We start from the raw sequence: 57671 nt of genomic DNA, 5'->3' as shown, positions 1-57671 counted from the left end.
TTTATGGATGAAGACTTCCCGTTTTCACAGTGTCTGTAACTCTCATCCCGCCAGTCTTTACCGCTGCGCGTCAGCTCCAGATTTGCACTGGATTCCCTTTTCACTCTCAGGAGACCGGAAACAGAATGCTACAATTAGACACGTATAGATGTCCAGATAGCTATTAGCCATTAAATCTGGACATCCCCTGCACAATCCCTACAATCCCCGCGTAATTCTTTCTCACTCAGGATGCATCATGACCCCAGAACACCTCCCGACAGAACAGTACGACGCACAGCTGGCAGAAAAAGTTGTCCGCCTGCAAAGTATGATGACGCCATTCAACGCGCCCGTTCCTGAGGTGTTTCGTTCTCCGGTCAGCCACTACCGTATGCGCGCCGAGTTTCGCATCTGGCACGATGGCGATGACCTGTACCACATCATTTTCGATCAGCAGACGAAATCCCGCATTCGCGTAGACAGTTTTCCGGCGGCAAGTGAACTGATAAACCAGCTGATGACGCTGATGATTGACGGCGTGCGCAACAATCCAGTGCTGCGCAACAAGCTGTTCCAGATAGACTACCTGACCACCCAAAGCAATCAGGCCATTGTCTCTCTGCTCTATCACAAAGCGCTGACCGACGAGTGGCGCGAGCAGGCCGAAGCCCTGCGCGATGCGCTGCGCGCGCAGAACATCAACGTGCACCTGATTGGCCGCGCGACCAAAACCAAAATCATGCTGGATCAGGATTACGTCGATGAGCGTCTGCCGGTAGCGGGTAAAGAGATGGTTTACCGTCAGGTGGAGAACAGCTTCACCCAGCCGAACGCCGCCATGAACGTGCAGATGCTGGAGTGGGCGCTGAACGCGACGGAAGGGTCGACGGGCGATCTGCTGGAACTGTACTGCGGTAACGGTAACTTCTCGCTGGCGCTGGCGCGTAACTTCGATCGCGTGCTGGCGACGGAAATTGCCAAACCGTCGGTGGCGGCCGCGCAGTACAACATCGCCGCTAACCACATCGATAACGTACAAATCATTCGTATGGCGGCAGAAGAGTTCACCCAGGCGATGAATGGCGTACGTGAGTTTAACCGCCTGCAAGGCATTGATTTGAAGAGCTACCAGTGCGAGACGATTTTTGTCGATCCGCCACGCAGCGGGCTGGATAGCGAAACCGAGAAGATGGTGCAGGCGTACCCGCGTATTTTGTACATCTCCTGTAACCCGGAGACGCTTTGCAAGAATCTGGAAACATTGAGCCAGACGCACAAGGTTGAACGTCTGGCGCTGTTCGATCAGTTCCCGTATACGCACCATATGGAGTGCGGCGTACTGCTTACTGCAAAGTGATGTGAATCTTGTAGGGCAGGTAAGCGAAGCGCCACCTGCCAAAAAAGCCGGATGGCGCTTCGCTTATCCGGCCTACAATGACAAAACCCTTTACTCTGGCAACTGGCTCTTGCGGCTACGCATACGAGAGCCAATCCAGAACACCAGCGCCACGGACAGTACCGCAGGCAGGAAGTTAGAGCCAATATCCGGGTATTCCGCACGCACCACGGTGCTGTACAACAGCACACCCAGGATAAAACTGGCTGCGGCCAGCCCCGGTAACCCGACAGGCATGGTGCGGTTCAGATAACGTTGATGCAGGCAGTACACCGTCAGCACCAGCGCGATAATCGGGAAAATCGAGAACGGTACAATTGAGCTGAAAACCGCCGCAAACGTACCATTAATGGATAAGCCAGCGATCAATGCCAGCAACAGCGTTCCTTTATCCTGACCTGACTGTTTCATTACTCACCTTCACTCATCGTTTTGATGTGCCAACTTCTCTTGTTCACGGCGATACCAGTAGTACGCACCTTTAGAAATCATCCGCAGCTGCAATACCAGTCGCTCTTCGAGTTGCTTACGTTGTTCAATGCTGACGTCCAGCGCTTCGGCACCCGCGCTGAACACAATCGTCACCATCGCCTCAGCCTGTGCTTCGGTAAACGCACGCGGCATATGGTTTTCGAGTTCCAGATAGTCGGCAAGTTCCGCGATGAAATGCTGAATTTCACGCGCGACGGCGGCACGAAACGCGGCTGACGTCCCGGAACGCTCACGCAACAGCAGGCGAAACGCGTTAGGGTTATTGCCGATAAATTCCATAAATGTCGATACGGAGGTGCGGATCACGCTGCCGCCTTTGGCGATACGCTGACGCGCCTGACGCATAAGCTGGCGCAGCATTAAACCGCTCTCGTCGACCATGGTCAGGCCCAGTTCATCCACATCACGGAAATGACGATAGAAGGACGTTGGCGCAATCCCGGCCTCGCGCGCCACTTCACGCAGGCTCAAACTGGCAAAACTCCGCTCAGCACTCAGTTGACTGAATGCGGCTTCCACCAGCGAACGCCGGGTTTTCTCTTTTTGTTGTGCTCTTACGCCCATCACGATAGTTGAATCCTTCCAAAGGCCCGTTGGCACTATACCAGAGAATAAAATTAATCTGTTTACCTGGCTTTGTGAATGATTGTTTACGCGCGGTTTGTGCCCCACTGCCCGAAAAAAGCACAACGATAATTGGGTTACCCAGGCAATGATGTTATGATTCTGTTGCTTTTATGTATAAGAATAGGTAAGCCTTGCCATGCCACATTCCTACGATTACGACGCAATAGTTATTGGTTCCGGCCCCGGCGGCGAAGGTGCTGCTATGGGTCTGGTAAAACAGGGAGCCAGAGTAGCGGTGATTGAGCGCTACCATAATGTTGGCGGCGGTTGCACCCACTGGGGCACCATCCCTTCGAAAGCCCTCCGCCACGCCGTTAGCCGCATTATCGAATTTAACCAGAACCCTCTTTACAGCGACCACTCCCGACTTCTTCGTTCCTCCTTTGCCGATATCCTGAATCACGCAGACACGGTCATTAACCAGCAGACGCGCATGCGTCAGGGTTTTTATGAGCGCAACCACTGTGAAATTCTGCAAGGCAACGCCCATTTTGTGGATGAACACACCCTGGCGCTGGAATGCCACGATGGTTCGGTTGAGACGCTCACCGCTGAAAAATTTGTGATCGCCTGCGGTTCCCGTCCGTACCATCCGGCAGACGTGGACTTCTCGCACCCGCGCATTTACGACAGCGACTCCATCCTCAGCCTGCATCACGAGCCACGCCATGTGATCATCTATGGTGCGGGGGTGATTGGCTGTGAATATGCCTCGATCTTCCGCGGAATGGAGGTCAAAGTTGACCTGATTAACACCCGTGACCGCCTGCTGGCGTTCCTCGATCAGGAGATGTCGGACTCTCTCTCCTACCACTTCTGGAACAGCGGCGTGGTGATTCGCCACAACGAAGAGTACGAAAAGATTGAGGGCTGCGACGACGGTGTGATCATGCACCTGAAGTCAGGTAAGAAGCTGAAGGCAGACTGCCTGCTGTACGCCAACGGCCGTACCGGCAACACGGATTCATTGCAGCTGGAGAATATCGGGCTCGAAACCGACAGCCGCGGTCAGCTGAAGGTCAACAGCATGTATCAGACCGCGCTGCCGCACGTATACGCGGTGGGCGACGTGATTGGTTACCCAAGCCTGGCCTCCGCTGCGTACGATCAGGGCCGCATCGCCGCACAGGCCCTGGTGAAAGGTGAAGCGACGGCGCATCTGATCGAAGATATCCCGACGGGTATCTACACCATTCCGGAAATCAGTTCTGTCGGGAAAACCGAGCAGCAGCTGACGGCCATGAAGGTGCCTTACGAGGTGGGTCGTGCCCAGTTTAAACATCTGGCGCGGGCGCAAATCGTGGGGATGAGCGTGGGTACGCTGAAGATCCTGTTCCATCGCGAGACGAAAGAGATCCTCGGTATTCACTGCTTCGGTGAACGCGCGGCGGAAATCATTCACATCGGCCAGGCGATCATGGAGCAAAAAGGTGGTGGCAACACCATTGAGTACTTCGTTAACACCACCTTTAACTACCCGACCATGGCGGAAGCCTATCGGGTAGCCGCGCTGAACGGCTTAAACCGCCTGTTTTAACGCGCTGTCGAAATGGCCATCCATCGCACCGCGGATGGCCTCTGCCAGCTGCTCATAGCGGCTGCGCAGCGGTGAACCCGGACGATAAACCAGACCAATGGTGCGACGCGGCTCCGGCTTGATGCACGGCAGATAGACCACGCCATCGCGTTTACGCTCGTGCGGCACCGCCAGCGCCGGCAGCAGCGTAATACCGCTTCCCGCCGCCACCATATTACGCAGCGTTTCCAGACTGGTTGCGCGGAAATGGGTATCTTCGTCAGCGCCCGCTTCGAAGCAGAAGCCCATCGCCTGATCGCGCAGGCAGTGGCCGTCTTCCAGCATCAACAGCTTTTCCCCGGCCAGATCGGCCATCGGCACGCGATCGCGGTTCGCCCATGGGTGATCTTCATAGATCGCCAGCATCATCGGTTCGTCGAACAGCGGGACTTCAATAAACGCTTCACTCTCTTTGACCAGCGCCAGAATCGCACAGTCGAGCTTGCCGCTGTCCAGCTGCGCCAGCAGCTGATGGGTTTGCGCTTCGTGCAGGTACATTTCGAGTTTCGGGAACGTCTGGTGCAGCATTGGAATGATTTGCGGCAACAGGTACGGGCCAACGGTTGGGATCAGGCCAATATGCAGCGGGCCGGACATCGCCTCCCCCTGCTGGCTTGCCATTTCCTTGAGCACTTTGACCTCGCGCAGCACGGTGCGCGCCTGATCCACCAGCAGCAGACCTGCCTGGGTGAACAGTACCTTACGACTGGTGCGCTCCAGCAGCATTACGCCCAGCTCATCTTCCAGCTTGCGGATCTGTCCGCTCAGGGTAGGCTGGCTGACATGGCAGGAATCTGCCGCGCGGCGAAAATGGCGGTGCTCGGCTAACGCTACCAGGTATTCAAGATCACGAATATTCATTATTCATCCTCCGTCGCCACGATAGTTCATGGCGATAGATAGCATAGCAATGAACGATTATCCCTATCAAGCATTCTGTTGAATAATACGCCACATAGACGAGGCGGCCGTGTTTGACCCTTGACGTCCCCGCACCGTCAGCGAGTTTCTCTCAAAACTCGAAAAACTAAAGCCAACGTGAACTTTTGCGGACCCCGTGGTCCGCTTTTTTTTTGCAAAAAAAAGCCCAACTCAGGGCTGGGCTGGGGTTTTGTAGGTCGGGTCAGGCGAAGCCGCCACCCGACGTTTCAGGCATCAAATCAGGCGGTTTTTCGCATCCGCAATCGCCTGCGCCACCTGCTTCGGCGATACGCCGCCTTTCGCTGCACGCTTATCCAGGCAGGATTGCAGAGCCAGAATCGGATAGACGTCATCCCCGATTACCGCGCTGAATTTTTGCAGGTCGGCCAGCGCCAGCGCTTCAAGGGCTTTACCCTGACGAATCGCTTCCACTACCGCTTCGCCCACAATATGGTGCGCCTCGCGGAACGGTACGCCTTTCGCCACCAGGTAGTCCGCCAGCTCGGTGGAGTTAGCATAGCCCTGCTGCGCCGCTTCCTGACAGCGCGGACGTTTCACCTGAATGCCGTCCAGCACCAGCGCGCCCATGTGCAGGCAGTCCAGCCAGGTGTCGAGCGCGTCGAACAGCCCTTCTTTGTCTTCCTGCATATCTTTGTTATACGCCAGCGGCAGCCCTTTCAGGGTCATCATCATGCCGGTGAGCGCGCCCTGCACGCGACCGCACTTGCCGCGGATCAGCTCCAGCGCGTCCGGGTTTTTCTTCTGCGGCATCAGTGATGAGCCTGAGGTCACACGGTCGGACAGCTCCACGAAGCCCGCTTCGCCAGAGTTAAAGAAGATCAGGTCTTCGGCAAAGCGCGACAGGTGCACCATCCCGATAGACGCATTCGACAGCAGCTCCAGCACGTGGTCACGGTCAGAGACGCTGTCCAGGCTGTTGCGGGTGGCGGAAGCAAAGCCCAGCCAGCCTGCCAGCTGTTCGCGGTCGATTTCATATGCGGTACCGGCCAGCGCGCCGCTGCCCAGCGGGCTCACGTCCAGACGCGTTAGGGTATCCTGCAACCGGCTTTCATCACGCGCCAGCATCTCAACGTAGGCCAGACACCAGTGCGCGAACGTCACCGGCTGCGCGCGTTGCAGGTGGGTATAACCCGGCATCACCGCGTCCTGGTTGTTCTGCGCGGTTTCCACCAGCGCGCCCTGCAACTGACGATTTGCCGCCAGCAGTTCGCCTATGGTCTCTTTGCACCACAGCTTCAGGTCGGTCGCAACCTGGTCATTACGGCTACGGCCGGTATGCAGTTTTTTACCCAGCTGGCCGACTTTGTCGATGAGTTTACCTTCCACCCAGCTGTGAATATCTTCAGCATCGCTCTGGAGGATTTGCTGAGGATCCAGACGCACCTCTTCCAGCAGGTTGTTCAGCGCCTCTTCCAGCTGCTGCTGTTCGTCTGAGGTCAGCACGCCAACGGTCACCAGCGCTTTGGACCAGGCCACAGAGCCGACGATATCCTGTTCGGCCAGGCGGTAGTCGAAGCGCAAAGAGTCATTGAACTGTTTGAACCGCTGATCCGCTGCCTGTGTAAAACGCCCACCCCAAAGTGCCATAACGAATTTCCTTAATGATGATATTTTTGCCCGGTGGCGCTGCGCTTACCGGGCCTACAAAATTCACGTAGGCCGGATAAGCGAAGCGCCATCCGGCACAGAATCTTAAGCCAGAATACGCGTACCAATCGGCGTGCCGTTAAACAGCGCCGGAAGCTGCTCCGCGTGGCGCCAGGAGGCGATATCCACCGGGCGACCCAGCGTGCGCGCCGCATCCAGCGCCGCATTCACCTTAACGATCATGCCGTCGGTAATAATGCCCTGATCGATCAGCTGCTCGGCTTTTGCGGCGGTCATTTCCGCAATACGCTGGCCTTTGCCGTCCAGAATGCCGCTCACGTCGGAGAGCAGGATCAGGTCAGCGCCCAGCGTGGCCGCCAGGGCGGTTGCCGCCTGGTCCGCGTTGACGTTCATCAGCTCGCCCGCTTCGGTCACGCCGATAGAGCTCACCACCGGCAGAAAACCGCCTTCCAGCAGGGTGTTAATCAGCTTAGGCGAACCTGGCTGCGCCAGTCCAACATGGCCGAGCGCTTCGTCAAGCTGGGTCACTTTTACGCTGTCACCGTCGCCCAGGTAGAGGCCAACGGAGGCGATATGGTGTTTCTTCGCCCATGCCAGCAGCGTTTTGTTCGCCGTGCCCGCCAGCGCGCCGGTAATGATGTCAATCTGGTCAGCAGGGGTGACGCGCAGGCCATTTTTCTTTTTCACCGGCAGATTCAGCCCTTTCATCAGCTCATCCACCACGCAGCCGCCGCCGTGCACAATCACCAGCGGACGCTGGTGCGATTCGCGATAGTTCACCAGCGCGGTAAACAGGCGCTCCAGCGCTTCTTCGCTGTCCAGCAGTACACCACCGAGTTTGATAATTAATGGGTTCATCATCACACCTTAAATAAGAGCCTGCGTTTCAGGGAAGCCGAAACGAATATTTGCACACTGCATTGCCTGTGCGGCAGCGCCTTTGAGTAAGTTATCTTCTGCGGCGACCACAATCAGATGCTCGCCCTGTACGGCAAAGCCGATATCGCAGAACGGCAGGCCAACCACGTTTTTCAATGCCGGCACGCCTTTGTCGTACAGACGCACCAGCGGTTTATCCGCGTATGCCTGCGTGAAGGCCTCGCTCACCTGCGCCTGGGTCACGCCCGGCTTCAGGCGGCAGGTAATAGTTTCGAGGATCCCGCGCGGGAAGCTGCCGAGGTGCGGGGTGAAGATCACCTCCGCGCCCAGATGCGTGGTGATTTCAGGGTGATGACGGTGATTGAACACGCCATACGGCTGAAGGCTCACTTCGCAGAAGCTGTTGGAGATAGCGGCCTTGCGCCCTGCTCCGCTCACGCCGCTGGTGGCGTTGATCACCGGCCACTGGTGCAGATCCAGCAGACCGGCGTCGATCAATGGCTTCAGCGAGAGCTGCGCCGCCGTCGGGTAGCAGCCCGGCACGGCAATCAGGTTCGCTTCTTTCAGTTTATCGGCGCTCCACTCCGCCAGGCCGTAGACCGCTTTTTCAAGCAGATCCGGATGCTGATGGGTGAAACCGTAATATTTTTCGTAGAACGCGCTGTCGTTTACGCGAAACGCGCCGGAGAGGTCAAAGACCACGCAGCCGGCCGCTAAAAATTGCGGTGCCAGGTCGTGGCTGACTTCATGCGCCGTGGCTAAAAACACCACATCAACGCCATCGGTGAACTCGCTGATGTCGGACATCGGCTGCAACGGCAGATCGACAATGCCTTTAAGCTGCGGATGCAAATCAGAAATTAACTTTCCGGCATCATTGCTTTGCGCTGACACGGTCAAAGCGGTTATGGTCATATGAGGGTGGCGATTTACGTAGCTTACAAGCTCTGCGCCCGCATAACCGCTAGCGCCTACAATCAGCGTATTCAACATCGGGTTCCTTTATGCTCAACGTTAATGTATTTTTATTCACATTTATTGCATGAATATTGATACTATCACGACCTAAGGTGTGTCAACAATGAAAATGAACTTACCGCCATTTATCGAGATTTACCGCGCCCTGATTGCCACACCCTCCATCAGCGCGACGGAAGAAGCGCTGGATCAGAGCAATGAGTCTTTAATCAATCTGCTGGCGGGTTGGTTTAGCGATCTTGGGTTTAACGTTGAGGTTCAGCCCGTCCCCGGAACACGCCACAAATTTAACCTGCTCGCCAGTACCGGAACCGGTGCGGGTGGCCTGCTGCTGGCCGGACATACCGACACCGTGCCGTTTGACGATGGCCGCTGGACGCGGGATCCGTTCACGCTGACCGAACACGACAACAAGCTCTACGGTCTCGGCACGGCGGACATGAAAGGCTTCTTCGCCTTTATCCTCGACGCGCTGCGTGACGTGGACGTGACAACCCTGAAAAAGCCGCTCTACATTCTGGCGACCGCCGATGAAGAGACCAGCATGGCGGGTGCACGTTATTTCTCTGAAAACACGTCGATTCGCCCGGACTGCGCGATCATCGGCGAGCCCACGTCTCTGCAACCGATTCGTGCGCACAAAGGGCATATTTCTACCGCGGTGCGCGTGCTGGGCCAGTCCGGCCACTCCAGCGATCCGGCGCGCGGCGTGAACGCCATTGAGCTGATGCACGACGCCATTGGCCGCATCATGACCCTGCGCGACGATTTGAAAGAGCGTTATCACTACGAGGCGTTTACCGTGCCTTATCCAACGCTGAACCTCGGTAGCCTGCACGGCGGCGATGCGTCCAACCGTATCTGCGCCTGCTGCGAACTGCATATGGATATTCGTCCGCTGCCGGGCATGACGCTGAGCGATCTGGATGGCCTGCTGAACGAAGCGCTGGCTCCGGTAAGCGAGCGCTGGCCGGGACGCCTGACGGTCTCTGAACTGCATCCGCCGATTCCAGGATACGAATGCCCGCCAGACCATCAGCTGGTTCAGGTCGTGGAAAAACTGCTCGGCGAGAAAACCGACGTGGTGAACTACTGCACCGAAGCGCCGTTTATACAGACCCTGTGCCCGACGCTGGTTCTTGGTCCTGGCTCCATTAACCAGGCCCATCAGCCGGATGAATATCTGGAAACCCGCTTCATCAAGCCCACCCGCGAACTGATTACCCAAGTTGTGCATCACTTCTGTTGGCACTAATGACGCTTCCCCTCTCCCTGGAGAGGGGAAAATCCCGCGATCTCCGTCACATTCCCATAAGCATCTCTTATCTGACGCGAAGCGAATTAAATTTCGTAAATTGCCCGCATTTATTCGTTTGCTGAACCGTTTTCGCAGCAATTGACGACGGGGGTTTTACGTGGCTTTATAAAGGGAGATGACAAAATAATGTCCAGAAGATTTTCGCCTGGGCATAAACAAAAATGATGGGGTGACTGGGTTTTTATGAACGAACAATATTCCGCGTTGCGTAGTAATGTCAGCATGCTCGGCAAAGTGCTTGGAGATACCATCAAAGACGCATTAGGGGAGAACATCCTCGACCGCGTTGAAACCATCCGCAAGCTATCCAAATCTTCCCGCGCCGGTAACGAGGCCAATCGTCAGGAGCTGCTCACCACCTTGCAGAACCTTTCTAACGATGAGCTGCTGCCCGTTGCCCGCGCCTTTAGCCAGTTCCTGAACCTGGCAAACACCGCTGAGCAATATCACAGCATTTCGCCAAAAGGCGAAGCGGCCAGCAACCCGGAAGTCATTGCCCGCACCCTTCGTAAACTCAAAGACCAGCCCGACCTCAACGAAGCGACCATCAAAAACGCGGTGGAATCCCTTTCGCTGGAGCTGGTTCTGACCGCTCACCCAACCGAAATCACCCGTCGTACGCTGATCCACAAAATGGTGGAAGTGAACAACTGCCTGAAGCAGCTGGATAACAAAGACATTGCCGACTACGAACGTAACCAGCTGATGCGCCGTCTGCGCCAGCTGATTGCCCAGTCCTGGCACACCGATGAAATTCGTAAGCATCGCCCAAGCCCGGTCGACGAAGCCAAATGGGGCTTTGCGGTGGTGGAAAACAGCCTGTGGGAAGGGGTGCCTAACTACCTGCGCGAGCTGAACGAACAGCTGGAAGAGAACCTGGGCTATCGCCTGCCGGTAGATTTTGTGCCGGTTCGCTTTACCTCCTGGATGGGCGGCGACCGCGACGGCAACCCGAACGTGACGGCGGAAATCACCCGTCACGTCCTGCTGCTGAGCCGCTGGAAAGCGACCGACCTGTTCCTGAAAGATATTCAGGTGTTGATCTCCGAGCTGTCGATGGTAGAAGCGACGCCGGAACTGCGTGCGCTGGCCGGTGAAGAAGGTGCCAGTGAGCCGTACCGTTTCCTGATGAAAAAACTGCGCGGTCAGCTGCTTGCAACTCAGGCCTGGCTGGAAGCGCGCCTGAAAGGCCAGCGCCTGCCAAAGCCAGAAGGTCTGCTGAGCCAGAACGAACAGCTCTGGGAACCGCTGTATGCCTGTTATAAATCGCTCCAGGCCTGCGGAATGGGCATCATTGCGAATGGCGAACTGCTCGATACCCTGCGTCGCGTGAAGTGTTTCGGCGTACCGCTGGTGCGTATCGACGTCCGTCAGGAAAGTACCCGCCATACCGAAGCGCTGGGCGAACTGACCCGCTATCTCGGCATCGGCGACTATGAAAGCTGGTCAGAAGCCGACAAGCAGGCGTTCCTGATCCGCGAGCTGAACTCCAAGCGCCCTCTGCTGCCGCGCAACTGGGAGCCAAGCAATGATACCCGCGAAGTGCTCAACACCTGTAAAGCGATCGTGGATGCGCCGAAAGGATCGGTGGCAGCCTATGTGATCTCCATGGCGAAAACCCCGTCCGACGTGCTGGGCGTTCACCTTCTGCTGAAAGAAGCGGGCATCGACTACGCTCTGCCTGTCGCGCCGCTGTTTGAGACCCTCGACGACCTGAACAACGCCAACGACGTGATGACCCAGCTGCTTAACATCGACTGGTATCGCGGCTTTATTCAGGGCAAACAGATGGTGATGATTGGCTATTCCGACTCCGCGAAAGATGCGGGCGTGATGGCCGCTTCCTGGGCGCAGTATCAGGCGCAGGACGCGTTAATTAAAACCTGCGAGAAAGCCGGTATTGAGCTGACCCTGTTCCACGGACGCGGCGGCTCCATTGGCCGTGGCGGTGCGCCTGCCCACGCAGCGCTGCTCTCTCAACCGCCGGGAAGCCTGAAAGGCGGCCTGCGCGTGACCGAGCAGGGCGAGATGATCCGCTTCAAATACGGTCTGCCGGAAGTGACCATCAGCAGCCTGTCGCTCTATACCAGTGCGATCCTGGAAGCGAACCTGCTGCCGCCGCCGGAGCCAAAAGAGTCCTGGTGCCGCATCATGGACGAGCTGTCAGACATCTCCTGCGACCTGTACCGCGGCTACGTGCGTGAAAACAAAGACTTCGTGCCTTACTTCCGTTCAGCAACGCCTGAGCAGGAGCTGGGTAAACTGCCGCTGGGTTCGCGTCCGGCCAAGCGTCGCCCGACCGGCGGCGTCGAGTCCCTGCGCGCCATTCCGTGGATCTTCGCCTGGACGCAAAACCGCTTAATGCTGCCCGCCTGGCTGGGCGCCGGTGCGGCGCTGCAAAAAGTGGTGGAAGATGGTAAGCAGAGCGAGCTGGAAACCATGTGCCGCGACTGGCCGTTCTTCTCCACTCGCCTGGGCATGCTGGAGATGGTCTTCTCGAAAGCCGACCTGTGGCTGGCGGAATACTACGATCAGCGCCTGGTGAAACCAGAGCTGTGGACGCTGGGTAAAGAGCTGCGCGAGCTGCTGGAAGGCGACATCAAGGTGGTGCTGGATATCGCCAACGATTCCCACCTGATGGAAGACCTGCCGTGGATCGCCGAATCAATCCAGTTGCGTAACATCTACACCGACCCGCTGAACGTTTTACAGGCTGAACTGCTGCACCGTTCCCGCCTGGCGGAAGAGGAAGGTAAAGAGCCGGATCCGCGCGTTGAACAGGCGCTGATGGTGACGATTGCCGGCGTTGCGGCGGGTATGCGTAACACCGGTTAATGCTTAATGCCCGGCAGCGCTAAGCCTGCCGGGCACATCTCGATCTTCCCTCTTCCCTACCGCCCGTAAGGCAATCACGCTTCCCTTAGACATAGCGCAACAAATGTCCGGCACGCCGGGAGTAGAGTCACTCTCAGAGCCGTTCGAACAGGACAGGATTTACCTCAAACACTAAGGGAGTAATGTTATGGACCGTATTATTCAATCCCCGGGAAAATACATCCAGGGTGCTGATGTGCTTACCCGTCTCGGCGACTATCTGAAGCCGCTGGCAGCCCGTTGGCTGGTGGTGGGCGATAAGTTTGTGCTGGGTTTTGCTGAAGAAACCCTGCGCCAGAGCTTCAGACAAGCCGATCTCCACGCCGAAGTTGCGCCGTTTGGCGGCGAATGTTCGCAAAATGAAATCGATCGTCTGAAAAAACTGGCCGACAGCGCCGACTGTCTGGCAGTGCTGGGTATCGGCGGCGGTAAAACGCTGGATACTGCCAAAGCGCTTGCGCACTTTATGAACGTTCCGGTTGCCGTTGCCCCGACCATCGCCTCCACCGATGCGCCGTGCAGCGCCCTGTCCGTGATTTACACCGACAGCGGTGAGTTCGAGCGTTATCTGATGCTGCCGCACAACCCGAACATGGTGATTGTCGACACCAAAGTGGTGGCGGGTGCACCAGCTCGCCTGCTCGCCGCCGGGATTGGCGACGCGCTGGCAACCTGGTTTGAAGCGCGCGCCTGCTCGCGCAGCGGCGCCACGACCATGGCGGGCGGCAAGTGCACGCAGGCGGCGCTAGCGCTGGCAGAGCTGTGCTACAACACGCTGGTTGAAGAGGGTGAGAAAGCGATGCTGGCGGCAGAGCAGCACGTGGTGACGCCCGCGCTGGAACGCATTATTGAAGCCAACACCTATCTCAGCGGCGTGGGTTTTGAAAGCGGCGGTCTGGCGGCGGCGCACGCCATTCACAACGGCATGACGGCGGTACCGGATGCACATCATTTCTACCACGGTGAAAAGGTCGCGTTCGGCACGCTGACGCAGCTGGTTCTGGAGAACGCGCCGGTTGAAGAAATAGAGACCGTCGCCGCGCTTTGCCACAGCGTAGGGCTGCCGATCACCCTGGCGCAGCTAAACATCAAAGAGGATATCCCGGCCAAAATGCGGCTGATCGCGGAAGCGTCCTGTGCCGAAGGGGAAACCATCCATAACATGCCTGGCGGCGTAACGGCGGATCAGGTGTATGCGGCGCTGCTGGTTGCGGACCAGTACGGACAGCGATTCTTGCAGGAGTGGGAGTAATAAAAAAGCCGGGTGGCGGCTACGCCTTACCCGGCCTACAAATTAAAGTGCCATGTAGGCCGGGTAAGCGCAGCGCCACCCGGCACAAGAGTTACTTCACGTCAAAGCGGTCCAAATCCATCACTCGCGCCCACGCGGCAACGAAATCACGAACGAACTTTTCGTGCGCATCGCTGCTGGCGTAAACCTCGGCCAGCGCGCGCAGGACGGCGTTTGAACCGAAGACCAGGTCAGCGCGGGTGGCGGTGTATTTCACCTCGCCGCTGGCGCGATCGCTCCCGGCAAACAGTTCGTTTGAGTCGTCGGTCGCTTTCCACTGGGTGTTCATATCCAGCAGGTTCACGAAGAAATCGTTGCTCAGCACGCCCTCGCGGTTAGTGAACACGCCATTCTTGCTGCCGTCGAAGTTTGCACCCAGTACGCGCAGGCCGCCGATCAGCACCGTCAGCTCCGGCGCGGTCAGGGTCAGCTGCTGGGCTTTGTCGATCAGCAGCGACTCGGTGGTAGACACATCCACCTGTGCGCGATAGTTACGGAAACCGTCGGCAATCGGCTCGAGCAGGTTAAACATCTCGATATCCGTCTGGTCCTGACGCGCGTCCACGCGGCCCGGGGTGAACGGCACATTGACGTAAACGCCTGCCGCTTTCGCTGCCTGCTCAACGCCCACCACACCCGCCAGCACGATGATATCCGCAAGTGACGCTTTGTTGGTGGTGCGCTGGATCGCTTCCAGCGCCGGCAGCGCGCGAACCGCCGCGGCGTTAACGTCCCAGTCGCGCTGAGGCGCCAGCGCCAGACGTGCACCGTTGGCGCCGCCACGCTTGTCGCCGCCGCGGAAGGTGGATGCCGACGCCCAGGCCACGGAAACCAGCTCGCTCACGGAGAGTCCCGAGGCCGCGATTTCCGCTTTCAGGCTTTCGATATCTTCCTGCGTTGGATGGAACACCGGCTGAGGCAGTGGATCCTGCCAAATCAGATCTTCCTTCGGCACTTCCGGACCAATGTGCCGCGCTTTTGGCCCCATATCGCGGTGGGTCAGCTTGAACCACGCGCGCGCAAAGGCTTCATTGAAGGCCTGCGGATCGTTCAGGAAGCGACGGGAAATTTTCTCGAATTCCGGGTCAAAGCGCAGCGTCAGGTCGGTGACCAGCATGGTTGGCTTGCGTTTTTTCGACGGGTCGAACGGGTCAGGCATGATCTCTGGCGCATCCACGGCTTCAAACTGAATCGCGCCCGCCGGGCTGCGGGTCTGCACCCATTCGTACTTGAACAGGTTCTCGAAGAAGTAGTTGCTCCACTGGGTCGGGGTTTGCGACCAGATAACTTCCAGACCGGAGGTAATGGCGTCAGCGCCAATTCCGGTGCCGTGGGTGCTGGTCCAGCCTAAGCCCTGCGCTTCAATCGGCGACGCTTCCGGGTCGGTGCCCACGTGCGTGGCTTCCCCTGCGCCGTGCGTTTTACCGAGCGTATGGCCGCCAGCAATCAGCGCGACGGTCTCTTCGTCGTTCATGCCCATGTTGCCAAAGGTGGCGCGGATTGCCGCCGCCGCGGACAACGGTTCACCGCTGGCGTTTGGCCCTTCCGGGTTAACGTAAATCAGGCCCATTTCAGTGGCCGCCAGCGGGCGCTTCGCCAGCGCTTCCGGGTCACGGTGGGTCAGCCAGGCTTTTTCATCGCCCCAGTTCACGTCCAGATCCGGTTCCCAGACGTCTTCACGCCCGGCACCAAAACCAAAGGTGCGGAAGCCGGAGTTCTCCAGCGCCACGTTACCCGCGAGGATAAACAGATCGGCCCAGGAGATTTTTTGTCCGTATTTTTGCTTGATTGGCCACAGCAGGCGGCGCGCCTTGTCCAGGCTGACGTTATCCGGCCAGGAGTTCAGGGGCGCGAAGCGCTGCTGACCGCGACCTGCGCCACCGCGACCATCAACGGAGCGATAGGTGCCCGCGCCGTGCCAGGCCATACGGATAAACAGGCCCGCATAGCTGCCCCAGTCGGCAGGCCACCACGGCTGAGAATCGGTTAACAGGGCCTTGAGGTCGCCCTTAAGGGCAGAATAGTCGAGCTTGCTGAATTCTTTGCGGTAATCGAAGTCTTCACCCAGTGGGTTTGAACGGCTGGAGTGTTGATTAAGTAGATCGATGCGGAGTTGTTTAGGCCACCACTCTTTGCTGCTGGTACCTGCACCCGCGCTATGATCGACGCCGCCCTGATGGAACGGACATTTGCCGGCGGATGCCGCGTTATTGGTCTCGTCTGACATGCTCATCGCTATGCTCCCTTTACAGTGTTACCGTTACGATATACACCACTAGCGATAAGAGATAGTTGAATTAATCCACAGATTCGATAGTTAATACCTTTTAACTATCGGTTCGATTAAAAATCCCTCATTTTTGTGAGGGATTTTGCTTTACAGCGCAGGACGAACGCCCAGCGTGTGGCAAATGGCGTAACTCATTTCCGCGCGGTTCAGCGTGTAGAAGTGAAAATCCTTCACCCCTTCGCGGCTCAAGATCTTCACCATGTCCATGGCGATATTGGCGCCCACCAGCTTGCGGGTTTCCGGATCGTCGTCCAGCCCTTCGTACATTTTGGACATCCACAGCGGAATGCGAACGTTAGTCATATCGGCGAACTTCTTCGCCTGTTTGAAGTTCGAGACCGGCAAAATGCCCGGAATGATTTCAACATCAATACCCGCCGAGACGCAGCGGTCGCGAAAGCGCAGGTAGCTTTCCACGTCAAAGAAGAACTGAGTAATCGCGCGGTTGGCACCGGCCTCCACTTTACGCTTCAGGTTAAGCAGGTCTGCCTGGGCGCTTTTCGCTTCCGGGTGTACTTCAGGATACGCCGCAACGGAAATATCGAAGTCCGCCACCTCTTTCAGCAGCCCGACCAGATCGGCGGCAAACATCTCTGGCTTACCGCTGCCCGGCGGAAGGTCGCCGCGCAGGGCCACAATGTGGCGAATGCCATTATTCCAGTAGTCCTGAGCGATGGCGCGCAGCTCGTCGCCGGTGGCGTCGATACAGGTCAGGTGCGGCGCCGCTTCCAGGCCGGTTCGGTCTTTAATGCCCTTAATGATGCTGTGCGTGCGGTCACGCTCGCCGGAGTTGGCACCGTAGGTTACGGAAACAAACTTCGGTTTAAGACTGCTCAGGCGATCGATAGAGCTCCACAGGGTTTGCTCCATTTCACTGGTGCGCGGCGGGAAAAATTCAAAAGAGACGTTAATCTGGCCGTTAACTTCTGCCAGGCTCTGATTCAGGGCTTCCCGCTGGTTGGCGTGAAAAAAGCTCATACCTTACCTCTACCTTTCGCGTGTCGTTGTTTATTGTGCTGTGAACTTCTATACGTTTAGACGTCCAGATGTAAAAATGACGGAAAAGCGGAGTGGCGTCAACTGAAATAATCAACAATAACGGTGAGGATTGCTCAGGGAAGATGAGGGGCGTTCATGATGGGGGTGAGTGCGGTCTGCCGCCCTCACCCTAACCCTCTCCCACGGGGAGAGGGAACAAGCGAGATTACAGCAGCTTAGCCAGTCGGTTGATGTCAGACTGGATTGCCCCGGCGGTGACATCGCGTCCCGCGCCCGGGCCACGGATCACCAGCGGATTATCGCGGTACCAGCGGCTTTCAATGGCGAAGACGTTATCGCACGGCAGCAGAGCGGCCAGCGGATGCTCAGGACGCACCGCCTCCACGCCCACGCGCGCTTTACCGTTCGCCTCGAAGCGTGCCACGTAGCGCAGTACCAGGCCCATCTCGTTTGCCGCTTCCAGACGCTGCACCATCTGCTCGTTCAGCTCATCGCCGTTCTCGAAGAAGTGATCGACAGATCCTTCCTCGCAGCCCGCAGGCACCAGCGACTCAACGCGCACCTGACCCGGCTCAATGTCGTAGCCCGCTTCACGCGCCAGGATCACCAGCTTGCGCATCACGTCTTTACCGGCAAGGTCAACGCGCGGATCCGGCTCGGTTAAGCCCTGCTGCCACGCCTGATCCACCAGGTCGGTGAACGGAACGGTGCCATCAAACTGCAAAAACAGCCAGGATAGTGTGCCGGAGAAGATGCCGCTCAGCGCCAGAATGCTGTCGCCGCTTTCAATCAGATCACGCACGGTATGGTTAACCGGCAGACCTGCACCAACGGTGGCGTTGTAAAGCCAGTGACGGCCCGTTTTTTCGAACGCGTCGTGGATCTGGCGATATTTATCGGTACTGCTCGCTCCCGCCAGCTTGTTGGCGCTGATGACGTGGAAACCGTGGCTGGCGAAATCCAGATACTGATCGGCCAGCTGTTCGCTGGCGGTAACGTCCAGCACCACCAGATCGTCATACGGGTGCGCGCGCATCCACAGGAACAGCGACTCTTCATCCTGCTCAACGGCTTCATCGTTAAAGAAGGCCAGCGCCCGGCTGGCGTCCAGCCCTTCGTAGTTCAGCAGGCTGCGGCGGCTGTCCACCACGCCCGCAAGAATAAATTCAAACCCGGTACGCGCCGAAAGCGTCACCTGCTCACGAGCGAACAGCTCCAGCCAGCGGGAACCGATGTTGCCCTTACCAAACAGCACCAGGCCGATGCGTTTCTCCGCACGGAACAAAGAGGTGTGCAGACCCTGAATCAGACTTTCAGTTGGCCCTTTACGCAGCACGGCAACCAGGCTGATGCCCTCTTCCGACTGCCAGGTAAATTCAACCGGCTGGCCTTTCAGCTGCTGCCAGAAGCGGTGGCAGTGCAGCGGGTTACGGGTGACGCCCGCGCCCACCATCGCCACCAGCGCCAGCCCCTGACGCAGGCGAAGCTCGCCCGGCAGGCCCGCTTCATCAAGAATTTTTAATGCGCTGTCCACCACTTCGGCGGTATAGCAGAACTGCAACAGCTGACGGTCATTATGCACGCCAACGGCCAGCGGACGCACCTGCGCACGTTTCAGGATCGTGTCTATATCTTTATGCGCCAGCCTGAAGTCCTGGCCCGCAGGCACCTGGAACTCAATCAGGCAGATGTCATCGTGACTGGTGACAATGCGCGCCCCCGTGCCGGATGCCAGCACGCGCTCGATGCGGGTGGAACCCTGATCCGGCGTGTAGCTACAGCGTAGTTGCAGGTCAATGTCGCTGCCGGAAACCGGCTGTAGCGTGCGCGCATGCAGCACCGGGGCCGCCAGACGCGCCAGCTCGCTCGCTTCGTCGAGACGCAGCAGCGGCAGCAGGCAGGCGTCTTTTACTTTGCGCGGATCCGCGCTGTACACGCCCGCGACATCGCTCCAGATGGTGACGCGGGATACGCCCGCCAGGGCACCGATCTGCGTTGCCGAGTAGTCAGAGCCGTTACGGCCCAGCAGTACGGTTTCGCCCGCGTTGCTGCGGCTGATAAAGCCGGTGACGACAATACGTTTCCCGGGATGTTGCACCAGCAGCTGTTGCAGCAGCGGATAGGACAGCCCTTCGTCCACCTGCGGCTGTGCGGCGCGTTCCGCGCGCAGGAAATCACGCGCGTCGAGCCAGGCGGCGTCCACGCCAAGATGTTGCAGCACGGCGGCCATCAGGCGCGCGGACCACACTTCACCGTGACCCACCACTTCGGCATACACCGCATCGGTGATCCCGCTGTCCAGCAGGGCCGCCAGACGCTCAAGGTCGTGCGTGAAGGCGCTAATCAGCCCGTCCGCCACGTCCGCAGGCAGCAGGCCGGCAATCAGCTCGCTCTGGTAACGACGTAAAGACTGTTGCACCTGATGCGCAGAGAGGCGATCGGTCTGGCTCAGTTTCAGCCAGCTGATCAACTGGTTGGTGGTGCTGCCCGCCGCGGAGACAACCATCATGTCCCCCGGCTGTGAATACTCGGTCATGATCCCTGCGACACGCAGGTAACATTTCACATCAGCAAGACTACTACCACCAAACTTGTGCAGCTGACGACCCTTCGCCCCTGCCTGCGCTATCACACTCATGATTACCCCTTGGCTGCGACCCGGAAGCCATTTTCCAGGTCGGCAATTAAATCTTCAGAATCTTCAATACCGGTCGAGATACGCAGCAGCGTCTCGGAAATCCCGGCGGCGGCACGTGCTTCCGGTGCCATACCTGCGTGCGTCATGGTTGCGGCGTGGGAGATCAAGCTCTCAACTCCCCCTAAGGATTCCGCCAGCGTAAACAATGACAGCCCGCTCAGGAAGCGACGCAGCGTTTGCTCGTCACCATCCAGTTCAAAACTTAACATCGCGCCAAATCCCTTCTGCTGACGCGCGGCGATCTCGTGCCCCTGGTTTTCCGGCAGCGACGGGTGATAAAGCTTCTTCACCAGCGGCTGGGTTTGCAGGAAATCCACGATCGCCTGGGCATTGCGCTGCGCCACGTCCATACGCGGCGACAGCGTGCGGATGCCGCGCAACAGCAGGTAGCTGTCGAACGCGCCCGCGGTGACGCCGATATTATTGGCCCACCATGCCAGTTCCGTGACAACGTCGGGATCTTTTGCAATCACCACGCCCGCCACCACGTCAGAATGGCCGTTCAGATATTTAGTGCATGAATGCAACACCAGATCGGCACCCAGTGCCAGTGGGTTCTGAAGGGCCGGACTGAGGAACGTATTATCCACTACACTTATCGCTCCCGCATCCCTTGCGAGCTGACAAATTTTCGCAATGTCGACAACGCGCAACAATGGATTGCTTGGACTTTCCACCAGAACCAGCTTCGGCTGCTCGGCAAGCGCCTGTTTCAGCGCCTGTTCGTCGTTTTGATCGACAAACAGCACGCGATAGCAGCCACGCTTTGCCAGGCTGTCAAAAAGACGATAGCTGCCGCCGTAACAGTCGTGCGGTGCTACAAGCAGATCGCCAGGCTTCAGGAACACCGTGGTCACCAGGTGAATAGCAGACATGCCGGTATTGGTTAATACCGCACCCGCGCCGCCTTCCAGTTCCGCCAGCGCGCGCTGAGTGACGTCACGCGTAGGATTGCCGCGACGCGAGTAATCATGCGCGCGGGGTTCATTAAATCCGGTGAAATTGTAGGTACTGGAGAGATGAATCGGCGGGACAACGCAGCCGTACTGCTCGTCATCATTCAATCCGCTACGCACTGCGATGGTGGCCTGTTTACGCGTCATGGTGAGGGCTTCCTGGCGAATGAGGTGAAAAGTCAGGCACCAGAGTAAACATTGAAAGTATGGACGTCAATACATCTGGACATCTAAACTTCTTTGCGTATAGATTGAGCAATGCGCAAATAGCCGTTAAAATTATATGCTTTAGGACACGCTACAGCGGCAATATCCGTGCCTCGGTATCGTCTCTACGGTAAACTACGCAAGATTACGGTTCAAAACCCGTCAGTTACCGGTTTTGCGCCTTTAGATTAATGACTGAGAGGATTAAAGGTATCTCATGGCTGAATGGAGCGGCGAATATATCAGCCCATACGCTGAGCACGGTAAGAAGAGTGAGCAAGTCAAGAAAATTACGGTTTCCATTCCTCTGAAGGTGTTGAAGATCCTCACCGATGAACGCACGCGTCGTCAGGTGAACAACCTGCGTCACGCCACCAACAGCGAACTGCTGTGCGAAGCGTTCCTGCATGCGTTTACTGGTCAACCGTTGCCAAACGATGAAGATCTGCGCAAAGAGCGCAGTGACGAAATCCCGGAAGAGGCGAAGGTGATCATGCGTGAGCTGGGCATCGACCCGGAGACGTGGGAATACTAACTGCGGTGCGATCCCGCTGAGAGTACTCAGCGGGATGGTTTCTCAGAAGTTGTAGCCTAAGCCGACACGCAGACGCGTCTGTCGGTCGTCAGTGGTAGCGGTGTTGTAGCCGGAAGAGACATTACCCACTTCCACAAATGGCACCCACGAATCGATGTTATACGCCACGCGGAAGTTATATTCATAATCCTCTTTTTTGTTGTTATACAGATCTTCATTGTCGGCGAACTTATAAATTCCGTTCAGTTCGAACATCCAGTTGTCGATATTATATCCCAGCCACATTTCCGGGCGATATACCATACGATCATCTTTACCGTCTGCATTACGGCGAGTATATTCAGAACGATAACGGAACGCCGTCCACCAGCTTTCGTTAATATTATACTGCACGCGTAAATACGGTTTATAAATAGCCATATCGTCGCCCATTTCAACGGCGACACCCGGCTGCCAGATAAATCCCTGCCAGGTGAACTGATAGCTGGCAGTATATTCGTTGCTGTTGCTCTCCATATTAGTGAGCGCATCATTAGATTGCTTTTCATCGGAGCGTGAGACGGCCTCTACAGCTACCCCAAAGCCCGTACCAAAACGGTGTGACATGTACACACGATCATAGTTACGTCCATCATCGTAATACTCGTGTCGGTAATCCACATACCCCGCCTGCGCCGCGCACGATAGTAATGGAAGCACGAATAACAATTGCTTCAGCTTCATCCTTTTTCCCTCACGTAAATACACCCTGAAAGCCATCGCTGCTCAAATGGCAAATAAGAATATATGTCGAGCGCAGTGTAATTTTACCCGCAGAGGGAAACCTTTTATTTATTGCCATGTAAGGCGATAAAATGGCAAACAGGCCAAGAATACAGAGATAAAGCTCACTATCCGTATAAATAGGATTATAATGAATGACGATGTTTATTTTTCGGGAAATTTAAAATATATATTTAAAGTGGGAATATAAATTTAAAATTAATTCAGGTGAGATATTACATGCACAAAAAAACCGCCCGGAGGCGGTTTCTTCTGGATGCTTATTTAGCGCCCGGGATGCTGAAACGCTTGTTGAAGCGGTCAACACGGCCACCGGTTGCAACATCACGCTGCTTACCAGTGTAGAACGGGTGGCATTTGCCGCACACGTCCAGGTTCAGATCGTGACCCACGGTGGAGCGGATCTGGATAGAGTTACCGCAAGAGCAGTTTGCAGTAATCATTTCGTATTTCGGGTGAATATCTTTTTTCATGGGAGAACCTCAGTTAAGGCCGCGTCGCTCTTCCAGCCCTAACGCCAGACACCACGCGATGTTGAATGTAAGTTCTTTGGCGTAAAATACACCAAAGGCGGCGAATCATACAGAATTTGACCAACGTATGCAAACTGATCCGCACGCCGCTTTCACTAATGTGTATACTAACGCGCCACTTTTCAAGTCAGGAAGATTCGATGCCCGTCGCTCACGTTGCCCTGCCCGTTCCGCTTCCCCGTACCTTTGACTACCTGCTGCCCGACAGCATGAGCGCCAAAGCGGGCTGTCGCGTGACCGTGCCGTTTGGCAAACAGCAGCGCGTCGGGATCGTAGTGTCCATCAGCGATAAAAGCGAACTGCCCCTTAACGAGCTGAAATCGGTCGTTGAGGTGCTGGACGATGAACCGGTTTACTCTTCCAGTACCTGGCGGCTGCTGCTGTGGGCAGCGGATTACTATCATCATCCGGTTGGCGACGTCCTGTTCCACGCCCTGCCCATCATGCTGCGTCAGGGCAAGCGCGCCAGCCATGCGCCCATGTGGTACTGGTTTGCCACCGAGCAGGGGCAGGCGGTCGACATTAATAGCCTCAAGCGCTCACAGAAACAGCAGCAGGCGCTGGCCGCGCTGCGTCAGGGAAAAATCTGGCGCCATCAGGTCGACGAGCTTGAGGTGAGCGAAACCGCGTTACAGGCATTAAGGAAGAAAGGGCTGAGCGAGCTGGCCAGCGAAGCACCTGCCCTTCACGACTGGCGCGACGGCTTTTCCGTGTCGGGCGATCGCCTGCGTCTGAATACCGAGCAGGCCACCGCCGTGGGCGCGATTCACAGCGCCGCCGATCGTTTCTCCGCCTGGCTGCTGGCGGGCGTCACCGGCTCCGGTAAAACCGAAGTTTATCTGAGCGTGCTGGAAAACGTGCTCGCGCAGGGGAAACAGGCGCTGGTGATGGTGCCGGAAATCGGCCTGACGCCGCAAACCATCGACCGCTTTCGTGAACGCTTTAACGCGCCCGTTGAGGTGCTGCACTCCGGCCTGAACGACAGCGAGCGCCTCAGCGCCTGGCTGAAGGCGAAAAATGGCGAAGCGGCGATTGTTATCGGCACCCGCTCCTCGCTGTTTACGCCGTTTAAAAACCTCGGCGTTATCGTGATCGATGAAGAGCACGACAGCTCCTATAAACAGCAGGAAGGCTGGCGCTATCACGCCCGCGATCTGGCGGTCTACCGCGCGCACAGCGAGCAAATCCCCATTATTCTCGGGTCCGCCACGCCTGCGCTCGAAACGCTGCATAACGTGCGTCAGCGTAAGTACCACATGCTGCGCCTGACGCGCCGCGCGGGAAATGCCCGCCCGGCCATCCAGCACGTGCTGGATCTGAAAGGCCAGCAGGTACAGGCCGGGCTAGCACCTGCACTGATTAGCCGCATGCGCCAGCATTTGCAGGCGGGCAACCAGGTGATCCTGTTTCTGAACCGCCGCGGCTTCGCGCCTGCGCTGCTGTGCCACGACTGCGGCTGGATTGCAGAGTGCCCGCGCTGCGATCACTACTACACCTTCCACCAGGCCCAGCGACACCTGCGCTGCCACCACTGCGACAGCCAGCGTCCGGTGCCGCGCCAGTGCCCGTCGTGCGGATCAACGCACATCGTGCCGGTCGGTCTGGGCACGGAACAGCTTGAACAGGCGCTCGCGCCCTTCTTCCCGGACGTGCCTATTTCCCGTATCGACCGGGATACCACCAGCCGTAAAGGGGCGCTGGAGCAGCAGCTGGCGGAAGTGCATCGCGGCGGCGCGCGCATCCTGATTGGCACTCAGATGCTGGCGAAAGGGCACCACTTCCCGGACGTGACGCTGGTTGCCCTGCTGGACGTCGATGGCGCGCTGTTCTCGGCAGATTTCCGCTCCGCCGAGCGTTTCGCCCAGCTTTATACTCAGGTTGCCGGGCGCGCCGGACGCGCGGGTAAACAGGGCGAGGTCGTACTGCAAACGCACCATCCTGAACATCCGCTGCTGCAAACCCTGCTGCATAAAGGCTATGACGCCTTCGCGGACCAGGCGCTGGCTGAACGTCAGACGATGCAGCTTCCCCCGTGGACCAGCCACGTCATCATCCGTGCGGAAGATCATAACAACCAGCAGGCGCCGCTGTTCCTGCAACAGCTGAGAAACCTTCTGCAAGCCAGCCCGCTGGTGGATAATCAGCTGTGGATTTTAGGCCCGGTCCCCGCGCTTGCCCCGAAACGCGGTGGCCGTTTCCGCTGGCAACTCTTACTTCAGCACCCTTCGCGTATCCGTTTACAGCAGATCGTCAGCGGCACGCTGGCGCTGATCAATACCCTGCCGGAAGCGCGAAAAGTGAAGTGGGTTCTGGACGTCGATCCGATTGAAGGCTGAATGCGGATCGAAAAATTTAACTCGCCTCACACTTTTTATGAAAATTCTGTAACCGATTCCATTAACTATCTGTAAAAATGGTGCTGTAAGCAGTTCGGTGTTCAGGCGAGGAGAAGACGTTGAAGTCCAGGAAAGAGGTTGCCTCGGCGACCATGAAAGACGTTGCCGAGAAAGCACAAGTCTCAACAGCAACCGTGTCCCGCGCATTGATGAACCCTGACAAAGTCTCCCAGGCAACCCGAAACCGGGTTGAAAAGGCGGCGCTTGAGGTGGGTTATTTCCCGCAAGCCATGGGGCGCAACGTTAAACGCAATGAATCCCGCACCATCCTGGTGATCGTGCCGGACATCTGCGATCCCTTCTTCAGCGAAATTATTCGCGGCATTGAGGTTACCGCCGCCGCCCAGGGCTATCTGGTGCTGATTGGTGACTGTGCCCACCAGAACCAGCAGGAAAAAACGTTTATCGACCTGATCATCACCAAGCAGATTGACGGCATGCTGCTGCTTGGCTCGCGCCTGCCGTTTGATGCCAGCATCGAAGAACAGCGCAATCTACCGCCGATGGTCATGGCGAACGAGTTTGCGCCGGAGCTGGAGCTGCCGACCGTACATATCGACAACCTCACCGCCGCGTTCAACGCCGTGAACTATCTTCAGGAGCTGGGGCATAAGCGTATCGGGTGTATTGCCGGGCCAGAAGAGATGCCCTTGTGTCATTACCGGTTGCAGGGCTACGTTCAGGCGCTGCGCCGTACCGGGGCTATCGTCGATCCGCACTACATTGCGCGCGGTGATTTCACCTTTGAAGCGGGCGGGCAGGCGCTGGAAAAATTGCTGGCCTTGCCAGAACCGCCTACCGCGGTGTTCTGCCACAGCGACGTGATGGCGCTGGGCGCATTATCTTACGCCAAACGTCACGGCCTTCGCGTGCCGCAGGACCTGTCGATTATCGGCTTTGATAATATTTCGCTTTCGGAATTTTGCGATCCGCCGCTTTCGACCGTTGCACAACCGCGGTATGACATTGGCCGGGAAGCGATGCTGCTTTTGCTGGATCAGCTGCACGGTCAAACAGTTAGCAGCGGGTCACGGCTACTGGATTGTGAGCTGATTGTGCGCGGCTCTACCCAGGCATTAACTTAAAGTAAATACCTTTCTACACCCTTATCTGGTCAAAGCCCCGTCGCTTAAGTAACATGGCGGGCTGACGAACGAATAAATACAGCGAAACGATAGTGGCACAACGAGATTATGTACGTCGCGGCCAGCCGGCACCTTCGCGACGCAAAAAGAGTAGTTCAAAAAGCAAGCAACGTAGCCTGTCTGCTGTCTCTCCAGCCATGGTCGCCATTGCTGCGGCCGTGCTGGTGGCCTTTATTGGCGGCCTCTACTTCATTACGCACCATAAAAAAGAAGAGTCTGAAGCCCTTCAGGGCAACAAGGTCGTCGGTAACGGCCTGCCTCCGAAGCCTGAAGAGCGCTGGCGCTACATTAAAGAGCTGGAAAGCCGCCAGCCAGGCGTACGTGCGCCTACCGAACCTTCTGCCGGGGGTGAAGTGAAGAATGCCGATCAGCTGACGGACGAACAGCGTCAGTTGCTCGCTCAGATGCAGGCAGACATGCGCCAGCAGCCTACGCAGCTGAACGAAGTGCCGTGGAACGAACAAACCCCGGCGCAGCGTCAGCAAACGTTGCAGCGCCAGCGTCAGGCTCAGCAGCAAACGCAGCAGCAACAGTGGACGCAAACGCAGCCGGTACAGCAGCCGCGCACCCAACCGCAGCAACAGACGCGTACCGTGCAAACGCAGCCTGTCCAGCAGCAGCCGAAAGCGCAGCCGCAGAAGCAAACGGCACAGCCGTATCAGGATCTGTTGCAGACGCCTGCGCATACCACTGCGCAACAGCCAAAAACGCAGCAGGCTGCCCCGGTCACCAAAGAGACCGAGGCGCCGAAGCAGACGGCGGAGAAAAAAGATGAACGCCGCTGGATGGTTCAGTGCGGCTCGTTTAAAGGCGCCGAGCAGGCCGAAACGGTGCGTGCTCAGCTGGCATTTGAAGGATTTGACTCACGCATTACCACCAATAACGGCTGGAATCGCGTGGTGATTGGCCCGGTCAAAGGCAAAGAAAACGCAGACGGCACCATTTCCCGTTTGAAAGTGGCTGGCCACACAAACTGCATTCGACTCGCCTCCGGGGGTTGAAACCCCCGAAATCCCCCCCATCTATCATTTAATTCAGCCCTGAGCACAGGCTCAGGGCTTCTGTTTCCCGAATCTGTAACCAGGGGGTCTGCTCGTGACAACAATAGTAAGTGTACGCCGTAACGGCCAGGTGGTAATTGCCGGTGATGGCCAGGCCACGCTGGGTAATACCGTCATGAAAGGCAACGTGAAGAAAGTCCGTCGTCTTTATAACGACAAAGTGATCGCCGGTTTCGCGGGCGGCACGGCGGATGCCTTCACGCTGTTTGAACTGTTTGAACGCAAACTGGAAATGCATCAGGGTCATCTGGTGAAAGCCGCCGTTGAGCTGGCAAAAGACTGGCGTACCGACCGCATGCTGCGCAAGCTCGAAGCGCTGCTGGCCGTGGCCGACGAAAACGCCTCGCTGATCATCACTGGTAACGGTGACGTGGTTCAGCCTGAAAACGACCTGATTGCCATCGGCTCTGGCGGCCCGTACGCCCAGGCCGCAGCCCGTGCGCTGTTGGAAAATACCGACATGAACGCGCGCGATATCGCGGTGAAAGCGTTGGATATTGCAGGTGATATCTGCATCTATACCAACCACAATCACACCATCGAAGAATTGACCTCCAAAGCGTAAGGATCGCCCATGTCTGAAATGACCCCACGCGAAATTGTCAGCGAACTGAACAAACACATTATCGGCCAGGATAACGCCAAGCGCTCCGTGGCTATCGCACTGCGTAACCGCTGGCGTCGCATGCAGCTCGACGAAGAGCTGCGCCACGAAGTGACGCCGAAAAACATTCTGATGATCGGCCCGACCGGGGTGGGTAAAACCGAAATCGCCCGTCGTCTGGCCAAGCTGGCTAACGCGCCGTTCATCAAAGTGGAAGCCACTAAGTTCACCGAAGTGGGCTATGTGGGTAAAGAAGTGGACTCCATCATCCGCGATTTGACCGATTCGGCAATTAAGATGGTGCGCGTCCAGGCGATCGAGAAAAACCGCTATCGCGCCGAAGAGATGGCCGAAGAGCGCATTCTCGACGTGCTGATCCCACCGGCAAAAAACAACTGGGGACAGGCTGAACAGCAGGCTGAACCTTCTGCTGCGCGTCAGGCATTCCGCAAAAAGCTGCGCGAAGGTGAACTGGACGATAAAGAGATTGAGATCGATCTCGCTGCTGCGCCGATGGGCGTAGAAATCATGGCGCCTCCGGGCATGGAAGAGATGACCAGCCAGTTGCAGTCCATGTTCCAGAACCTGGGCGGCCAGAAGCAGAAAGCGCGTAAGCTGAAAATCAAAGACGCGATGAAGCTGCTGATTGAAGAAGAAGCCGCGAAGCTGGTTAACCCGGAAGAGCTGAAACAGGACGCTATCGACGCCGTTGAGCAGCACGGTATCGTCTTTATCGACGAAATCGACAAAATCTGTAAGCGCGGCAACGCGTCCGGCCCGGATGTTTCCCGCGAAGGTGTTCAGCGCGACCTGCTGCCGCTGGTAGAAGGTTGCACCGTTTCCACCAAGCACGGCATGGTGAAGACTGACCACATTCTGTTTATCGCCTCCGGTGCGTTCCAGATTGCCAGTCCGTCTGACCTGATCCCGGAACTCCAGGGTCGTCTGCCTATCCGCGTTGAGTTGCAGGCGCTGACCACCGAAGATTTCGAACGTATCCTGACCGAGCCAAACGCTTCTGTGACCGTACAGTACAAAGCGCTGATGGCGACCGAAGGCGTGAACGTTGAATTTACCGATGACGGTATCAAGCGCATCGCCCAGGCCGCGTGGCAGGTCAACGAGACCACCGAGAACATCGGTGCGCGTCGTCTGCACACCGTGCTGGAACGCCTGATGGAAGACATCTCTTATGATGCGAGCGACCTTAACGGTCAAAGCATTACCATTGACGCAGACTATGTGAGCAAACACCTGGATGCGTTAGTGGCAGATGAAGATCTGAGCCGTTTTATTCTATAATCGCGTTCAATGCATTTTCATCACTGTTGATGGGGGCTATTGCCCCCATTTTTTATTGGCTAAATAACTATGACTGATATCAGCCGTACGCAGGCGTGGCTCGAAAGTCTGCGCCCTAAAACGCTTCCTCTGGCTTTTGCCGCTATTATTGTCGGCACCGCGCTTGCCTGGTGGCAGGGGCATTTCGATCCGCTGGTAGCAGGTCTGGCGCTCATTACCGCCGGGCTGCTGCAAATCCTCTCTAACCTCGCGAACGATTACGGCGATGCGGTAAAAGGCAGCGACAAGCCTGACCGTATCGGGCCGCTGCGCGGGATGCAAAAAGGGGTGATCACCCAGGCACAGATGAAGCGGGCGTTGATTATCACCGTGGTGTTAATTTGCCTGTCCGGGCTGGCGCTGGTGACGGTCGCCTCGAAAACCACCAGCGACTTCATTGGCTTCCTGGTGCTGGGCCTGCTCGCCATTATCGCGGCCATTACCTATACCGTCGGCACGCGCCCTTACGGGTATATTGGCCTGGGCGATATCTCCGTGCTGGTTTTCTTCGGCTGGCTAAGCGTGATGGGAAGCTGGTACTTGCAGGCACATACGGTGATCCCTGCCCTGTTCCTGCCCGCGACCGCCTGTGGCCTGCTGGCGACAGCGGTGCTAAATATCAATAACCTGCGCGACATCGACAGCGACCGCGAGAACGGTAAAAACACCCTTGCGGTGCGTCTGGGGCCGGTGAATGCACGCCGCTATCACGCCTGCCTGCTCATCGGCGCGCTGGTCTGCCTGGCGCTGTTCAACCTGATTTCTCTGCACAGCCTGTGGGGCTGGCTGTTTGTGCTCGCCGCACCGCTGTTGATTAAACAGGCCCGTTACGTGATGCGTGAACTTAGCCCGGCCGCCATGCCGCCGATGCTGGAACGCACGGTAAAAGGCGCATTGCTGACTAACCTGCTGTTCGTCATCGGGATTGTCTTAAGCCAGACGCTGAGTTAGCTGACAAATATCAATTAACAATTGATGATTTTGCCAACAACGCATTTCGCACGATATACTGAACACATTCGCAGCAACAGAGCGTTAAACCTATGAAATACGATACCTCCGAGCTTTGCGACATCTACCAGGAAGATGTCAACGTCGTTGAACCCCTGTTTTCCAACTTTGGCGGACGGTCGTCATTTGGCGGGCAAATCATCACGGTGAAATGTTTCGAGGACAACGGGTTGCTGTACGATCTGCTCGAAGAGAACGGCCGTGGCCGCGTCCTGCTGGTGGACGGTGGCGGTTCAGTACGCCGCGCACTGATCGATGCAGACCTCGCCCGCCTTGCTGTGCAAAACGAGTGGGAAGGGATTGTGGTCTACGGCTCCGTGCGCCAGGTGGACGATCTGGAAGACCTGGATATCGGTATTCAGGCCATTGCCGCCATTCCGGTTGGCGCAGCGGGTGAAGGCATCGGCGAAAGCGACGTGCGCGTCAATTTCGGCGGGGTAACCTTCTTCTCCGGCGACCATCTTTATGCCGATAATACCGGGATTATCCTTTCCGAAGATGCGCTGGACATTGAGTAGTTAATCGGTAAGCGAGATGCATAAAAAAGCCGGGTGGCGGCTTCGCCTTACCCGGCCTACTTAATTCATTCCCAAAGGAAATCAGACTTCTTCCATACGTCCCAGCAGCGCCTGCAAGCGATCCTGCCAGCCGTTCTGCTGTTCGCGCAGCTGGTTGTTTTCGCGCTCCAGTTCTTCGCGGCTGTGCTGAGCGTTCTGAACTTCCTGAGACAGGGAGTTGTTCTTCTCTTTCAGCTCTTCAATTTCCATTTGCAGCAGCGTGATGGTGTCAATCGCCTGCTGTACTTTCGATTCCAGTTTCTCAAACACTTCTAAAGACATGATCCTACCTCTCCTGAATTGCAAGGCGACGCTTTAAGATAAACGCGCACAACATATGTTCCGATTGTATGGAGCGCCGTCGCCCCTGTCCAGCGGCATGCCACGCAGATCGCGGTTTGCAACACTTTTCGGCCTCGTCCTGGTGCGTTCGCCGCATATACCCCTAAGTTGTTAACCCATAAGTTAAAGAAATGATTCAGCCCATAATCATTATCTGATGCAAAAACGCGCTTTATGGCGCGAAAACGCTCATTTTATTGACACAGACCACACATTTCGATTTCGATATTTCTCGTTTGTGCTCGTTAACGATAAATTAACACTGTGTCTACAGGACACCGTGACTGTCACGGGCGGTCACGCAAACAATAAACATTACTCTTTTGCAGGATTCCGATTATGAGTCAGACATCAACCTTAAAAGGCCAGTGCATTGCCGAGTTTCTGGGTACCGGGTTGTTGATATTCTTCGGAGTAGGCTGTGTCGCTGCACTGAAAGTGGCGGGTGCCAGTTTTGGTCAGTGGGAAATCAGTATTATCTGGGGTCTGGGCGTGGCGATGGCCATCTACCTGACCGCAGGCGTTTCCGGCGCACATCTTAACCCGGCGGTGACCATCGCATTGTGGCTGTTCGCGTGCTTTGACGGACGCAAAGTTGTCCCTTTCATCATTTCACAATTTGCCGGCGCCTTTTGCGCAGCGGCGTTAGTTTACGGGCTTTATTACAATCTTTTCAGCGACTTCGAGCAGACGCACCACATGGTGCGTGGTAGTGTCGAAAGTCTGGATCTGGCGGGCATTTTCTCAACGTATCCGAATCCGCATATTAATTTTGTGCAGGCGTTCGCAGTTGAAATGGTGATTACCGCTATTCTGATGGGCGTCATTATGGCGCTGGGCGACGACGGAAACGGCATTCCGCGCGGCCCGCTGGCGCCGCTGCTGATTGGCCTCCTGATTGCGGTTATCGGCGCGTCGATGGGGCCGCTGACCGGCTTTGCGATGAACCCGGCGCGCGACCTGGGCCCAAAAACCTTCGCCTTCTTTGCCGGATGGGGCGACGTCGCCTTCACTGGCGGCAAGGACATTCCTTACTTCCTGGTTCCGCTGTTCGGGCCAATCGTAGGGGCGGCGCTGGGCGCATTTGGCTATCGCAAATTAATTGGTCGCCACTTACCGTGCGACACCTGTGTGGAAGAGGAAAAAGAGACGACTTCCACCGCACAACAAAAAGCTTCGCTGTAATCTGACTACGGGACACATACCATGACCGAAAAAAAATATATCGTTGCGCTCGACCAGGGCACTACCAGCTCCCGCGCTGTCGTAATGGATCACGACGCGAACATTGTCAGCGTGTCTCAACGCGAATTTGAGCAAATATATCCGCGTCCAGGCTGGGTAGAACACGACCCAATGGAGATCTGGGCGTCACAAAGCTCCACGCTGGTGGAAGTACTGGCAAAAGCCGACATCAGTTCTGACGAGATTGCCGCTATCGGTATCACCAACCAGCGTGAAACCACCGTTGTCTGGGAGCGCGAAACCGGTAAGCCAATCTACAATGCCATTGTCTGGCAGTGCCGCCGCACGTCAGAGATCTGCGAAAAGCTGAAGCGCGACGGGATGGAAGAGTACATCCGCAGCGCAACCGGTCTGGTCATTGACCCCTATTTCTCCGGCACCAAAGTGAAGTGGATCCTCGACCATGTGGAAGGTTCACGCGAGCGCGCACGACGCGGCGAGTTGCTGTTCGGCACCGTCGATACCTGGCTTATCTGGAAAATGACTCAGGGACGCGTTCACGTCACCGACTACACCAACGCCTCGCGCACCATGCTGTTCAACATCAACACCCTGGAGTGGGATGACAAGATGCTGGACGCGCTGGACATTCCGCGCGCCATGCTGCCGCAGGTGCGTAAATCTTCAGAAGTGTACGGCCAGACCAACATCGGCGGTAAAGGCGGCACGCGTATTCCTATCGCCGGTATCGCCGGTGACCAGCAGGCGGCGCTGTTCGGCCAGCTGTGCGTTAAGGAAGGGATGGCGAAGAACACGTACGGTACCGGCTGCTTTATGCTGATGAACACCGGTGAGAAAGCGGTGAAATCAGAAAACGGTCTGCTGACCACCATCGCCTGCGGCCCACGCGGTGAGGTGAACTATGCCCTGGAAGGGGCGGTATTCATGGCGGGCGCGTCCATTCAGTGGCTGCGCGACGAGATGAAGCTGATCAGCGATGCGTTTGACTCCGAATACTTTGCGACTAAGGTGAAAGACACCAACGGCGTATACGTGGTGCCCGCGTTTACCGGTCTGGGCGCACCGTACTGGGATCCGTATGCCCGCGGCGCGATTTTCGGCCTGACGCGTGGTGTGAACTCAAACCACATCATCCGTGCGACCCTGGAATCCATCGCCTACCAGACGCGCGACGTGCTGGAAGCGATGCAGGCCGACTCCGGCATTCGTCTGCACGCCCTGCGCGTGGACGGCGGCGCGGTGGCCAACAACTTCCTGATGCAGTTCCAGTCCGACATTCTGGGCACCCGCGTTGAGCGTCCTGAGGTGCGAGAAGTGACGGCACTTGGCGCAGCGTATCTGGCAGGCCTGGCGGTTGGCTTCTGGCAAAACCTCGATGAGCTTCAGGAAAAAGCAGTAATCGAACGCGAATTCCGTCCTGGGATCGAAACCACCGAGCGCAACTACCGCTACAGCGGATGGAAGAAAGCGGTGAAACGTGCCCTGGCATGGGAAGAGCACGACGAGTAAGCCTATATTCCCTCTCCTCTGGGGAGAGGGTTAAGGTGAGGGGCATCGACCGCACCGGTCCCCTCGCCCCTCTCCACTCTGTGATAAACTTCGTGCAATTCCTTTTGATTGTACGAGTACCTCATGAAACGTGAACTTGCTATCGAGTTTTCCCGCGTCACCGAAGCTGCCGCCCTTGCAGGCTATAAGTGGCTGGGTCGTGGCGACAAAAATACCGCAGACGGCGCAGCCGTCCATGCCATGCGCATTGTGCTTAATCAGGTCAATATCGACGGCACTATCGTCATTGGCGAAGGCGAAATCGACGAAGCGCCGATGCTCTACATCGGTGAAAAAGTCGGAACCGGCAAAGGCGATGCGGTAGATATTGCGGTCGACCCGATCGAAGGCACGCGCATGACGGCGATGGGCCAGGCCAATGCGCTGGCGGTGCTGGCCGTGGGCGATAAAGGCTGCTTCCTCAACGCGCCGGACATGTACATGGAAAAGCTGATTGTCGGCCCTGGCGCAAAAGGCGCAATCGACCTCAGCCTGCCGCTGGACGCCAACCTGCGCAATATCGCGGCGGCGCTGGGTAAACCGCTCAACGAACTCACCGTGACCATTCTGGCGAAACCGCGCCACGACGCCACCATCTCTTATCTGCAAGCACTCGGCGTGCGCGTGTTTGCCATTCCGGATGGCGACGTTGCCGCCTCTATTCTGACCTGCATGCCGGACAGCGAAGTCGACGTGCTTTACGGCATCGGCGGCGCGCCGGAAGGCGTGGTCTCTGCGGCAGTGATCCGCGCGCTGGACGGTGATATGCAGGCGCGCCTGCTGCCACGCCATGAGGTTAAAGGCGACAGCGACGAGAACCGCCGCATCGGTGAAGACGAGCTGGCGCGCTGTGCCGCGATGGGCATCGAAGCCAATAAAGTGCTCGCTCTGAGCGATATGGCCCGCAGCGATAACGTGGTCTTCTCCGCCACCGGCATCACCAAAGGCGATCTGCTGGACGGCATCACCCGCAAGGGCAACATGGCCACCACCGAAACCCTGCTGATCCGCGGTAAATCCCGCACCATTCGCCGCATTCAGTCCATTCATTATCTCGATCGCAAAGACCCGGACGTGCAGACGCACATTCTGTAAAACCGTTTGATCGATAGAGCTTTCCGGCCCGAATGGGCTGGAAATGTTTCCCACAAGTACGGAAGATAGAAGAGAGACACAGCACAGGAGAAGATCATGGCGGACTGGGTAACAGGTAAAGTCACAAAGGTACAGTTCTGGACCGATGCGCTATTTAGCCTCACGCTGCACGCGCCCGTTCATCCGTTTACCGCCGGGCAGTTTGCCAAGCTCGGGCTGGATATCGACGGTGAACGCGTACAGCGCGCCTACTCTTACGTTAACGCGCCTGATAACCCGGATCTCGAGTTCTACCTGGTCACCGTTCCGGACGGCAAGCTCAGCCCGCGCCTTGCTGCGCTAAAACCGGGCGATGAGGTGCAGATTGTCAGCGACGCGGCAGGCTTCTTTGTGCTGGATGAAATTCCGGATTGTGAAACGCTCTGGATGCTGGCGACCGGTACGGCCATCGGCCCTTATCTCTCTATCCTGGAGTACGGCAAAGATCTGGAGCGCTTTAAGAACATCGTGCTGGTCCACGCCGCGCGTTACGCCGCCGACCTGAGCTATTTGCCGCAGATGCAGGCGCTGGAACAGCGTTACGGCGGGAAATTAAAGATTCAGACGGTGGTCAGCCGCGAAACCGCAGCCGGCTCGTTAACAGGCCGCGTTCCGGCGCTGATTGAAAGCGGCGCGCTGGAAGAGGCAGTGGGTTTACCGATGAATACCGAAACCAGTCACGTGATGCTATGCGGTAATCCGCTGATGGTGCGCGATACGCAGCAGCTGCTGAAGGATACCCGGCAGATGACGAAGCACCTTCGCCGCCGGCCGGGCCACATGACCGCTGAACACTACTGGTGATCAGCGGTACTTCACCTCAAGGGTATCTTTTCCGTATTTGTTCTCGCTCTGGGTGCCGATAAACGCGCCCAGTTCGACAACCATCATCACAAAGATAACCGTCGGCAGCAGTCTGCCCACCACCCACGGGAGGATGGAGGGCAGCATCGCCCAGTTTCCCGCCACTAGCATCCACGCCAGAATAATCAGGAAAGCCCATGCGCCGGAGCGGCCACGATCGTGCAGACGCTTCACCACCACGGCGGCGGTTGGCCACAGCAAACAGACCAGCGCAAATGCCGCGGTTTGCGTGCTCAGCCAGGCATTGTAGGCAACGAAAAACAGAAGCAGCATGGCGATAACCCACGCTGCCATCCAGATCCAGAAGTCACGGCGTCCAATACGCCCTTTGAATGAAAACAGCCACTGCTGTATGGTCATGTAAGGTTCCTTATTATTGTTTAGCCCGCATTTTACCCTGGAGTTGTGACCTTTTGACAAGCCAACCAGATATCGTTTTAATCATGGGCAATGACGGCCAGGGGCAATGTTGATGAAAAGTTCGGCACACTCTCTTTATTTGTGTTTAGCGATGCTGAGCGCCAGTTTCCCCCTGTTCGCTGCGGAAACGGCCTCTCCGGTCACCGCGCCCTATCTCCTGGCGGGCGCCCCCTCTTTCGATCAATCTATCAGCCAGTTCCGCGAGGCCTTCAACAAAGAAAACCCCTCGCTTGCGCTGGGGGAGTTTCGTGCGATTGACGGTGCCCGCGATACGCCGACCCTGACCCGCGCCGCCAGCAAAATTAACGAGAATCTGTATGCATCCACTGCCCTTGAGCGCGGAACGTTAAAAATCAAAAGCATGCAGATCACCTGGCTGCCGATTCAGGGGCCAGAGCAGAAAGCGGCGAAAGCGAAAGCGCTGGAGTACATGAGCGCCATCCTGCGCGCCTTTACCCCCACCTTCACCAAAGCGCAAAGCCAGCAAAAGCTGCAAAAACTGCTTACCGCCGGGAAAAACAAACGCTATTACGCCGATACGGAAGGCGCCGTTCGCTACGTCGTCGCAGACAACGGCGAAAAGGGGCTGACCTTCGCGGTTGAACCGATTAAGCTGGCGTTATCAGACGCACTCGAGGGGGCGAATTAATGACAAAAAGCAAAGCCTTTCGAGGGAAAATCTCTATACTGATTCACAGACCATGCTGCCCTTAAGGGTGGCCATATTCCTTAATTCGCTTATTGAGCGTGGAGAATTGAAATGCGACATCCTTTAGTGATGGGTAACTGGAAACTGAACGGCAGCCGCCACATGGTAAACGAACTGGTTGCTAACCTGCGTAAAGAGCTGGCTGGCGTGACCGGCTGCGCGGTTGCTATCGCTCCGCCGGATATGTACCTGGATCTGGCTAAACGTGCCGCTGACGGCAGCCACATCGTGCTGGGCGCGCAGAACGTTGACGTTAACCTGTCCGGCGCATTCACCGGTGAAACCTCCGCTGAAATGCTAAAAGACATCGGCGCGAAATACATCATCATCGGCCACTCCGAGCGTCGCACCTACCACAAAGAATCTGACGAGTTCATCGCGAAGAAATTCGCCGTGCTTAAAGAGCAGGGTCTGATCCCGGTGCTGTGCATCGGTGAAACCGAAGCAGAAAACGAAGCGGGCAAAACCGAAGAAGTGTGCGCGCGTCAGATCGACGCCGTGCTGAAAACGCAGGGCGCGGCAGCGTTCGAAGGCGCGGTTATCGCTTACGAGCCAGTCTGGGCGATCGGTACCGGCAAATCTGCAACTCCTGCGCAGGCTCAGGCGGTGCACAAGTTCATCCGTGACCACATTGCGAAAGCAGACGCGAAAGTGGCTGAGCAAGTGATCATCCAGTACGGCGGTTCCGTTAACGCATCCAACGCTGCTGAGCTGTTCACCCAGCCAGACATCGACGGCGCGCTGGTTGGCGGCGCATCCCTGAAGGCTGACGCTTTCGCGGTGATCGTTAAAGCAGCAGAAGCGGCTAAACAGGCGTAATTGCCTTTGTGGCGGGTGGCGCTTCGCTAACCCGCCCTACGGTTCTGTAGGCCCGGTAAGCGTCAGCGCCACCGGGCTTTTTTACAGCCGTCCCAGCAGGCTAAACCACAGATAATCCAGCGGCAGCAGCACCAGATAGGTTGCCACCGCCAGCGCCAGGCAGAGCACCATCCCCGCCTTCGCAGGCACTTTCCCTAAGCCCATCGCCACCACAATCGGCGACGCCTGATACGGCAGCAGCGGCGTGGAATACCCCAGCACCTGAATCATGATCACCGACAGTAGCGGGAAGCCGGTCGCGTCCGAGAAGCTCTGCGCCAGCGTGGTGTACAGCGCCGGAACGCCGTTGGCGGTCATAATGAAGTTGAGCGCCGTGGTGATCCCCGTCAGCGCCAGGAAGCTGGTAAACGGTTTGTCTGCATCCAGCGGCATGATATGCAGCAACGCCTCCCCCACTGCCGCTCCAATACCGGTTTGTGTCACCGTAATCGCCAGCCCGAGAATACCCGCGACGTAGATACAGGTACGCATATTCACCCCGGCGGAGAACTCCTCGCCGGTGATAAAACCAATGCGCGGCAGCATGACGATGACCGAGGCTGCCAGCCCCGTCCACGCCGGTCCCACGCCGTGCCAGCTCTCCGTCACCCACATCACCAGCACCGCCGCCAGCAGCCAGGCAAGCCGTTTTTCGTCACGCCCCATCGGTTCCGATGGCGCCAGATCCTTCGCCGGTTTCGGGCTACCGGGGAACAGCCAGCAGATCAGGCCAATCAGAATCAGGCCTTTGAGAATGCCCAGCACCGGCGTGTGCAGCAGCAAATAAGGGACATAATTGAGGTGGATACCGTATGAGCCTTCCGCCGCGCCGCTCATCACCAGGTTGGGAACGTTGGCGGGCAGGATGGTGGCCGAAAGCTGAAAGGTGCCAAAGCCTACGGCAAGCGCCAGGCCAAACCACGCCCGCGAGCCATCAGGAATGCCAGCCCGCTTCGCCATTGCGGCAACAATTGGCATCAGCAGCGCAATACGCCCCATGTTTGAGGGCATGACGAACGCCAGGGCATAGCTCAGGAGCACAACGCTTGCCACCATCAGCACCCAGGAGTCGGTAAGCTTTGCCGACAGCGCCCGGGCCGCCCTGTCCGCCAGGCCGGTTTTTCGGATCGCCACGCCGAGCACAAAACCGCTGAACACCAGCCAGAAAGCCGACGAGGCAAAGCCGCCGAAGATCGCCTCCGGCGGGGCGATTCTGGCGGTCATCGCCGCCGTGAAGAACAGCAGCGCGGTAATAAATTCTGGCAACAGCGACGTCGCCCACAGCACGATGGTGACGCCGACGATCAGCGAGGGAAGCAGCAGAGGATGCGTTAACCAGAGCGACATGCCTGTCTCCTGTAGAATTTTTCAGCAAGTCTACGGCGACAGGCAGGGCGAGTAAACGCTATTTATGGTGGGGTCACTTCAGGATATCGCATTGATGATCCTGTAATTCCTCAGCCGACGCGCGGTTAAAGGTCAGCAGATTACGCTCCGTCGCCAGCAGTACAAACGAGCCGTCCGACTGCTGCGCCATCGCCAGCGCGAAGCGTCCCATATGGTCGCGGGCTTCCGGCAGCTCTTCCGCCAGCATCATAAACGGGCTGCGCTGCACCAGTTCGTTCTCCGTCACCCGACGGGCAAGGTACTCATGCCCCTCCAGCCCGCCTGGAAAAGGTAGCCACTGGGTGCTGATTTGCCCCTGAGCCGCGTTCAGCTTCTCGCGCACGTCCGGGCGCAGGCAGGAGATGTGGATATGGAAATGGTTTTGCGTGCGCCCGGTCGGGGAGTTGATGGTCAGCGAAATGGCGCTGTCAGGTACGTCGGCGCCCCGCTTCATGCTCATAAAGTTACGCGACTGCCACGCCAGCCAGAAGAAATTCGGCGTCTGAGGTTCAGTCAGCAGCGGGCTTTCGGTGCCGTTAATACGGTACGTGGGCATCAGGAGGTATTGCAGCGGCCCGTTGCGGTCTTTAAACACCACGTAGCCAGCGTCCGGCTTCACCTGCGCACACGGCGCCGGGTTACGGTTTTGCAGCTGGTTGGGCACACACTGGTCGAGCACGATATGGCGCAACGCATTCGGATTACCCGCTTTCATCCAGTACACGCCGCCTGCGGCAAGGGCGATAACGATCAGAATCAGTAAGATAATTTTTTTCACAACGCGTTCCCTGTTTTCAGTAAAGGCAAAAGAGTAACGCAAAATGATGACCAAATAAAAAACCCGGCGGATTTCTCACACCGGGTTACCGTGTCGTGCTTTATGAAACGCCTAGCGCTTGCTGATTTGGTCGAAGGTGCCGCCGCTGGAGAAGTGCTCTTTCTGCGCTTTGGTCCAGCCGCCAAAAACATCATCGATCGTAAACAGCTTCAGTTTCGGGAAGGCGTTCTCGTATTGCTTCGCGATGGCCTCATCGCGCGGGCGATAGAAGTTTTTCGCCGCAATTTCCTGACCTTCCGGCGAGTAAAGGTACTTCACGTAGGCTTCCGCCACCGCTTTGGTCCCTTTCTTATCAACAACCTTATCGACTACGGAGACGGTCGGTTCAGCGAGGATGGATTCGCTCGGGGTCACGATTTCAAACTTGTCTTTACCCAGCTCGTGGGTTGCCAGCAGGGCTTCGTTTTCCCAGGCGATCAGCACGTCGCCAATGCCGCGCTCAACGAAGGTATTGGTTGCGCCGCGCGCGCCGGAGTCCAGCACCTCGACGTTTTTGAACAGCGCTTTCACGAATGCCTGTGCTTTCGCCTGGTCACCGTTGTTGTGGTGCAGCGCGTAGCCCCAGGCCGCCAGGTAGTTCCAGCGTGCGCCGCCGGAGCTTTTCGGGTTCGGCGTGATGACCGACACGCCCGGTTTCACCAGGTCGTTCCAGTCCTTAATCTGTTTCGGGTTGCCTTTACGCACCAGGAAGACGATGGTCGAGGTGTAGGGTGCAGAGTTGTCCGGCAGGCGTTTGATCCAGTTTTTGTCGATACGGCCGCGCTCCGCAATGGCGTCCACGTCGTAAGCCAGCGCCAGGGTAACCACATCAGCTTCAATGCCGTTGATCACCGATGTCGCCTGCTTACCGGAGCCGCCGTGAGACTGGCGAACCACCACGTTATCGCCGGTTTCCTGTTTCCAGTGCGCCGCAAAAGCTTTGTTGTACTGGTCGTACAGCTCACGCGTCGGGTCGTACGACACGTTCAGTAACTGAATGTCCTTTGCCAGAACGCTGGTCGATGCCAGCAATAATGTTAACCCCACGCCCCATTTCTTCATCGCCCAGCTCTCTTATGCAGTGTTTTGATGAATGCAGCGTGCCAGAAAGCTAACCGATGATTAAAGAATAAAAAAAGATTGGCTATAACGTGGAGGAATATAAAATGGCGGGGCATAAAAAAGCCGGGTGGCGGCTTCGCCTTACCCGGCCTACATTTGTCGCTACGCAGACCCGGTAAGCGCAGCGCCACCGGGCATAACAAACACAGCGAATCAGTACAGTTTTTTCGCGCAGTCCAGCCAGTCACCTTTGAACGGACGCTTCATGTTTTCAATGGCGTCAATGATGTCATGGTGAACCAGTTTCTCGTTCTGAATACCGACGCAGCGGCCGCCGTGGCCCTGAAGCAGCAGCTCAATCGCGTACGCACCCATGCGGGACGCCAGGATACGGTCGTATGGGCCCGGGGAACCGCCGCGCTGAATGTGACCCAGTACGGTCGCGCGGGTTTCGCGTTTGGTTTCGGTTTCGATGTACTTCGCCAGTTCGTCAACGTCACAGATGTGCTCGGTGATGGCAACGATCGCGTGTTTCTTACCTTTCGCGATACCGGCTTTGATCTCAGCGACCAGATCTTCACGGCTGAATTCCACTTCCGGAACTACTACGAACTCACAGCCACCGGCAATTGCCGCCGCCAGGGTCAGGTCACCGCAGTAACGGCCCATCACTTCAACGATGGAAATACGCTGGTGAGAGGAAGAGGTGTCACGCAGGCGGTCAATCGCTTCCACAACGGTACCCAGCGCGGTGAAGTAACCGATGGTGTAGTCGGTGCCTTTAATGTCGTTGTCGATGGTGCCAGGCAGGCCGATGCACGGGAAGCCCATTTCCGTCAGACGTTTTGCACCCATGTACGAGCCGTCGCCGCCGATAACCACCAGCGCGTCCAGGCCGCGTTTTTTCATGTTTTCGATAGCCACTTCGCGGATGTGTTCGTCACGGAATTCCGGGAAGCGCGCAGAACCGAGGAAAGTACCGCCACGGTTGATCATGTCAGATACGCTGTAGCGGTCCAGCTGAACCATGCGGTCTTCATACAGGCCCAGGTAACCGTCATAGATACCAAAAACTTCCAGACCTTCCGTCAGCGCTGCACGGACAACCCCACGGATTGCCGCGTTCATGCCCGGCGCATCACCGCCGCTTGTCAACACACCGATTTTCTTAATCATGACTACCTCTGAACTTAGGAATGCAAAATTGAAATCTGCTGCCGGAAGAAACTGTTCAACCGTCGAATACTGCAAATAGTATATCAATCCCTTCCAGCTGAATTGATTCAGGTCAGGCCATATGGTGGTAATTTATCCACAAAATGCTGGTCTGGCTCTCTTTTTTACAACGAATTACGAAAGCTCAAAACGCCCTGGGTACGACAGAGCACGGATCCTGGTGAATAATGACGTCTGACCCAGGGAAACGCTGCAAAATCGCCTGCTCCACCTGTTCAGCGACCATATGCGCCTGAACCAGTGGCAGGTTGTCTTCCATTTCCAAATGAATCTGAATAAAGCGGGTCGGCCCTGACTGCCGCGTACGAAGATCGTGAGCGCCACTGACGCCAGGCCAGTTGGTCACGATGGCATAAATTTCATTACGTTCTGCGTCCGGAAGCGCACGGTCAAGAAGCGACTGTACCGCGTCATACCCCATCCGCAACGCGCTGTATAAAATATAGATCCCTATCCCTAACGCAAACAACGCATCGGCCCGATGCCAGCCATACCAGGCCAGACCAAGCGCAATAAGAATAGCCCCATTCATCATAACATCAGACTGATAATGAAGCATATCGGCCCGTACAGCCTGGCTTTGAGTTTTGCGTACGACCCAGCGCTGGAACGTTACAAGAACAAGTGTGCTTATAAGTGCAACTACCGTTACGACCACGCCAACGCCCGGATCGTTCATAGGGGAAGGCGAAATAAGGTGCTGAATGCCGGTCAAAAACAGAAAAAGCGCGGAGCCCGAAATAAACATGCTTTGCGCCAGCGCGGCCAGCGATTCCGCCTTGCCGTGCCCAAACGTATGCTCTTCATCCGCCGGTTGCAGCGAGTAGCGCACCACCAGCAGGTTGGTCAGCGAGGCGGCAATATCCACCAGCGAATCCACCAGCGCCGCCAGAATACTGACCGAGCCGGTGTACCACCACGCGAAGATTTTAATGATCAGCAAACACGACGCCGTCACCGTCGCGGCTATTGCGGCCCGGCTTACCAGCCGTCCATAGGATTGATTCATAAACACTCCTGTCATGCCATGGCGCTAGTATAACGGATGGCGGTGGAGTGAAAGGATGAATAAAGCGTTAACAAACCTGAACGACGGGCAAAAAAAACCCCCACATCATGTGGGGGAAGACAGGGATGGTGTCTATGGCAAGGAAAACAGGGTTTACTGGTTACTACGGGTACTGCTATTGCTACTGAAAAGCGTCATATCTGAGCTTCGCTGCATCCGTGCAACCTCACGCAACTGGTTCATACGTTGCTGATGTTTGGTGTTCAAAACCGCTTGCTGCTCGGGCGTTAGCAGGTGAAACATCTGGTTGCGAACCTTCGCCATCTCTACCTGGCGGGCAACCTGTTCCTGCGCCATTTTTTCGGCCTGAGCGCGTACAGCGTTTTCGTCAAAATTTTCTGCGGTGACAAGGCGATGCATTGTCTCCATTTCGCTAACATTAACAGGGGGCTGGTCGTGTCGTGCCCTCTGCATCAGATCTCGCATCTGTTGACGCTGATGTTCGGTTAAACTTATGCCGTCAAACATATGGTTTTGGCTGCTGTGCTGCGTTGCGCCCTCAACCGAGGAGCCGTTATCGCTGATGTTAGCTACAGCAGCCTGGCTAAACGCACTGAAGGCCAGCGTTGAGGCCATGACGGCAGCGGTAACTTTGCGCATCACTTGCTCCCAAAATCTTTCGTGTCGCGATTCAACGAGAGACAGTCTACGATTCAGGCTGCAAACATGCGTCAGGGGGTGTAAAACAACGTAAAGTCATGGATTAGATAGCCTTGATGTCGTAATTTCTGCCTCGGAGGTATTTAAACAATGAATAAAATCCTGTTAGTTGATGATGACCGAGAGCTCACATCTCTTTTAAAGGAGTTGCTCGACATGGAAGGTTTCAACGTCCTGGTTGCCCATGATGGGGAACAGGCGCTGAGTCTCCTTGACGACAGCATCGATTTACTTTTGCTCGACGTCATGATGCCGAAGAAAAACGGCATTGATACGTTGAAAGAGCTTCGACAGACACACCAGACCCCCGTTATTATGCTGACCGCACGCGGCAGCGAGCTTGACCGCGTTCTCGGCCTTGAGCTGGGTGCGGATGACTACTTACCTAAGCCGTTCAACGACCGTGAACTGGTGGCCCGTATTCGTGCGATCCTGCGCCGTTCTCACTGGAGCGAGCAGCAGCAGAATACCGACAACAGTTCACCTACGCTGGAAGTGGACTCCCTGAGCCTGAACCCAGGCCGCCAGGAAGCGAGCTTCGACGGTGAAACGCTGGAGCTAACCGGCACCGAGTTCACCCTGCTGTATCTGCTGGCGCAGCATCTCGGCCAGGTGGTGTCACGTGAACACTTGAGCCAGGAAGTGCTGGGCAAACGTCTTACCCCGTTTGACCGCGCCATCGATATGCATATTTCGAACCTGCGCCGTAAGCTGCCGGAGCGTAAAGACGGTCACCCATGGTTTAAAACCCTGCGTGGTCGCGGTTATCTGATGGTTTCCGCTTCATGATAGGCAGCTTAACCGCCCGCATCTTCGCCATCTTCTGGCTGACGCTGGCACTGGTTTTAATGCTCGTTTTGATGTTGCCAAAACTCGACTCACGCCAGATGACGGAGCTTCTCGACAGCGAGCAACGTCAGGGCGTGATGATCGAGCAGCACGTGGAAGCGGAGCTGGCAAACGATCCGCCGAACGATTTAATGTGGTGGCGCAGGTTGTTTCGCGCTATCGACAAGTGGGCGCCCCCGGGACAACGTCTTTTGCTGGTTACCAGCGAAGGTCGCGTGATTGGGGCCGATCGCAATGAGATGCAGATCATCCGCAACTTTATTGGCCAGGCGGATAACGCCGATCACCCACAGAAAAAGAAATATGGTCGGGTAGAGATGGTCGGCCCTTTCTCGGTACGGGATGGGGAAGATAACTATCAGCTCTACCTGATTCGCCCTGCGAGCAGTTCCCAGTCCGACTTCATCAACCTGCTGTTTGACCGTCCGCTTCTGCTGCTGATCGTCACGATGCTGGTCAGTTCCCCGCTGCTGTTATGGCTGGCGTGGAGCCTGGCGAAACCGGCGCGTAAGCTGAAAAACGCGGCGGACGAAGTGGCACAAGGCAACCTCAGGCAGCATCCGGAGCTGGAATCCGGGCCGCAGGAGTTTCTGGCCGCCGGCACCAGTTTTAACCAGATGGTCAGCGCGCTTGATCGGATGATGACTGCCCAGCAACGCCTGCTGTCAGACATCTCACACGAACTGCGTACGCCGCTCACGCGCTTACAGCTGGGCACCGCCCTGCTGCGCCGCCGCAGCGGTGAGAGCAAAGAGCTGGAGCGTATTGAGACGGAAGCGCATCGTCTGGACAGCATGATCAACGATCTGCTGGTGATGTCGCGTAACCAGCAGAAAAATGCGCTGGTGAGCGAAACGGTGAAAGCCAATCACCTGTGGCACGAGGTGCTGGACAACGCAGCGTTCGAAGCGGAGCAGATGGGGAAATCGTTCACCGTCAACTTCCCGCCGGGCCCGTGGCCGCTCTACGGTAACCCCAACACGCTGGAAAGCGCGCTGGAGAATATCGTGCGTAACGCCCTGCGCTATTCGCACACGAAGATTGAAGTGGCGTTTTCGGTGGATAAAGACGGGATTACCGTCATTGTCGATGACGATGGTCCAGGCGTCAGCCCGGAAGATCGCGAGCAGATTTTCCGTCCGTTCTACCGCACCGACGAGGCGCGCGACCGCGAGTCCGGCGGTACGGGGCTGGGTCTGGCGATTGTTGAAACCGCCATGCAGCAGCACCGTGGCTGGGTGAAAGCCGATGACAGCCCGCTGGGCGGGCTGCGGTTAACGCTGTGGCTACCGCTGTATAAGCGTTCGTAACGGTATGTGCCGGGTGGCGGCTTCGCTTACCCGGCCTACTTTTTACGGAGCCTATTTCCCCCACAATCTCCGCGAACTACTCTCGATCTTCCCGCTTATACGCCGCTTCTGCATCGTTCTTGTCCAGCTGGTAGACAACCCCCCCGCCGACAGCAGGCGATGATACTGTTCATCGTCGAAAGGCATATGCCAGGCAATCGCGCAGGCCTCGTACACCGACACCTCACTCAGGCGCGACGCGAGCTCAAGCGGCGCATCCGCAGAAACCTGTCCCGCCTGCACAACGCGATACAGCCAGCCGGTTTTGCCCGCGTTTTGCAGCTGGGCCGACATATCCTGAATACCGAAATGGTAGTTGAGCTTAAAGCACGGCGAGCGCGGCTGGGTGACCTGAATCAGGGCATCGCCCCAGCGGTAAATATCGCCAATAAAGACGTTCTTTTCCGTCAGCCCTTCCGTTGAGAGATTTTCGCCAAACGCTGGCGCGACGAAGAGGTCTGCCTGTTCAGGAAATTCGGTTTTCCAGTGCTGATAGTGCTCGCGCGGATAGTGGCACAGCGCGCGATCGGGCCCGCCGTGGATTTTCTTTTCGGCCTGCTGGTCGCCCACCAGCCCGAGCTCGGTCAGCGACAGCTCACCGTCGACCTGCACTTTGGCGATGGCGCTCGGGCGGCTGCCGTCGTACTCCCTTACCTTGCCTGTAAACACGTTCACCGGGTAATGCATCGCTGCCTCCATTACGCAGATACAAAAAAAGCGAGTCATCAGACTCGCTTCTCACAGGCGTCAATGCAACCTTATTTTTTAGCGGCGAAACGCGCTGCGGCTTCGTCCCAGTTCACGACATCCCAGAACGCTTTGATGTAGTCAGGGCGACGGTTCTGGAACTTCAGGTAGTAAGCGTGTTCCCACACGTCCAGGCCCAGAATTGGGAAGCCGGATGCGCCAGAGATGGCTTCACCCATCAGCGGGGAGTCCTGGTTTGCAGTGGAAACGACCGCCAGTTTGTCACCTTTCAGAACCAGCCACGCCCAGCCAGAGCCGAAGCGGGTTGCAGCGGCTTTTTCGAATTCCGCTTTGAAGTTGTCAACGGAGCCGAAGTCGCGCTCGATTGCCGCTTTCAGGTCGCCCTGAAGGGTGGTGCCGGTTTTCAGGCCTTTCCAGAACAGGCTGTGGTTAGCGTGACCGCCCGCGTTGTTACGCAGTACGGTTTTCTTGTCTGCTGGCAGCTGGTCCAGCTTGGTGATCAGCTCTTCAACAGGCAGATTAGCGAACTCTGGCAGGCTTTCCAGCGCAGCATTCGCGTTGTTCACGTAGGTCTGGTGGTGTTTAGTGTGATGGATTTCCATCGTCTGCTTGTCGAAATGCGGTTCCAGTGCGTCGTAGGCATACGGCAGGGATGGCAGTGTATAACTCATAATCCTCTCCATTATTGTCGGGCGGCACAGCTGTTAATGCCGCGTAAGCAGTTGGTTCATTATAGTTAATTAAATGATATTGAAAATGATTATCAATGCCGTAGTTTTTATAGGGTTATTACGATTTCGATGAATCACAAAATTGTGAGTCTGCTCACGCGCTTAACGTGCTGATTGCCACCCTCCACAAAAGTGCGGCAACCTTCTGAAGGTTCCCAAACCGCCTAATTTTTACACTCATCAAGTCGGCGGGAAGCCACCGACAATAAAAACGATGAGGATAAAAAAATGAATCATGCGATTACGATGGGTATTTTCTGGCATTTGATAGGCGCGGCCAGTGCTGCCTGTTTCTATGCCCCGTTTAAAAAGGTGAAAGGCTGGTCATGGGAAACCATGTGGTCCGTTGGCGGCGCGGTCTCCTGGCTGATTTTGCCGTGGACCATCAGCGCCGTGCTGCTGCCCGATTTCTGGGGCTACTTCTCCTCCTTCAACGCCTCTACGTTACTGCCGGTGTTTCTGTTCGGCGCAATGTGGGGCATCGGTAATATCAACTACGGCCTTACCATGCGCTACCTCGGCATGTCGATGGGCATCGGCATCGCCATTGGCATTACGCTGATAGTGGGCACCCTGATGACGCCCATCCTTAACGGCCATTTCGACGTGCTGATCAACACCCAGGGCGGCCGGATGACTCTGCTGGGCGTGCTGGTGGCGGTGATCGGCGTGGGGATCGTCACCCGCGCAGGCCAGCTAAAAGAACGCAAGATGGGCATCAGGGCCGAAGAGTTCAACCTGAAGAAAGGGCTGCTGCTGGCGGTGATGTGCGGCGTCTTCTCGGCGGGCATGTCGTTTGCCATGAACGCCGCCAAACCGATGCACGAGGCCGCTGCGGCGCTGGGCGTCGACCCGCTGTATGTTGCCCTGCCAAGCTACGTGGTGATCATGGGCGGCGGCGCGCTGGTAAACCTCGGCTTCTGCTTCATTCGGCTGGCAAAAGTGAAGAACCTGTCGGTAAAAGCCGACTTCTCGCTGGCAAAACCCCTGATCATTACCAACGTTCTGCTCTCCGCGCTCGGCGGCCTGATGTGGTATCTGCAATTCTTCTTCTACGCCTGGGGCCACGCCAGCATTCCGGCGCAGTATGACTATATGAGCTGGATGCTGCACATGAGCTTCTACGTGCTGTGCGGCGGGCTGGTCGGGCTGGTGCTGAAGGAGTGGAACAACGCCGGGCGCCGTCCGGTTGGCGTGCTGAGCCTGGGCTGCGTGGTGATTATTATCGCCGCCAACATTGTCGGCCTCGGCATGGCGAACTGATAAGACTTTTTTCCGGGTAAAGATATCGCAGCTCACTTTACCCGGAGATCGCAGCCGTTGATTCCGCCAGCGTTTCTCTGTATTCATCTTGAATGATTTGAACTACAATGACGCCATGAAAGAAGTAGTAAAAAATGGGACTACCGAGATGAACATTATTGATTCTGTAAAAATAGCTGCCGCTATCGGTTTGCTCATGCAACAGACCAGTGCCATCTCATGCCCAAACTCTTTGTCCAGCAATATGACTGCGCCCGCAAACTTTGTTAAGCCGCAGGACAGCGACGTTGATGAAGCAATCTCAATTATTGATGGTCTTCGTAAACTGCTTGAAGAAGCGTACTGGAATTTATCATCCTCAGATGAACATGCTATGTACGCCGTTATTGGCTTATTGAATCCGGCCAAAGTTGATCTTTGTGAGATTCAACTTCGTAGCCTAGAAGCAACATTGAAAGACGCTTTACAAGAAGTGGCTAGGGTGCAAAGAGATGACTTTAAGCCATTGCTAATCATCGTTGCAAAAGCGCGTTCCGCCGCCAGTAATCTCGGTCATCTGATCCAGCAAATGACAAAGCCAACGGAACAATTTAAAAGTAAAACGGATCTTACCGGATTGGCTAAACTTGCCGATCATGGAACGTCTATTATTTTTCACTGAGGCGTAAATTGCAAATCTCTGTAACTTACAACCCTCAAACCTACGAAAAATTCTTTGCGCCTGTTTTCGCCAGATTTCCGCAGCTTGAGCAAAGTCTGGTTGATGATTTCATGCACTATAAAGCTACAGGTCAGTTACCGCATTACTTTGGTCGTGACACTCTTTATGATAGACCTGAGGATATAAAAGATGCTCAGCTCTGGCATTTGCATCTTGAAATTGGAGCAAATAAGTTCCCTCAGCCAACTTACCCAAGCGGTAAACGTTCTGTTTCCCTCGATCACACGACGCTTCAGTGGTATCGGACCAGCGATAGCTGTCTGGTCTACACCCAAAATCTTATTGATGAAAATGCTTATAGTCTTATCGCTGTTTTTCATCCATGGGCCCATTCTGAAGCACAAAACTATAAACAAATTAGAGCGTTAGCAACTATAGCAAGAAAGTTTAGGGAATCCATCCTTTAAGTATAGTGCGAGGGCTTTCTACGCCGCCTTTCGACTGCGATGACGCCACTGAACCGGCGTCATCCCCACCTCGCGGTTAAACACCACCGAAAAGTAATTACTGTCCTCAAATCCGCAGCGCATCGCCACTTCGCTGACCATCAGCTCCGTATGCTGTAACAGATACTGGGCGTGGCAGATGCGCAGCTGGCGCAGGTAATGGTTTATCGTCATTCCCGTCTGGGTGCGGAACTGCTGGCGCAGCGCGCGCTCGCTGCACTGCTCCTGCTCGCAGAATTTTTCCAGCACGAAACTCTTGTTCAGACTGCCCGCAAGCAGTGCGATCAGCTTATCCAGCAGCGCTTCCTGCGTGGTGGCGGAGGGATTATCCGTGGCGTAACGATGGCGCTTCAGGGTCATCACCAGCTGGGCGAAAAGCAGCTCCGACATCTGGTTTGCCACCGGGTCGCCCTTCTGGCTCTCCTGCTCCAGCTGGGAAATTGTCTGGCGCACCTGAGCCATGCCGCTGCTGCTTAAGCGCCAGTGCGGTTCGCCTCCGGCATTCAGAAAGCCCGGAATGTTGCCCGCCCAGTCGACATTCAGTTTAAGCCTGTCAGGGCAGTAGATGACGTTCTGCAACACCAGATCGTTAACCGAGGCGTAGGCGTGTTTGTCTTCGGCGCGTATGTAAAACAGATCCCCGCGCGTGATGCGGTAGGGCCGGTCGTTGAGGACGTGTAAGCCATTGCCGCGCCACACCATCACCAGCTCGCAGAACTCGTGGGTATGCTCGGCAAAGACATTTTGCGGGTAGCGGTCCGCCACCGCGACGGCCTGACTCGCGGAGGCAAAAAAATCATCTTTGCGAAGAATTAACTGAGCAGCCACACCACAACCTCTACGGCGAATAACCGGACATTATTAGCCTTTTTGCGGCAAAAAAACGGTGACTGCCCTCGCGTTACTGAAGCAACGCGTCCTTCCCCTGACGAATATCGCGCGGCGACCAGCTAAATTCCCGGCGAAACAGCGTTGAAAAGTGGTTACTGTCGCCGAAACCGCAGCGATAAGCGATATCCGTGACGCTTTCATCGGTATGGCGTAAAAGATGGCGCGCTTTGATCAGGCGCAGACGGTTAAGGTAACGCTGCGGCGTGAGCCCGGTATGCTGCTTGAGCTGACGATGCAGCGTGCGCAGCGAGAGCGAAAAGTCGTCCGCCAGCGTTTCCCAGCAAACATCTTCAGCGAAATGATCTTCCAGCCAGGCCATGAGCTGGTTCAGCCGCGCGTCGTTATTTTCCATCCCTTCCACCAGGCTGCTGCGGCGCAGCAGCACCAGCAGCTGCATAAACAGCAGCTCGCGGGTGGCAATCGCGTGCGTCTCCTCTCCGTCCTCGCTCTGCTCCATCTGGCTCACCAGCTGACGCACCTGCTGCAACGTGGACTGATTCACCCGCCAGTGCGACGGATAGTGGCCATCCTTCTCTTGCGGCAACAGCTGATTCAGCCCGGAGAGAAACTGGAACGCGTCCGGAGAACGATAGAGCACGTTGGTCAGGCACAGGTTGTCGGTATGTTCATACAGGTGCCTGTCGTGGTCGCGCACGAAGCACACCGTACCGCCGCTGATGGTATACGGCTGACCGTTAAACACGTGGATGCCCGTTCCGTGCTCAACAATCACAATCTCATGAAAATCATGATGATGCTCAGGAAATGCAGCCTGAGGAAGCCGTGGCTCAATCGCGACCGGAGAAGCTCCCGAAGGAAAAAAATCGACGCTGTGCAGTACGGTCATAACGGCCCCCACCAATGAGAAAAGTTCTCAAAATAGTAATTAAGGCCTTCCACGCTCACCTTAAATTTTTGACAGTAAACCGCGCAAAAGCTGCCGGTTTTTCAAGAAACAGGCGGAAAGATCGGGAAATGCGGTCAGCGTCACACTGCCTGCAAACCCCGTCATTACTGGAAACTGTGAACTCCCTCACGTTCACCTTTGCTTTCTTGCCAGCGCGAGATTTGGGCTGTCAGTGGCGAGAAGGTGGCTATTTCTTCCCTTTCTTACACTCATCGCTAATGACTTAAGAAAGGACCCGACCATGACTTTTCGCCATTGTGTGGCTGTCGATTTAGGCGCATCCAGCGGCCGTGTAATGCTCGCCACCTGGGACTGTGACCAGCACACCCTTACGCTTCGCGAAATGCACCGTTTCGCCAATTGTCTGCAAAAACAGGACGGTTTTGTGACCTGGGATATCGATGCGCTGGAAGCGGAGATCCGCACCGGACTTCATAACGTCTGCGAAGACGGTATCCGCATCGACAGTATCGGCATTGATACCTGGGGCGTGGATTACGTGCTGCTGGACCGTCACGGCGAACGCGTCGGCCTGCCCGTCTCCTACCGCGACAGCCGCACCGATGGGCTGATGACGCACGCCATCGCGCAGCTTGGCAAGGAGAACATCTATGGTCGCAGCGGCATCCAGTTCCTGCCATTTAACACGCTGTATCAGCTGCGGGCGCTGGTTGAGCAACAGCCAGAGCTGGTTGAAAAGGTGGCGCATGCGCTGCTGATCCCGGACTACTTAAGCTATCGTCTGACCGGCAACATGAACTGGGAATACACCAACGCCACCACCACGCAGCTGGTCAATATCAACACCGATAACTGGGATGAACACCTGCTGGCATGGACGGGCGCCTCGCCGTCCTGGTTCGGCACGCCAACCCATCCGGGCAACGTGATCGGCCAGTGGATTTGCCCGCAGGGGAATGAAATTCCCGTTGTCGCCGTCGCCAGTCACGACACCGCAAGCGCGGTCATTGCCTCGCCGCTCGCCAGCAAAGACGCGGCCTATCTCTCCTCCGGCACCTGGTCGCTGATGGGTTTTGAGAGCAAAACGCCCTACACCAGCGACGCCGCGCTGGCCGCCAATATCACCAACGAAGGCGGTGCCGAAGGACGCTACCGCGTGCTGAAGAACATCATGGGCCTGTGGCTGCTCCAGCGGGTGCTGAAAGAGCAGAACGTCACCGACCTGCCCGCGCTTATCGCGGAAACCGAAAAGCTGAAGGCCTGCACCTTCCTGATTAACCCGAACGACGACCGCTTTATTAACCCGGTGCACATGAGCGCTGAGATCCAGGCCGCCTGTTTTGACGCGGGGCAGCCGGTACCTTCCCGCCCCGCCGAGCTGGCGCGCTGTATTTTTGACAGCCTCGCCCTGCTCTATGCCGACATCCTGAGCGAGCTGGCTGACCTTCGCGGTAAACCGTTCACCCAGCTGCACATCGTGGGCGGCGGCTGCCAGAACCAGCTGCTGAACCAGCTCTGCGCCGATGCCTGCGGCATTACCGTGGTGGCAGGCCCCGTAGAGGCTTCCACGCTCGGCAACATCGGCATTCAGCTAATGACGCTGGACGAACTATCAAACGTTGACGATTTCCGTTCGGTGGTGACGGCGAATAACAGCCTGACCACCTTCACCCCCAATCCCTGCCATGACATTGCCCGCTACCGGGCGCAGTTTCAGCAAAAACGACTGACTAAGGAGCTTTGCGCATGACCACTCAACTTGAACAAGCCTGGGACCTGGCTAAACAGCGTTTCGCCGCCGTCGGCGTGGATGTCGAAGAGGCGCTGCGCCAGCTCGACCGTCTGCCCGTCTCCATGCACTGCTGGCAGGGTGATGACGTTGCCGGCTTCGAGAACCCGGGCGGTTCCCTGACGGGTGGCATTCAGGCAACGGGTAACTACCCGGGCAAAGCGCGCAACGCCACCGAACTGCGTGCGGATCTGGAACTGGCGCTGAGCCTGATCCCCGGGCCAAAACGCCTGAACCTGCACGCGATTTATCTCGAATCCGACGCGCCGGTCGCGCGTAACGAAATCAAACCGGAACACTTTAAGAACTGGGTGGAGTGGGCAAAGGCCAACCGGCTGGGACTGGATTTTAACCCGTCCTGCTTCTCGCACCCGCTGAGCGCGGACGGGTTTACCCTTGCACACGCCAACGACGAAATCCGGCAGTTCTGGATCGACCACGTGAAGGCCAGCCGCCGCGTCTCCGCGTATTTCGGCGAGCAGCTCGGCACGCCGTCAGTGATGAATATCTGGATCCCGGACGGCATGAAGGACATCACCGTTGACCGTCTGGCGCCGCGCCAGCGCCTGCTGGCCGCGCTGGATGAAGCCATCAGCGAAAAGCTGGACCCGTCGCACCATATCGACGCGGTGGAGAGCAAGCTGTTCGGCATTGGCGCAGAGAGCTACACCGTGGGCTCAAACGAGTTCTACATGGGCTACGCCACCAGCCGCCAGACCGCGCTGTGCCTGGATGCTGGCCACTTCCATCCGACCGAGGTGATCTCCGACAAAATCTCCGCCGCCATGCTCTACGTGCCGCGCCTGCTGCTGCACGTCAGCCGTCCGGTGCGCTGGGACAGCGACCACGTGGTCCTGCTGGACGACGAAACCCAGGCGATTGCCAGCGAAATCATCCGCCACGATCTGTTTGACCGCGTGCACATCGGGCTCGACTTCTTCGACGCCTCCATCAACCGCATCGCGGCATGGGTTATCGGCACCCGCAACATGAAAAAAGCCCTGCTGCGCGCCCTGCTGGAGCCAACCGCCGCGCTGAAACAGCTGGAAGAGAGCGGCGATTACACCGCGCGCCTGGCGCTGCTGGAAGAGCAGAAATCCCTGCCGTGGCAGGCGGTGTGGGAGATGTACTGCCAGCGTCACGACGCCCCGGCGGGCAGCCAGTGGCTGGACAACGTGCGGGCGTATGAGAAGGACGTTCTCGCCGCTCGTCAGTAAAAAATATCGCCCGGCAGCGCATTGCATGCCGGGCCTACAGGTAAAAGCAGGCCGGGTAAGCGTAACGCCACCCGGCATTTTCAAAGGAAACACTGTATGCAGACCATCACCACCTCCTGGTTCGTCCAGGGCATGATCAAAGCCACCTCCGACGCCTGGCTGAAGGGCTGGGACGAGCGCAACGGCGGCAACCTCACGCTGCGCCTGGACGACGCGGATATCGAGCCCTTTGCCGCCGATTTCCACCAGAAGCCGCGCTATATCGCCCTGAGCCAGCCGATGCCGCTGCTCGCCAACACGCCGTTTATCGTTACCGGTTCCGGCAAGTTCTTCCGCAACGTTCAGCTGGACCCGGAAGCCAACCTCGGCGTGGTGAAGGTGGACAGCGACGGCGCGGGCTACCACATTCTGTGGGGGCTAACGGACGACGCGGTGCCAACCTCGGAGCTGCCGGCGCACTTCCTCTCCCACTGCGAGCGCATCAAGGCGACCAACGGCAAAGACCGCGTGATCATGCACTGCCACGCCACTAACCTGATCGCCCTGACCTACGTGCTGGAAAATAATTCTGATTTCTTTACCCGCAAGCTGTGGGAAGGCAGTACCGAGTGTCTGGTGGTGTTCCCGGACGGCGTCGGCATTCTACCGTGGATGGTGCCGGGTACCGACGAAATTGGCCAGGCGACCGCGACGGATATGCAAAAGCACGCCCTGGTGCTGTGGCCGTTCCACGGCGTCTTCGGCAGCGGCCCGACGCTGGATGAAACCTTCGGCCTGATCGACACCGCCGAGAAATCCGCGGAGGTGCTGGTGAAGGTCTACTCCATGGGCGGCATGAAGCAGACCATCACCCGGGAAGAGCTGATCGCCCTGGGCAAACGCTTTGGCGTCACCCCAATGCAGTCCGCATTAGATCTGTACAACTAACAACATCGCGCCCCGCTTACCGAGACGGGGCGAAAACCACCTGCAATCCCTACAACTAACTCAAGTCAGTGGAGTAAAAGCAATGAAAATAAAAGCAAGCTTGATCCTCACCGTTGCCGCTCTGGCGTTGTCCGGTTCCGCGTTAGCAGAAGTGAAAATCGCCCTGGTGGCGAAGTCCTTAGGAAATGGATTCTTCGAAGCAGCGAACGTCGGCGCGCAGGAGGCGGCCAAAGAGTTAGGCGATGTAAAAGTGATTTATACCGGCCCGACCACCACCACGGCGGAAGCGCAGATCGAGGTGCTGAACGGGCTGATCGCTCAGGGCGTGGATGCGATCGCGATCTCCGCGAACGATCCGGACGCCGTCGTGCCGGTGCTGAAAAAAGCGATGCAGCGCGGCATCAAGGTTGTGTCGTGGGATTCCGGCGTGGCGAAAGCCGGACGTCAAATCCATCTCAATCCGTCCAATAACGCCCTGATTGGCGAAACCAACGTCAAGCTCGCCGCCGATGCCCTGAAAGCGCTGAACGTGGAGAAGGGCGACGTCGCCGTGCTGAGCGCCACGCCAACCTCCACCAACCAGAACACCTGGATTGCGGAGATGAAAAAAGTGCTGCCGAAGTACCCTTCCGTCAACCTGGTGACGGTGGCCTACGGGGACGATCTCTCTGACAAAAGCTACCGTGAGGCGGTCGGTCTGCTGAAAACCTATCCGGACCTGAAGGTTATCGTCTCGCCTTCATCCGTGGGCATCGTGGCCGCCGCGCAGGCGGTAAAAGACCAGGGCAAGATTGGCAAAGTGTACGTCACCGGCTTAGGTCTGCCGTCTGAGATGGCGGGCGCGGTGAAATCCGGCGCGAGCAAGAGCTTTGCCATCTGGAACCCGATCGACCTCGGTTATGCGGCAACCTACCTCGCGGATGATCTGGTGAAAGGCACGGCCACGAAAGGCGAGGCCAGCATGGGCAGACTGGGCAAAGTGAAGCTGGATGCGGACGGCAACGGCGCGATGGCCGAGCCGTTCGTCTACGATGCCAGCAATATTGATAAGTTCTCGAAAATCTTTTGATGCGATGTGTAGGCCGGATCAGCGTAGCGCCATCCGGCAAAAGGCGGGTGGCGCTGCCGCTTACCCGCCCTACACATTCCCCTGTCCAGGAGAACTATCATGACCCCATTGCTACAGCTTTCTGGCATCACGAAGGTGTTCCCCGGCGTGCGTGCCCTTGAGAACGTGCAGCTTGCGCTGTGGCCCGGCAAAGTGACGGCGCTTATCGGCGAAAACGGCGCGGGCAAGTCGACGCTGGTCAAAGTGATGACCGGCATCTATCAGCCCGACGAGGGCGAGATCCTCTACAAAGCGATCCCCGTGCACCTCCCGACGCCGGAGTCGGCGCATAAAATCGGCATCACCGCCATTCACCAGGAAACCGTACTGTTCGATGAGCTATCGGTCACCGAAAATATCTTTGTCGGTCAGTACCTTCACAAGGGCTTTCTGAAAAAGCTCGACTGGCCGGAA

General features: G+C 56.9%; 53 protein-coding genes, 1 pseudogene and 1 riboswitch (2 of these 55 cut by a window edge). Of the genes and pseudogenes, 30 read left to right on the top strand and 24 right to left on the bottom strand.

Annotated features, from left to right (window positions below):
• A riboswitch (cobalamin riboswitch) is annotated at positions 1–134 on the bottom strand; it reaches 41 nt to the left of the window's first position.
• Positions 135–238: 104 nt separating this feature from the next.
• A complete protein-coding gene (trmA, locus tag E0L16_RS16455) occupies positions 239–1339 on the top strand; it encodes a tRNA (uridine(54)-C5)-methyltransferase TrmA (protein ID WP_063865469.1) in 1101 nt (366 codons plus the stop codon).
• A gap of 90 nt (positions 1340–1429) precedes the next feature.
• On the opposite strand, the gene E0L16_RS16450 is transcribed toward trmA, so the two are convergent.
• Both E0L16_RS16450 and fabR read right to left on the bottom strand, forming a co-directional pair.
• Positions 1430–1789: a YijD family membrane protein gene (locus tag E0L16_RS16450; RefSeq protein ID WP_006808647.1), complete on the bottom strand. Its 360-nt coding sequence runs from the start codon at positions 1787–1789 to the stop codon at positions 1430–1432.
• Between the two features lie 9 nt (positions 1790–1798).
• Entirely contained in the window at positions 1799–2437 is a 639-nt protein-coding gene (fabR, locus tag E0L16_RS16445; protein WP_003862059.1) for an HTH-type transcriptional repressor FabR, read from the bottom strand.
• Between the two features lie 196 nt (positions 2438–2633).
• Here fabR and sthA point away from each other — a divergent pair, with 196 nt between their 5' ends.
• Positions 2634–4034 carry a Si-specific NAD(P)(+) transhydrogenase gene (gene sthA, locus E0L16_RS16440; RefSeq protein WP_003862057.1) on the top strand — a complete coding sequence of 467 codons (1401 nt, stop codon included), beginning with the start codon at positions 2634–2636 and terminating at the stop codon, positions 4032–4034.
• On the opposite strand, the gene oxyR is transcribed toward sthA, so the two are convergent.
• The 4 genes from oxyR to argC form a co-directional block, all read right to left on the bottom strand.
• Complete coding sequence (gene oxyR / locus E0L16_RS16435) at positions 4017–4934, bottom strand: DNA-binding transcriptional regulator OxyR (RefSeq protein WP_003862055.1); 918 nt, start codon at positions 4932–4934, stop codon at positions 4017–4019. The genes sthA and oxyR overlap by 18 nt on opposite strands.
• 294 nt (positions 4935–5228) lie before the next feature.
• Complete coding sequence (argH, locus tag E0L16_RS16430) at positions 5229–6602, bottom strand: argininosuccinate lyase (protein ID WP_131637422.1); 1374 nt, start codon at positions 6600–6602, stop codon at positions 5229–5231.
• Between the two features lie 105 nt (positions 6603–6707).
• Positions 6708–7484: an acetylglutamate kinase gene (gene argB, locus E0L16_RS16420; RefSeq protein WP_102750811.1), complete on the bottom strand. Its 777-nt coding sequence runs from the start codon at positions 7482–7484 to the stop codon at positions 6708–6710.
• 6 nt (positions 7485–7490) lie between these two features.
• A complete protein-coding gene (gene argC / locus E0L16_RS16415; protein ID WP_131637420.1) occupies positions 7491–8495 on the bottom strand; it encodes an N-acetyl-gamma-glutamyl-phosphate reductase in 1005 nt (334 codons plus the stop codon).
• A gap of 88 nt (positions 8496–8583) precedes the next feature.
• On the opposite strand from argC, the gene argE reads away from it, so the two are divergent.
• From argE to gldA, 4 genes and pseudogenes are all read left to right on the top strand, one after another.
• A complete protein-coding gene (gene argE, locus E0L16_RS16410; protein ID WP_023295619.1) occupies positions 8584–9735 on the top strand; it encodes an acetylornithine deacetylase in 1152 nt (383 codons plus the stop codon).
• A 246-nt stretch (positions 9736–9981) separates the two neighbouring features.
• Complete coding sequence (gene ppc / locus E0L16_RS16405) at positions 9982–12633, top strand: phosphoenolpyruvate carboxylase (RefSeq protein ID WP_107534213.1); 2652 nt, start codon at positions 9982–9984, stop codon at positions 12631–12633.
• 67 nt (positions 12634–12700) lie between these two features.
• Positions 12701–12808: pseudogene (locus E0L16_RS22245) on the top strand (fructose-bisphosphate aldolase); the annotation flags it as partial.
• 12 nt (positions 12809–12820) lie between these two features.
• Positions 12821–13924: a bifunctional L-1,2-propanediol dehydrogenase/glycerol dehydrogenase gene (gene gldA / locus E0L16_RS16395; RefSeq protein WP_131637418.1), complete on the top strand. Its 1104-nt coding sequence runs from the start codon at positions 12821–12823 to the stop codon at positions 13922–13924.
• A 91-nt stretch (positions 13925–14015) separates the two neighbouring features.
• Here the strand turns inward: gldA and katG are convergent, their stop codons facing one another.
• The 4 genes from katG to metB all read right to left on the bottom strand — a co-directional run bounded on the left by katG (position 14016) and on the right by metB (position 21053).
• A complete protein-coding gene (gene katG / locus E0L16_RS16390) occupies positions 14016–16196 on the bottom strand; it encodes a catalase/peroxidase HPI (protein WP_131637416.1) in 2181 nt (726 codons plus the stop codon).
• A 144-nt stretch (positions 16197–16340) separates the two neighbouring features.
• On the bottom strand, positions 16341–17231 hold the full coding sequence (metF, locus tag E0L16_RS16385) for a methylenetetrahydrofolate reductase (protein ID WP_131637414.1): 891 nt from the start codon (positions 17229–17231) through the stop codon (positions 16341–16343).
• 226 nt (positions 17232–17457) lie between these two features.
• A complete protein-coding gene (locus tag E0L16_RS16380; RefSeq protein ID WP_102750816.1) occupies positions 17458–19890 on the bottom strand; it encodes a bifunctional aspartate kinase/homoserine dehydrogenase II in 2433 nt (810 codons plus the stop codon).
• 2 nt (positions 19891–19892) lie between these two features.
• Entirely contained in the window at positions 19893–21053 is a 1161-nt protein-coding gene (gene metB / locus E0L16_RS16375; RefSeq protein WP_063449724.1) for a cystathionine gamma-synthase, read from the bottom strand.
• 277 nt (positions 21054–21330) lie between these two features.
• Here metB and metJ point away from each other — a divergent pair, with 277 nt between their 5' ends.
• Positions 21331–21648 carry a met regulon transcriptional regulator MetJ gene (gene metJ / locus E0L16_RS16370; protein ID WP_015966498.1) on the top strand — a complete coding sequence of 106 codons (318 nt, stop codon included), beginning with the start codon at positions 21331–21333 and terminating at the stop codon, positions 21646–21648.
• A gap of 42 nt (positions 21649–21690) precedes the next feature.
• On the opposite strand, the gene E0L16_RS16365 is transcribed toward metJ, so the two are convergent.
• Positions 21691–22371, bottom strand: coding sequence for an oligogalacturonate-specific porin KdgM family protein (locus tag E0L16_RS16365; RefSeq protein WP_063865462.1), 681 nt, complete (start codon positions 22369–22371; stop codon positions 21691–21693).
• Positions 22372–22691: 320 nt separating this feature from the next.
• The gene (gene rpmE, locus E0L16_RS16360; protein WP_003862040.1) at positions 22692–22904 is read right to left on the bottom strand and encodes a 50S ribosomal protein L31; all 213 of its coding nucleotides are present in this window, start codon (positions 22902–22904) and stop codon (positions 22692–22694) included.
• 200 nt (positions 22905–23104) lie between these two features.
• Between rpmE and priA the strand changes: the two genes are divergently transcribed.
• From priA to rraA, 7 genes are all read left to right on the top strand, one after another.
• Positions 23105–25300, top strand: a complete 2196-nt coding sequence (gene priA, locus E0L16_RS16355) for a primosomal protein N' (protein WP_131637412.1) — start codon at positions 23105–23107, stop codon at positions 25298–25300.
• A gap of 119 nt (positions 25301–25419) precedes the next feature.
• Positions 25420–26445: a DNA-binding transcriptional regulator CytR gene (cytR, locus tag E0L16_RS16350; protein ID WP_003862038.1), complete on the top strand. Its 1026-nt coding sequence runs from the start codon at positions 25420–25422 to the stop codon at positions 26443–26445.
• Positions 26446–26537: 92 nt separating this feature from the next.
• On the top strand, positions 26538–27506 hold the full coding sequence (gene ftsN / locus E0L16_RS16345) for a cell division protein FtsN (protein ID WP_017383099.1): 969 nt from the start codon (positions 26538–26540) through the stop codon (positions 27504–27506).
• Positions 27507–27600: 94 nt separating this feature from the next.
• Positions 27601–28131, top strand: coding sequence for an ATP-dependent protease subunit HslV (gene hslV, locus E0L16_RS16340; protein ID WP_022649795.1), 531 nt, complete (start codon positions 27601–27603; stop codon positions 28129–28131).
• Positions 28132–28140: 9 nt separating this feature from the next.
• Positions 28141–29472: an ATP-dependent protease ATPase subunit HslU gene (gene hslU, locus E0L16_RS16335; RefSeq protein ID WP_131637410.1), complete on the top strand. Its 1332-nt coding sequence runs from the start codon at positions 28141–28143 to the stop codon at positions 29470–29472.
• Positions 29473–29535: 63 nt separating this feature from the next.
• Positions 29536–30462: a 1,4-dihydroxy-2-naphthoate polyprenyltransferase gene (gene menA / locus E0L16_RS16330; RefSeq protein WP_102750818.1), complete on the top strand. Its 927-nt coding sequence runs from the start codon at positions 29536–29538 to the stop codon at positions 30460–30462.
• A 92-nt stretch (positions 30463–30554) separates the two neighbouring features.
• Positions 30555–31040 (top strand): ribonuclease E activity regulator RraA, encoded by a 486-nt coding sequence (gene rraA / locus E0L16_RS16325; protein WP_003862032.1) that lies wholly within the window; start codon positions 30555–30557, stop codon positions 31038–31040.
• 81 nt (positions 31041–31121) lie between these two features.
• Here the strand turns inward: rraA and zapB are convergent, their stop codons facing one another.
• Positions 31122–31361 carry a septal ring assembly protein ZapB gene (gene zapB / locus E0L16_RS16320; protein WP_022649799.1) on the bottom strand — a complete coding sequence of 80 codons (240 nt, stop codon included), beginning with the start codon at positions 31359–31361 and terminating at the stop codon, positions 31122–31124.
• 399 nt (positions 31362–31760) lie between these two features.
• Between zapB and E0L16_RS16315 the strand changes: the two genes are divergently transcribed.
• From E0L16_RS16315 to fpr, 4 genes are all read left to right on the top strand, one after another.
• On the top strand, positions 31761–32606 hold the full coding sequence (locus tag E0L16_RS16315) for an MIP/aquaporin family protein (RefSeq protein WP_063865458.1): 846 nt from the start codon (positions 31761–31763) through the stop codon (positions 32604–32606).
• 21 nt (positions 32607–32627) lie between these two features.
• A complete protein-coding gene (gene glpK, locus E0L16_RS16310) occupies positions 32628–34136 on the top strand; it encodes a glycerol kinase GlpK (RefSeq protein ID WP_063449719.1) in 1509 nt (502 codons plus the stop codon).
• A gap of 123 nt (positions 34137–34259) precedes the next feature.
• A complete protein-coding gene (glpX, locus tag E0L16_RS16305; RefSeq protein WP_063449718.1) occupies positions 34260–35270 on the top strand; it encodes a class II fructose-bisphosphatase in 1011 nt (336 codons plus the stop codon).
• Between the two features lie 96 nt (positions 35271–35366).
• Positions 35367–36113 (top strand): ferredoxin--NADP(+) reductase, encoded by a 747-nt coding sequence (gene fpr, locus E0L16_RS16300; protein ID WP_131637408.1) that lies wholly within the window; start codon positions 35367–35369, stop codon positions 36111–36113.
• Here the strand turns inward: fpr and E0L16_RS16295 are convergent, their stop codons facing one another.
• Positions 36114–36533 carry a DUF805 domain-containing protein gene (locus E0L16_RS16295; protein WP_063865457.1) on the bottom strand — a complete coding sequence of 140 codons (420 nt, stop codon included), beginning with the start codon at positions 36531–36533 and terminating at the stop codon, positions 36114–36116. It lies immediately after the preceding gene.
• A 112-nt stretch (positions 36534–36645) separates the two neighbouring features.
• Between E0L16_RS16295 and E0L16_RS16290 the strand changes: the two genes are divergently transcribed.
• Positions 36646–37242 carry a DUF1454 family protein gene (locus E0L16_RS16290; RefSeq protein ID WP_063449715.1) on the top strand — a complete coding sequence of 199 codons (597 nt, stop codon included), beginning with the start codon at positions 36646–36648 and terminating at the stop codon, positions 37240–37242.
• Between the two features lie 111 nt (positions 37243–37353).
• The gene (gene tpiA, locus E0L16_RS16285; protein WP_006808674.1) at positions 37354–38121 is read left to right on the top strand and encodes a triose-phosphate isomerase; all 768 of its coding nucleotides are present in this window, start codon (positions 37354–37356) and stop codon (positions 38119–38121) included.
• Positions 38122–38202: 81 nt separating this feature from the next.
• On the opposite strand, the gene E0L16_RS16280 is transcribed toward tpiA, so the two are convergent.
• The 6 genes from E0L16_RS16280 to cpxP all read right to left on the bottom strand — a co-directional run bounded on the left by E0L16_RS16280 (position 38203) and on the right by cpxP (position 44330).
• Positions 38203–39507 (bottom strand): SLC13 family permease, encoded by a 1305-nt coding sequence (locus tag E0L16_RS16280; RefSeq protein ID WP_112792699.1) that lies wholly within the window; start codon positions 39505–39507, stop codon positions 38203–38205.
• Positions 39508–39580: 73 nt separating this feature from the next.
• A complete protein-coding gene (locus E0L16_RS16275) occupies positions 39581–40324 on the bottom strand; it encodes a CDP-diacylglycerol diphosphatase (RefSeq protein ID WP_063449712.1) in 744 nt (247 codons plus the stop codon).
• 111 nt (positions 40325–40435) lie between these two features.
• Complete coding sequence (locus E0L16_RS16270; RefSeq protein WP_131637406.1) at positions 40436–41425, bottom strand: sulfate ABC transporter substrate-binding protein; 990 nt, start codon at positions 41423–41425, stop codon at positions 40436–40438.
• 213 nt (positions 41426–41638) lie between these two features.
• Positions 41639–42601 carry a 6-phosphofructokinase gene (pfkA, locus tag E0L16_RS16265; RefSeq protein ID WP_003862009.1) on the bottom strand — a complete coding sequence of 321 codons (963 nt, stop codon included), beginning with the start codon at positions 42599–42601 and terminating at the stop codon, positions 41639–41641.
• Between the two features lie 184 nt (positions 42602–42785).
• Entirely contained in the window at positions 42786–43670 is an 885-nt protein-coding gene (gene fieF / locus E0L16_RS16260) for a CDF family cation-efflux transporter FieF (RefSeq protein WP_107534226.1), read from the bottom strand.
• 153 nt (positions 43671–43823) lie between these two features.
• Entirely contained in the window at positions 43824–44330 is a 507-nt protein-coding gene (gene cpxP / locus E0L16_RS16255) for a cell-envelope stress modulator CpxP (protein ID WP_064910931.1), read from the bottom strand.
• Positions 44331–44480: 150 nt separating this feature from the next.
• Here cpxP and cpxR point away from each other — a divergent pair, with 150 nt between their 5' ends.
• Both cpxR and cpxA read left to right on the top strand, forming a co-directional pair.
• Positions 44481–45179, top strand: coding sequence for an envelope stress response regulator transcription factor CpxR (gene cpxR / locus E0L16_RS16250; protein WP_003862004.1), 699 nt, complete (start codon positions 44481–44483; stop codon positions 45177–45179).
• Positions 45176–46549 (top strand): envelope stress sensor histidine kinase CpxA, encoded by a 1374-nt coding sequence (gene cpxA / locus E0L16_RS16245; protein ID WP_015569937.1) that lies wholly within the window; start codon positions 45176–45178, stop codon positions 46547–46549. The genes cpxR and cpxA overlap by 4 nt, the downstream gene beginning before the upstream one ends.
• Positions 46550–46600: 51 nt before the next feature.
• On the opposite strand, the gene yiiM is transcribed toward cpxA, so the two are convergent.
• On the bottom strand, positions 46601–47275 hold the full coding sequence (gene yiiM / locus E0L16_RS16240; protein ID WP_131637425.1) for a 6-hydroxyaminopurine reductase: 675 nt from the start codon (positions 47273–47275) through the stop codon (positions 46601–46603).
• Positions 47276–47346: 71 nt separating this feature from the next.
• Entirely contained in the window at positions 47347–47967 is a 621-nt protein-coding gene (gene sodA, locus E0L16_RS16235; protein ID WP_003861999.1) for a superoxide dismutase [Mn], read from the bottom strand.
• Positions 47968–48255: 288 nt separating this feature from the next.
• Between sodA and rhaT the strand changes: the two genes are divergently transcribed.
• The 3 genes from rhaT to E0L16_RS16220 all read left to right on the top strand — a co-directional run bounded on the left by rhaT (position 48256) and on the right by E0L16_RS16220 (position 50418).
• Entirely contained in the window at positions 48256–49290 is a 1035-nt protein-coding gene (gene rhaT, locus E0L16_RS16230; RefSeq protein WP_131637404.1) for an L-rhamnose/proton symporter RhaT, read from the top strand.
• Between the two features lie 115 nt (positions 49291–49405).
• A complete protein-coding gene (locus E0L16_RS16225) occupies positions 49406–49951 on the top strand; it encodes a hypothetical protein (protein ID WP_131637402.1) in 546 nt (181 codons plus the stop codon).
• An 8-nt stretch (positions 49952–49959) separates the two neighbouring features.
• Positions 49960–50418 (top strand): type II toxin-antitoxin system YafO family toxin, encoded by a 459-nt coding sequence (locus tag E0L16_RS16220; protein WP_131637400.1) that lies wholly within the window; start codon positions 49960–49962, stop codon positions 50416–50418.
• Between the two features lie 18 nt (positions 50419–50436).
• Here the strand turns inward: E0L16_RS16220 and rhaR are convergent, their stop codons facing one another.
• Positions 50437–51285 (bottom strand): HTH-type transcriptional activator RhaR, encoded by an 849-nt coding sequence (gene rhaR / locus E0L16_RS16215; RefSeq protein WP_063865449.1) that lies wholly within the window; start codon positions 51283–51285, stop codon positions 50437–50439.
• A gap of 73 nt (positions 51286–51358) precedes the next feature.
• The gene (rhaS, locus tag E0L16_RS16210) at positions 51359–52195 is read right to left on the bottom strand and encodes an HTH-type transcriptional activator RhaS (RefSeq protein WP_063865448.1); all 837 of its coding nucleotides are present in this window, start codon (positions 52193–52195) and stop codon (positions 51359–51361) included.
• 301 nt (positions 52196–52496) lie between these two features.
• Between rhaS (E0L16_RS16210) and rhaB the strand changes: the two genes are divergently transcribed.
• The 5 genes from rhaB to E0L16_RS16180 form a co-directional block, all read left to right on the top strand.
• A complete protein-coding gene (rhaB, locus tag E0L16_RS16200; RefSeq protein ID WP_131637398.1) occupies positions 52497–53966 on the top strand; it encodes a rhamnulokinase in 1470 nt (489 codons plus the stop codon).
• Positions 53963–55222, top strand: a complete 1260-nt coding sequence (rhaA, locus tag E0L16_RS16195) for an L-rhamnose isomerase (RefSeq protein WP_102750828.1) — start codon at positions 53963–53965, stop codon at positions 55220–55222. Before rhaB ends, rhaA begins: the two co-directional genes overlap by 4 nt.
• Before the next feature lie 96 nt (positions 55223–55318).
• Positions 55319–56149, top strand: a complete 831-nt coding sequence (gene rhaD / locus E0L16_RS16190) for a rhamnulose-1-phosphate aldolase (protein WP_063865445.1) — start codon at positions 55319–55321, stop codon at positions 56147–56149.
• Positions 56150–56231: 82 nt separating this feature from the next.
• Positions 56232–57218 (top strand): rhamnose ABC transporter substrate-binding protein, encoded by a 987-nt coding sequence (gene rhaS, locus E0L16_RS16185; RefSeq protein ID WP_063865444.1) that lies wholly within the window; start codon positions 56232–56234, stop codon positions 57216–57218.
• 99 nt (positions 57219–57317) lie between these two features.
• Positions 57318–57671, top strand: partial view of a sugar ABC transporter ATP-binding protein gene (locus E0L16_RS16180; protein ID WP_131637396.1) — the start only. 1149 nt of this gene lie beyond the right edge of the window; only the first 354 of its 1503 coding nucleotides appear in the window; it begins with the start codon at positions 57318–57320; the stop codon falls past the right edge of the window.

Source organism: Enterobacter quasihormaechei (assembly GCF_004331385.1).
GTDB classification, from domain to species: Bacteria; Pseudomonadota; Gammaproteobacteria; order Enterobacterales; family Enterobacteriaceae; genus Enterobacter; species Enterobacter quasihormaechei.
This window is presented reverse-complemented; position numbering and strand designations above follow the sequence as displayed.

Bases quoted from the DNA above. Each gene is read 5' to 3' on its own strand.
- trmA (WP_063865469.1), top strand. From the start codon at position 239: ATGACCCCAGAACACCTCCCGACAGAACAGTACGACGCACAGCTGGCA.
- E0L16_RS16450 (WP_006808647.1), bottom strand. From the start codon at position 1,789: ATGAAACAGTCAGGTCAGGATAAAGGAACGCTGTTGCTGGCATTGATC.
- sthA (WP_003862057.1), top strand. From the start codon at position 2,634: ATGCCACATTCCTACGATTACGACGCAATAGTTATTGGTTCCGGCCCC.
- oxyR (WP_003862055.1), bottom strand. From the start codon at position 4,934: ATGAATATTCGTGATCTTGAATACCTGGTAGCGTTAGCCGAGCACCGC.
- argH (WP_131637422.1), bottom strand. From the start codon at position 6,602: ATGGCACTTTGGGGTGGGCGTTTTACACAGGCAGCGGATCAGCGGTTC.
- argB (WP_102750811.1), bottom strand. From the start codon at position 7,484: ATGATGAACCCATTAATTATCAAACTCGGTGGTGTACTGCTGGACAGC.
- argC (WP_131637420.1), bottom strand. From the start codon at position 8,495: ATGTTGAATACGCTGATTGTAGGCGCTAGCGGTTATGCGGGCGCAGAG.
- argE (WP_023295619.1), top strand. From the start codon at position 8,584: ATGAAAATGAACTTACCGCCATTTATCGAGATTTACCGCGCCCTGATT.
- ppc (WP_107534213.1), top strand. From the start codon at position 9,982: ATGAACGAACAATATTCCGCGTTGCGTAGTAATGTCAGCATGCTCGGC.
- gldA (WP_131637418.1), top strand. From the start codon at position 12,821: ATGGACCGTATTATTCAATCCCCGGGAAAATACATCCAGGGTGCTGAT.
- katG (WP_131637416.1), bottom strand. From the start codon at position 16,196: ATGAGCATGTCAGACGAGACCAATAACGCGGCATCCGCCGGCAAATGT.
- metF (WP_131637414.1), bottom strand. From the start codon at position 17,231: ATGAGCTTTTTTCACGCCAACCAGCGGGAAGCCCTGAATCAGAGCCTG.
- E0L16_RS16380 (WP_102750816.1), bottom strand. From the start codon at position 19,890: ATGAGTGTGATAGCGCAGGCAGGGGCGAAGGGTCGTCAGCTGCACAAG.
- metB (WP_063449724.1), bottom strand. From the start codon at position 21,053: ATGACGCGTAAACAGGCCACCATCGCAGTGCGTAGCGGATTGAATGAT.
- metJ (WP_015966498.1), top strand. From the start codon at position 21,331: ATGGCTGAATGGAGCGGCGAATATATCAGCCCATACGCTGAGCACGGT.
- E0L16_RS16365 (WP_063865462.1), bottom strand. From the start codon at position 22,371: ATGAAGCTGAAGCAATTGTTATTCGTGCTTCCATTACTATCGTGCGCG.
- rpmE (WP_003862040.1), bottom strand. From the start codon at position 22,904: ATGAAAAAAGATATTCACCCGAAATACGAAATGATTACTGCAAACTGC.
- priA (WP_131637412.1), top strand. From the start codon at position 23,105: ATGCCCGTCGCTCACGTTGCCCTGCCCGTTCCGCTTCCCCGTACCTTT.
- hslU (WP_131637410.1), top strand. From the start codon at position 28,141: ATGTCTGAAATGACCCCACGCGAAATTGTCAGCGAACTGAACAAACAC.
- rraA (WP_003862032.1), top strand. From the start codon at position 30,555: ATGAAATACGATACCTCCGAGCTTTGCGACATCTACCAGGAAGATGTC.
- zapB (WP_022649799.1), bottom strand. From the start codon at position 31,361: ATGTCTTTAGAAGTGTTTGAGAAACTGGAATCGAAAGTACAGCAGGCG.
- E0L16_RS16315 (WP_063865458.1), top strand. From the start codon at position 31,761: ATGAGTCAGACATCAACCTTAAAAGGCCAGTGCATTGCCGAGTTTCTG.
- glpK (WP_063449719.1), top strand. From the start codon at position 32,628: ATGACCGAAAAAAAATATATCGTTGCGCTCGACCAGGGCACTACCAGC.
- glpX (WP_063449718.1), top strand. From the start codon at position 34,260: ATGAAACGTGAACTTGCTATCGAGTTTTCCCGCGTCACCGAAGCTGCC.
- fpr (WP_131637408.1), top strand. From the start codon at position 35,367: ATGGCGGACTGGGTAACAGGTAAAGTCACAAAGGTACAGTTCTGGACC.
- E0L16_RS16295 (WP_063865457.1), bottom strand. From the start codon at position 36,533: ATGACCATACAGCAGTGGCTGTTTTCATTCAAAGGGCGTATTGGACGC.
- E0L16_RS16290 (WP_063449715.1), top strand. From the start codon at position 36,646: ATGAAAAGTTCGGCACACTCTCTTTATTTGTGTTTAGCGATGCTGAGC.
- tpiA (WP_006808674.1), top strand. From the start codon at position 37,354: ATGCGACATCCTTTAGTGATGGGTAACTGGAAACTGAACGGCAGCCGC.
- E0L16_RS16280 (WP_112792699.1), bottom strand. From the start codon at position 39,507: ATGTCGCTCTGGTTAACGCATCCTCTGCTGCTTCCCTCGCTGATCGTC.
- E0L16_RS16270 (WP_131637406.1), bottom strand. From the start codon at position 41,425: ATGAAGAAATGGGGCGTGGGGTTAACATTATTGCTGGCATCGACCAGC.
- pfkA (WP_003862009.1), bottom strand. From the start codon at position 42,601: ATGATTAAGAAAATCGGTGTGTTGACAAGCGGCGGTGATGCGCCGGGC.
- fieF (WP_107534226.1), bottom strand. From the start codon at position 43,670: ATGAATCAATCCTATGGACGGCTGGTAAGCCGGGCCGCAATAGCCGCG.
- cpxP (WP_064910931.1), bottom strand. From the start codon at position 44,330: ATGCGCAAAGTTACCGCTGCCGTCATGGCCTCAACGCTGGCCTTCAGT.
- cpxR (WP_003862004.1), top strand. From the start codon at position 44,481: ATGAATAAAATCCTGTTAGTTGATGATGACCGAGAGCTCACATCTCTT.
- cpxA (WP_015569937.1), top strand. From the start codon at position 45,176: ATGATAGGCAGCTTAACCGCCCGCATCTTCGCCATCTTCTGGCTGACG.
- yiiM (WP_131637425.1), bottom strand. From the start codon at position 47,275: ATGCATTACCCGGTGAACGTGTTTACAGGCAAGGTAAGGGAGTACGAC.
- sodA (WP_003861999.1), bottom strand. From the start codon at position 47,967: ATGAGTTATACACTGCCATCCCTGCCGTATGCCTACGACGCACTGGAA.
- rhaT (WP_131637404.1), top strand. From the start codon at position 48,256: ATGAATCATGCGATTACGATGGGTATTTTCTGGCATTTGATAGGCGCG.
- E0L16_RS16225 (WP_131637402.1), top strand. From the start codon at position 49,406: ATGAAAGAAGTAGTAAAAAATGGGACTACCGAGATGAACATTATTGAT.
- rhaS (WP_063865448.1), bottom strand. From the start codon at position 52,195: ATGACCGTACTGCACAGCGTCGATTTTTTTCCTTCGGGAGCTTCTCCG.
- rhaB (WP_131637398.1), top strand. From the start codon at position 52,497: ATGACTTTTCGCCATTGTGTGGCTGTCGATTTAGGCGCATCCAGCGGC.
- rhaA (WP_102750828.1), top strand. From the start codon at position 53,963: ATGACCACTCAACTTGAACAAGCCTGGGACCTGGCTAAACAGCGTTTC.
- rhaD (WP_063865445.1), top strand. From the start codon at position 55,319: ATGCAGACCATCACCACCTCCTGGTTCGTCCAGGGCATGATCAAAGCC.
- rhaS (WP_063865444.1), top strand. From the start codon at position 56,232: ATGAAAATAAAAGCAAGCTTGATCCTCACCGTTGCCGCTCTGGCGTTG.